The 55,384-nt window shown below is 59.4% G+C and carries 53 protein-coding genes and 9 pseudogenes (1 of these 62 only partly in view); 35 read left to right on the forward strand and 27 right to left on the reverse strand.

The genetic code is table 11. From position 1 onward, the window contains the following. A protein-coding gene (locus tag FVF58_RS15815) for a tyrosine-type recombinase/integrase (RefSeq protein WP_149670829.1) crosses the window boundary here: on the forward strand, window positions 1-216 show its end. 780 nt of this gene lie to the left of the window's left edge; the window shows 216 of its 996 coding nt (coding positions 781-996); its start codon lies off the left edge, out of view; the stop codon is at window positions 214-216. A gap of 122 nt (window positions 217-338) precedes the next feature. On the opposite strand, the gene ltrA is transcribed toward FVF58_RS15815, so the two are convergent. Beyond that, the gene (ltrA, locus tag FVF58_RS15820) at window positions 339-1,727 is read right to left on the reverse strand and encodes a group II intron reverse transcriptase/maturase (RefSeq protein WP_149670830.1); all 1,389 of its coding nucleotides are present in this window, start codon (window positions 1,725-1,727) and stop codon (window positions 339-341) included. A gap of 525 nt (window positions 1,728-2,252) precedes the next feature. Next, a complete protein-coding gene (locus tag FVF58_RS15830) occupies window positions 2,253-3,563 on the reverse strand; it encodes an MFS transporter (RefSeq protein ID WP_223191152.1) in 1,311 nt (436 codons plus the stop codon). A gap of 137 nt (window positions 3,564-3,700) precedes the next feature. Here FVF58_RS15830 and FVF58_RS52710 point away from each other — a divergent pair. Together FVF58_RS52710 and FVF58_RS15835 are read left to right on the forward strand one after the other, a co-directional pair. After that, window positions 3,701-3,814: pseudogene (locus tag FVF58_RS52710) on the forward strand (IS481 family transposase); the annotation flags it as partial. Beyond that, window positions 3,808-4,063, forward strand: a pseudogene (locus tag FVF58_RS15835) (hypothetical protein); the annotation flags it as partial. The pseudogenes FVF58_RS52710 and FVF58_RS15835, both read left to right, overlap by 7 nt. Window positions 4,064-4,150: 87 nt before the next feature. Here the strand turns inward: FVF58_RS15835 and FVF58_RS52715 are convergent. The 6 genes and pseudogenes from FVF58_RS52715 to FVF58_RS15865 form a co-directional block, all read right to left on the reverse strand. Next, window positions 4,151-4,273, reverse strand: a pseudogene (locus tag FVF58_RS52715) (LysR family transcriptional regulator); the annotation flags it as partial. Window positions 4,274-4,619: 346 nt separating this feature from the next. Continuing rightward, entirely contained in the window at window positions 4,620-5,786 is a 1,167-nt protein-coding gene (locus FVF58_RS15845; RefSeq protein ID WP_246217073.1) for a leucine-rich repeat domain-containing protein, read from the reverse strand. A gap of 179 nt (window positions 5,787-5,965) precedes the next feature. Further along, a pseudogene (locus FVF58_RS54725) lies at window positions 5,966-6,115 on the reverse strand (NAD(P)/FAD-dependent oxidoreductase); the annotation flags it as partial. A 49-nt stretch (window positions 6,116-6,164) separates the two neighbouring features. Beyond that, window positions 6,165-6,362: a hypothetical protein gene (locus tag FVF58_RS15855; protein ID WP_149670832.1), complete on the reverse strand. Its 198-nt coding sequence runs from the start codon at window positions 6,360-6,362 to the stop codon at window positions 6,165-6,167. Then, a complete protein-coding gene (locus FVF58_RS15860; protein ID WP_149670833.1) occupies window positions 6,362-6,655 on the reverse strand; it encodes a hypothetical protein in 294 nt (97 codons plus the stop codon). The genes FVF58_RS15855 and FVF58_RS15860 overlap by 1 nt, the downstream gene beginning before the upstream one ends. Next, window positions 6,643-6,990, reverse strand: coding sequence for a hypothetical protein (locus FVF58_RS15865; RefSeq protein ID WP_149670834.1), 348 nt, complete (start codon window positions 6,988-6,990; stop codon window positions 6,643-6,645). The genes FVF58_RS15860 and FVF58_RS15865 overlap by 13 nt, the downstream gene beginning before the upstream one ends. 363 nt (window positions 6,991-7,353) lie before the next feature. Between FVF58_RS15865 and FVF58_RS51430 the strand changes: the two genes are divergently transcribed. The 4 genes from FVF58_RS51430 (at window position 7,354) to FVF58_RS15885 (ending at window position 9,389) form a co-directional block, all read left to right on the forward strand. Next, window positions 7,354-8,082: a hypothetical protein gene (locus FVF58_RS51430; protein WP_246217074.1), complete on the forward strand. Its 729-nt coding sequence runs from the start codon at window positions 7,354-7,356 to the stop codon at window positions 8,080-8,082. Between the two features lie 179 nt (window positions 8,083-8,261). Continuing rightward, the gene (locus tag FVF58_RS15875; RefSeq protein WP_149670836.1) at window positions 8,262-8,531 is read left to right on the forward strand and encodes an ArsR/SmtB family transcription factor; all 270 of its coding nucleotides are present in this window, start codon (window positions 8,262-8,264) and stop codon (window positions 8,529-8,531) included. Beyond that, complete coding sequence (locus tag FVF58_RS15880; protein WP_149670837.1) at window positions 8,528-8,962, forward strand: YeeE/YedE family protein; 435 nt, start codon at window positions 8,528-8,530, stop codon at window positions 8,960-8,962. Before FVF58_RS15875 ends, FVF58_RS15880 begins: the two co-directional genes overlap by 4 nt. Window position 8,963: 1 nt before the next feature. Further along, on the forward strand, window positions 8,964-9,389 hold the full coding sequence (locus FVF58_RS15885) for a YeeE/YedE family protein (protein WP_149670937.1): 426 nt from the start codon (window positions 8,964-8,966) through the stop codon (window positions 9,387-9,389). 237 nt (window positions 9,390-9,626) lie between these two features. Here the strand turns inward: FVF58_RS15885 and FVF58_RS15890 are convergent, their stop codons facing one another. Together FVF58_RS15890 and FVF58_RS54185 are read right to left on the reverse strand one after the other, a co-directional pair. Beyond that, complete coding sequence (locus FVF58_RS15890) at window positions 9,627-10,955, reverse strand: M14 family metallopeptidase (protein ID WP_246217075.1); 1,329 nt, start codon at window positions 10,953-10,955, stop codon at window positions 9,627-9,629. Between the two features lie 282 nt (window positions 10,956-11,237). Then, the gene (locus tag FVF58_RS54185; RefSeq protein WP_281291213.1) at window positions 11,238-11,372 is read right to left on the reverse strand and encodes a hypothetical protein; all 135 of its coding nucleotides are present in this window, start codon (window positions 11,370-11,372) and stop codon (window positions 11,238-11,240) included. A 195-nt stretch (window positions 11,373-11,567) separates the two neighbouring features. Between FVF58_RS54185 and FVF58_RS15900 the strand changes: the two are divergent. Beyond that, window positions 11,568-12,119, forward strand: a pseudogene (locus FVF58_RS15900) (IS6 family transposase); the annotation flags it as partial. Between the two features lie 241 nt (window positions 12,120-12,360). On the opposite strand, the gene FVF58_RS15905 reads toward FVF58_RS15900, so the two are convergent. Further along, window positions 12,361-12,780: a hypothetical protein gene (locus FVF58_RS15905; RefSeq protein WP_149670839.1), complete on the reverse strand. Its 420-nt coding sequence runs from the start codon at window positions 12,778-12,780 to the stop codon at window positions 12,361-12,363. Between the two features lie 627 nt (window positions 12,781-13,407). Between FVF58_RS15905 and FVF58_RS15910 the strand changes: the two genes are divergently transcribed. The 14 genes from FVF58_RS15910 to FVF58_RS15975 all read left to right on the forward strand — a co-directional run bounded on the left by FVF58_RS15910 (window position 13,408) and on the right by FVF58_RS15975 (window position 28,347). Then, complete coding sequence (locus FVF58_RS15910; protein WP_149670840.1) at window positions 13,408-14,523, forward strand: transglutaminase-like domain-containing protein; 1,116 nt, start codon at window positions 13,408-13,410, stop codon at window positions 14,521-14,523. A gap of 485 nt (window positions 14,524-15,008) precedes the next feature. Further along, on the forward strand, window positions 15,009-16,016 hold the full coding sequence (locus FVF58_RS15915) for a transglutaminase family protein (RefSeq protein ID WP_149670841.1): 1,008 nt from the start codon (window positions 15,009-15,011) through the stop codon (window positions 16,014-16,016). A 184-nt stretch (window positions 16,017-16,200) separates the two neighbouring features. Next, window positions 16,201-16,431: a hypothetical protein gene (locus FVF58_RS15920; RefSeq protein ID WP_149670842.1), complete on the forward strand. Its 231-nt coding sequence runs from the start codon at window positions 16,201-16,203 to the stop codon at window positions 16,429-16,431. 449 nt (window positions 16,432-16,880) lie between these two features. After that, window positions 16,881-17,570: a ferredoxin reductase domain-containing protein gene (locus FVF58_RS15925; protein ID WP_149670843.1), complete on the forward strand. Its 690-nt coding sequence runs from the start codon at window positions 16,881-16,883 to the stop codon at window positions 17,568-17,570. Between the two features lie 1,022 nt (window positions 17,571-18,592). Beyond that, window positions 18,593-19,372 carry a flavin reductase gene (locus tag FVF58_RS15930; RefSeq protein WP_188130832.1) on the forward strand — a complete coding sequence of 260 codons (780 nt, stop codon included), beginning with the start codon at window positions 18,593-18,595 and terminating at the stop codon, window positions 19,370-19,372. A 119-nt stretch (window positions 19,373-19,491) separates the two neighbouring features. Next, a complete protein-coding gene (locus FVF58_RS15935; protein WP_149670845.1) occupies window positions 19,492-20,454 on the forward strand; it encodes a SphA family protein in 963 nt (320 codons plus the stop codon). 364 nt (window positions 20,455-20,818) lie between these two features. Beyond that, a complete protein-coding gene (locus tag FVF58_RS15940; protein WP_149670846.1) occupies window positions 20,819-21,559 on the forward strand; it encodes an SDR family oxidoreductase in 741 nt (246 codons plus the stop codon). An 84-nt stretch (window positions 21,560-21,643) separates the two neighbouring features. Beyond that, entirely contained in the window at window positions 21,644-22,516 is an 873-nt protein-coding gene (locus tag FVF58_RS15945) for an ABC transporter substrate-binding protein (protein ID WP_149670847.1), read from the forward strand. Between the two features lie 53 nt (window positions 22,517-22,569). Beyond that, entirely contained in the window at window positions 22,570-23,151 is a 582-nt protein-coding gene (locus tag FVF58_RS15950; RefSeq protein ID WP_149670848.1) for a flavin reductase, read from the forward strand. A 37-nt stretch (window positions 23,152-23,188) separates the two neighbouring features. Further along, window positions 23,189-24,742 carry a 4-hydroxyphenylacetate 3-hydroxylase N-terminal domain-containing protein gene (locus tag FVF58_RS15955; protein WP_149670849.1) on the forward strand — a complete coding sequence of 518 codons (1,554 nt, stop codon included), beginning with the start codon at window positions 23,189-23,191 and terminating at the stop codon, window positions 24,740-24,742. A gap of 98 nt (window positions 24,743-24,840) precedes the next feature. Then, window positions 24,841-25,431, forward strand: a complete 591-nt coding sequence (locus FVF58_RS15960; protein WP_149670850.1) for a malonic semialdehyde reductase — start codon at window positions 24,841-24,843, stop codon at window positions 25,429-25,431. Window positions 25,432-25,463: 32 nt separating this feature from the next. Beyond that, window positions 25,464-26,351, forward strand: a complete 888-nt coding sequence (locus FVF58_RS15965; RefSeq protein WP_149670851.1) for an FAD synthetase family protein — start codon at window positions 25,464-25,466, stop codon at window positions 26,349-26,351. A gap of 16 nt (window positions 26,352-26,367) precedes the next feature. Further along, window positions 26,368-27,432: a maleylacetate reductase gene (locus FVF58_RS15970; RefSeq protein WP_149670852.1), complete on the forward strand. Its 1,065-nt coding sequence runs from the start codon at window positions 26,368-26,370 to the stop codon at window positions 27,430-27,432. An 84-nt stretch (window positions 27,433-27,516) separates the two neighbouring features. After that, entirely contained in the window at window positions 27,517-28,347 is an 831-nt protein-coding gene (locus FVF58_RS15975) for an intradiol ring-cleavage dioxygenase (protein WP_149670853.1), read from the forward strand. Window positions 28,348-28,440: 93 nt separating this feature from the next. Here the strand turns inward: FVF58_RS15975 and FVF58_RS15980 are convergent, their stop codons facing one another. Continuing rightward, a complete protein-coding gene (locus FVF58_RS15980) occupies window positions 28,441-29,379 on the reverse strand; it encodes a LysR family transcriptional regulator (protein ID WP_149670854.1) in 939 nt (312 codons plus the stop codon). Window positions 29,380-29,463: 84 nt separating this feature from the next. On the opposite strand from FVF58_RS15980, the pseudogene FVF58_RS15985 reads away from it, so the two are divergent. After that, window positions 29,464-29,592 (forward strand): annotated as a pseudogene (locus FVF58_RS15985) (4-hydroxylaminobenzoate lyase); the annotation flags it as partial. A 136-nt stretch (window positions 29,593-29,728) separates the two neighbouring features. On the opposite strand, the gene FVF58_RS15990 reads toward FVF58_RS15985, so the two are convergent. The 3 genes from FVF58_RS15990 to FVF58_RS51435 form a co-directional block, all read right to left on the reverse strand. Next, complete coding sequence (locus FVF58_RS15990) at window positions 29,729-29,929, reverse strand: copper chaperone (RefSeq protein WP_149670855.1); 201 nt, start codon at window positions 29,927-29,929, stop codon at window positions 29,729-29,731. A gap of 180 nt (window positions 29,930-30,109) precedes the next feature. Further along, window positions 30,110-31,435 carry an epoxide hydrolase family protein gene (locus tag FVF58_RS15995; RefSeq protein WP_149670856.1) on the reverse strand — a complete coding sequence of 442 codons (1,326 nt, stop codon included), beginning with the start codon at window positions 31,433-31,435 and terminating at the stop codon, window positions 30,110-30,112. Window positions 31,436-31,740: 305 nt separating this feature from the next. Continuing rightward, window positions 31,741-31,956: a hypothetical protein gene (locus tag FVF58_RS51435; protein ID WP_188130833.1), complete on the reverse strand. Its 216-nt coding sequence runs from the start codon at window positions 31,954-31,956 to the stop codon at window positions 31,741-31,743. Window positions 31,957-32,463: 507 nt separating this feature from the next. Here FVF58_RS51435 and FVF58_RS16010 point away from each other — a divergent pair. Next, window positions 32,464-33,408, forward strand: coding sequence for a LysR family transcriptional regulator (locus FVF58_RS16010; protein ID WP_149670857.1), 945 nt, complete (start codon window positions 32,464-32,466; stop codon window positions 33,406-33,408). A gap of 204 nt (window positions 33,409-33,612) precedes the next feature. Here the strand turns inward: FVF58_RS16010 and FVF58_RS16015 are convergent, their stop codons facing one another. Continuing rightward, window positions 33,613-34,620 (reverse strand): TIGR03571 family LLM class oxidoreductase, encoded by a 1,008-nt coding sequence (locus tag FVF58_RS16015; RefSeq protein ID WP_149670858.1) that lies wholly within the window; start codon window positions 34,618-34,620, stop codon window positions 33,613-33,615. A 397-nt stretch (window positions 34,621-35,017) separates the two neighbouring features. Here FVF58_RS16015 and FVF58_RS16020 point away from each other — a divergent pair, with 397 nt between their 5' ends. Further along, on the forward strand, window positions 35,018-35,494 hold the full coding sequence (locus tag FVF58_RS16020; RefSeq protein ID WP_246217077.1) for a GlcG/HbpS family heme-binding protein: 477 nt from the start codon (window positions 35,018-35,020) through the stop codon (window positions 35,492-35,494). 68 nt (window positions 35,495-35,562) lie between these two features. Here FVF58_RS16020 and FVF58_RS16025 read toward each other — a convergent pair whose 3' ends face one another. Continuing rightward, window positions 35,563-35,985 (reverse strand): VOC family protein, encoded by a 423-nt coding sequence (locus FVF58_RS16025; protein WP_149670860.1) that lies wholly within the window; start codon window positions 35,983-35,985, stop codon window positions 35,563-35,565. A 270-nt stretch (window positions 35,986-36,255) separates the two neighbouring features. On the opposite strand from FVF58_RS16025, the gene FVF58_RS16030 reads away from it, so the two are divergent. Next, window positions 36,256-36,561, forward strand: a complete 306-nt coding sequence (locus FVF58_RS16030; RefSeq protein WP_149670861.1) for a DUF4148 domain-containing protein — start codon at window positions 36,256-36,258, stop codon at window positions 36,559-36,561. A 156-nt stretch (window positions 36,562-36,717) separates the two neighbouring features. On the opposite strand, the gene FVF58_RS16035 is transcribed toward FVF58_RS16030, so the two are convergent. Together FVF58_RS16035 and FVF58_RS16040 are read right to left on the reverse strand one after the other, a co-directional pair. Further along, entirely contained in the window at window positions 36,718-36,954 is a 237-nt protein-coding gene (locus FVF58_RS16035) for a tautomerase family protein (protein WP_097389520.1), read from the reverse strand. A gap of 60 nt (window positions 36,955-37,014) precedes the next feature. After that, complete coding sequence (locus FVF58_RS16040) at window positions 37,015-37,725, reverse strand: SDR family NAD(P)-dependent oxidoreductase (RefSeq protein ID WP_149670862.1); 711 nt, start codon at window positions 37,723-37,725, stop codon at window positions 37,015-37,017. Window positions 37,726-38,803: 1,078 nt separating this feature from the next. Here FVF58_RS16040 and FVF58_RS16045 point away from each other — a divergent pair. Continuing rightward, entirely contained in the window at window positions 38,804-40,537 is a 1,734-nt protein-coding gene (locus FVF58_RS16045) for an FAD-dependent oxidoreductase (protein ID WP_149670863.1), read from the forward strand. A gap of 96 nt (window positions 40,538-40,633) precedes the next feature. On the opposite strand, the pseudogene FVF58_RS54415 reads toward FVF58_RS16045, so the two are convergent. Then, a pseudogene (locus FVF58_RS54415) lies at window positions 40,634-40,720 on the reverse strand (thiamine pyrophosphate-dependent enzyme); the annotation flags it as partial. A gap of 369 nt (window positions 40,721-41,089) precedes the next feature. Between FVF58_RS54415 and FVF58_RS16055 the strand changes: the two are divergent. From FVF58_RS16055 to FVF58_RS16070, 5 genes are all read left to right on the forward strand, one after another. Beyond that, the gene (locus FVF58_RS16055; protein ID WP_149670864.1) at window positions 41,090-42,715 is read left to right on the forward strand and encodes an MFS transporter; all 1,626 of its coding nucleotides are present in this window, start codon (window positions 41,090-41,092) and stop codon (window positions 42,713-42,715) included. 12 nt (window positions 42,716-42,727) lie between these two features. Then, entirely contained in the window at window positions 42,728-43,804 is a 1,077-nt protein-coding gene (locus tag FVF58_RS16060; RefSeq protein ID WP_149670865.1) for an HlyD family secretion protein, read from the forward strand. After that, window positions 43,801-45,339, forward strand: coding sequence for an efflux transporter outer membrane subunit (locus tag FVF58_RS16065; RefSeq protein ID WP_149670866.1), 1,539 nt, complete (start codon window positions 43,801-43,803; stop codon window positions 45,337-45,339). The genes FVF58_RS16060 and FVF58_RS16065 overlap by 4 nt, the downstream gene beginning before the upstream one ends. Window positions 45,340-45,999: 660 nt before the next feature. Then, the gene (locus FVF58_RS51440; RefSeq protein WP_188130834.1) at window positions 46,000-46,164 is read left to right on the forward strand and encodes a hypothetical protein; all 165 of its coding nucleotides are present in this window, start codon (window positions 46,000-46,002) and stop codon (window positions 46,162-46,164) included. 34 nt (window positions 46,165-46,198) lie between these two features. Beyond that, window positions 46,199-46,408, forward strand: coding sequence for a hypothetical protein (locus FVF58_RS16070; protein ID WP_149670867.1), 210 nt, complete (start codon window positions 46,199-46,201; stop codon window positions 46,406-46,408). 478 nt (window positions 46,409-46,886) lie between these two features. Here FVF58_RS16070 and FVF58_RS16075 read toward each other — a convergent pair. Both FVF58_RS16075 and FVF58_RS16080 read right to left on the reverse strand, forming a co-directional pair. Next, window positions 46,887-47,010: pseudogene (locus tag FVF58_RS16075) on the reverse strand (DDE-type integrase/transposase/recombinase); the annotation flags it as partial. A gap of 229 nt (window positions 47,011-47,239) precedes the next feature. Continuing rightward, window positions 47,240-48,163 (reverse strand): LysR family transcriptional regulator, encoded by a 924-nt coding sequence (locus FVF58_RS16080; protein ID WP_149670868.1) that lies wholly within the window; start codon window positions 48,161-48,163, stop codon window positions 47,240-47,242. Between the two features lie 227 nt (window positions 48,164-48,390). On the opposite strand from FVF58_RS16080, the gene FVF58_RS16085 reads away from it, so the two are divergent. The 3 genes from FVF58_RS16085 (at window position 48,391) to FVF58_RS16095 (ending at window position 50,994) form a co-directional block, all read left to right on the forward strand. After that, window positions 48,391-49,074, forward strand: a complete 684-nt coding sequence (locus FVF58_RS16085; protein WP_149670869.1) for a glutathione S-transferase family protein — start codon at window positions 48,391-48,393, stop codon at window positions 49,072-49,074. A 64-nt stretch (window positions 49,075-49,138) separates the two neighbouring features. Further along, a complete protein-coding gene (locus tag FVF58_RS16090) occupies window positions 49,139-49,930 on the forward strand; it encodes a carboxymuconolactone decarboxylase family protein (RefSeq protein ID WP_188130835.1) in 792 nt (263 codons plus the stop codon). A 41-nt stretch (window positions 49,931-49,971) separates the two neighbouring features. Beyond that, window positions 49,972-50,994, forward strand: a complete 1,023-nt coding sequence (locus FVF58_RS16095; RefSeq protein ID WP_149670870.1) for an LLM class flavin-dependent oxidoreductase — start codon at window positions 49,972-49,974, stop codon at window positions 50,992-50,994. 265 nt (window positions 50,995-51,259) lie between these two features. Here the strand turns inward: FVF58_RS16095 and FVF58_RS52725 are convergent. The 5 genes and pseudogenes from FVF58_RS52725 to FVF58_RS16125 form a co-directional block, all read right to left on the reverse strand. After that, a pseudogene (locus FVF58_RS52725) lies at window positions 51,260-51,358 on the reverse strand (quinone oxidoreductase); the annotation flags it as partial. Window positions 51,359-51,497: 139 nt separating this feature from the next. Beyond that, window positions 51,498-51,746: a hypothetical protein gene (locus tag FVF58_RS16105; RefSeq protein ID WP_149670871.1), complete on the reverse strand. Its 249-nt coding sequence runs from the start codon at window positions 51,744-51,746 to the stop codon at window positions 51,498-51,500. A gap of 508 nt (window positions 51,747-52,254) precedes the next feature. Continuing rightward, window positions 52,255-52,485 carry a phosphotransferase-like protein gene (locus tag FVF58_RS16110; protein WP_149670872.1) on the reverse strand — a complete coding sequence of 77 codons (231 nt, stop codon included), beginning with the start codon at window positions 52,483-52,485 and terminating at the stop codon, window positions 52,255-52,257. A 341-nt stretch (window positions 52,486-52,826) separates the two neighbouring features. Next, on the reverse strand, window positions 52,827-54,206 hold the full coding sequence (locus tag FVF58_RS16120) for an FAD-containing oxidoreductase (protein ID WP_149670873.1): 1,380 nt from the start codon (window positions 54,204-54,206) through the stop codon (window positions 52,827-52,829). 118 nt (window positions 54,207-54,324) lie between these two features. Then, window positions 54,325-55,002: a VOC family protein gene (locus tag FVF58_RS16125; protein ID WP_149670874.1), complete on the reverse strand. Its 678-nt coding sequence runs from the start codon at window positions 55,000-55,002 to the stop codon at window positions 54,325-54,327. Window positions 55,003-55,384 lie beyond the last annotated feature (382 nt).

The raw sequence follows: 55,384 nt of genomic DNA on the forward strand, positions 1-55,384 counted from the left end.
TCAACGGCGACCCACCTGCTTCGATCCGGCGTCGATATCAACACCGTACGGGCGTGGCTTGGTCATGTCTCCGTCGATACGACCAACGTTTACGCCGAAATTGATCTGGAGATGAAGGCCAACGCCCTGGCGCGGCTTACTATCCCCAGCGATCGAAAGGCGAACAGGCGGTGGACCAAGGATCCCGCGCTGATGGCATTTCTGCGGTCCTTGTAGGAGGTTTTTTATGTGGCGTTCAGCCGGCGGGATCCCGTAAGGATCGCGGCTCGGGCGCCGCAAGACCACATTTGAGCGAGCACCACATATCGCACTGGGCTCTCGGACAAGACCTCACGCCTTCACACACGCCAGGCTACGCCCCCACGTGCGCTCAGACGTACGAGACCGAAGTACCCGTAGAGATGCGGGGATGGATAAGTCCCGCCCCTGCGACGTCTGAGCTTGTACTTGTTGCGTAGCCACCGGCGCAACCGCGTCGCGGTGTAGCTGTCGATTGCTCGGTATGCCCGGCTGACGCTTCCTACCTCGAAGTAATTCGCCCAGCCGCGCAACGTGCGGTTCAACTTGCCCACCAACTCCGTGGTCTCTTGCCATACCGTCCTGAGGGCGGTCATTGCATGAATCTTTTCGACCATGCGCCGGATACTCTTCTTCGACGGCTTCATGCCCATACGGGCCTGACCAGTCGTTGCGGAGTACATTCGCCCAAACGTAAAACCCAGGAAGTCGAACTCACCTTCTGGCACCTTGCAGATTCGTGTCTTCTCCTCGTTGACCGTCAGCTTCAGCTTGCTCATTATCTCGCGCAGTTTCCGCAACGCCTCTTCGGCCTTGCCTCGCTTGCACAGGATCACGAGATCGTCTGCGTAGGTCACTATTCGACTGCCAAGACTGCGCTGAAGCCCGAGCTTCTTCCACGCCAGCACGAACCGGCGCATGTAAATATTCGCCAGCAGTGGTGAGATGGGGGAGCCCTGTGGAATCCCGCGCCGACTGTCTCGAGCCTCCGTCGTCCGTTTCTGCCGGCCTCGGTCATCGGTTTCTTCAACGGGGCATTCCAGCCACATCCTTATCAGATGCAGCACGCGCCGATCGACGATGCGTCGCGCGAGCGACAGCATCAGTTCGGCGTGGGGAATACTTCCGAAGTAGTCCGCGAGGTCGGCGTCAACCACATCCGTTTGCCCTCGATGCAGCCGCTCCTCCACCTCGATTACCGCTTGCTGGGCGTTACGGCCCGGGCGGTAAGCGTACTGCTCCGGTGGAAGGTCCGCTTCGAAGATCGGTTCGAGCACCAGCATCGCTGCCGTCATGCACACCCGATCCCGCAAGGTCGAGATACCCAATGGCCTCAGCTTGCCGTTGGCCTTCGGGATAAACACTCTTCTGATAGGGTCCGGTCGGTAAGTCTCCTGCCTGAGCGCAAGCGCCAGTTCGCCGAGCCACTTCTGCACCCCGTACGCTTCGACCTCCGCGAAGTCCTGTCGATCGACACCCGGTGCGCCCTTGTTCGAACGACACTGTGCGTACGCATGCGCCAGCACATCCTCGCGATAAATCTTGTCGTACAGCGCGTAGAAGCGATACCCGGCTTCTGCCTTCGCTTTCGCGTGTAACGCCATCTGCAGCTTCTGAACACGAATCGGAGTTAATAGGTTGCCCAATCTCCACGTCCTCACTACGTATTGCGTCTGTCTTGAACTGAGGCCCCTTCCCTCCACCGGCATTACCCGGCTTCACCAGTACTACGGGCCTCTCCGTCATCCCAAGGCGCCCGGCCTGACCCTCGCGGGCGTCCGGTTGGTCATCCCTGACCACGCCGAGGGACTTCCCGTGTTGCGTACGCTTTCCTTGTGTACATGCTGTCGCCACTACCCCGGCGCAGCGACTGGGCGTCCAGCCTGCTCATTCACCCAGTCGTATCAGCCTTCCCCGATAGGGTTGCCGGGTCGGCCTGCGCATCGTCCTTTTCGAGGTTTGCTCGGCGTTCACTCGCATTACGGCCTGCACACTCGCGCTGTCACCTATTCGTGACACGCATTACCAGAGGCTTCAGCCACTTCGTTACCTCCATGACTGCTCCAGTTGCTTCCGGCTGGAGCGATTGCCGGGCGGGGCTTGCACCCGCTGGAAAGCGCCGCCTTTTCACGGCGCACACCCAACTCAGACGTTCCTGTCCTCGCAATCAACGCTCGCGCCGTCGAAGGACTGCCTTCACGAGACGGTGAAGCGCGCGAAGTGACTGGCCGCGATCAATACACCTTGAAGCTTTCAGTGCGAGCCATCAATGCCAGTCCGATAATGGCAATACCCCCGAAGAGCGCTGGCAGCAGGAAGACATTGGGAAGGTCCAACAAAGCGACCCCGAAACCGCCCGTGACGCCTCCTAACGCCGAGGCGAGAGCCGTCGAGCTCATGAAGATTGCAGACGCCGTCGCTACTGCGTTGGGAAGCAGGCGTTGAGCAACGATGATGCCCAGAACCATAAATATGCCCCAAACACCGCCCATGAGGATCTGTCCAGCGAACATTCCCGCTGCGGACGACCACAGCGCAAAGCAAAGATTCGCAAATACCCCCATCGCGGCCGCGATACACATCAACCACACGTTGCCAAGCTTGCGGCCCAGCCCGATGCTGAACGGCATGATGAGTAACTCGATGAATGGCTGTATCCCGATGACCGCTCCCCGTACGGCCGGACTTAGCTTGAGCTGTTCTTCCATGTAGATCAGCAGGTATCCGTACTTCACCGGTTCTCCGGCGTAGACCAGGACGAAGAGTCCTGTGAAGGTCAGCAGTGGAAGCATGGCACGTAGGCTGGAGTGACGCGCGGGCTCACTCGCCGACTCCGGCCTGAGCTTGACGGTTGGGTTCAGGGTTCCCAGAGGTGCGATCTGTAGAAGCATGCAGAGGGCGGTCATCCAGAGCATGGGGCGCAGGCCATAGGCAGCCGCCACCCACGCTCCCAAGACAGGCCCGACGATCCATCCGCCGGTAAGCGCCATGCGGATGATGGCAACTACACTTTCATTTGCGTCGTCGGGCCTTTCGCTGAGTTCATCGTGGACAGCCGCAAAAATTTGCGAGGCGGTAGCGCCGGAAACGGCCAGCAAAGCGACGGCGATGATGAAGGGCATCCAGACCGAAGTAGAGAGGGCCAGCCCCGCCCAGCCCAGAAAGCCCGCCACAGCACACATGCGAAAAAGACCGAGGCGATTGCCTGTGTGATCGGAGTAGCGGCCGACAAAATACCCCGCGACTGGAGCTGCAAGGCTGGTCAAGTAATAGAATCCCGCCAACGGCAGCGAGGCGCCGAGTTCCTTCACCAGGAACAGAACGATCTGTGGTGCAGCCGCTGACGTGCCGAGACCCGACAGAAACATTGCAATCGTTGCGCCGAGAAAAAACCTCGTAGCCGCAACTTGACGCAATGCAGATTTACTACCAGTTCGGTCAGGCATCGCGACAGATTGACTACCGCTTTGGTCAGACATCGTGAAATGAACCCCTTGGTTATGTTCCTGAACTGGTTCGGCAGCGACGGTCGATTCGGTGAGCACGCTGGAGATTATCGCAACCACCTCTCGATTGCTATGGTCAGGTCGAACTGGTCACTTAGAAACCAAGGGCCCCGGCTTCAAATTGGAAACGCTTGAGCTGTGTGATTCGCAGACATCGTTTCAACTAAAATGAAACGATAGACCGTGAGATTGCGACTCGATTACGGTGGGTGTCGATGTATCACGAGACCAGCAACGCCGGTCTCGTATGCGCGCAGTGTGGCGTCTCAAGACCGACGCTTCGTCGATGGACCGGCGAATCGAGGAGTGGCAGTTCGACTACAACGGGCGCCGCCCGCACGGAGACACCCGTTGACCGAATCGCAGAAGTGGGCGAAATCACGCCTCTTACCGAGCAGGTCGAAAGTGCCTACGACAAGCGGAAGGAGCGAATTCGGCACCGCGACTGGCGAGTCGACAAGACCCTTGCCGAACATCATCGGCGTGTGCTTGAGCTCGCCAAGAAAACGACGATCAAGAAACTGAAACGACGTCTGTGAATCGCACGCCTCATGACGCTCGATGTGCGAGCGGACCTGCATGCTCGCCAGTCTGCGCGCTGCCGGTCGGGCAACCTCGCCCGGAAAGAGGACGATGCAATCGAGGAGCTCCAGATCCCGCGGGCGCTCCGGCGCCCCGTGCGTCGCCAGGTACTCGGGCGATGCACAAAGCACGCGTCGATTTGGCGCGAGGCGCCGCGCGACAAGCGAACCGAGTCCCGAGCAATCAACGCTAACCACCCGTTGCTGCCGGTCGAGCCGTCGGAGTTCCAAGGGCGCCTATCAGAGAGCGGAACGGTCATTCCGGACCGTCGATCGAGGACAAGTCATCTTGAAGTTTATTCAACGCCTGCCCGCATGCTCAGTCACGCGCTTGCGAGCCCGTATGAAACGCGTCAGCCTCGCGCACGCAAAACCGGCTTCCCCAGAAGCTACTGCGCTGCCCTGAGCTTGAGATTCAATCTCGCTGCAAGCACACGTCAGTTGTCGCGTGCCGTCGGAGAAGGTCTATCAAAATCTGGGACCCTGGCGCACCTGTTGAAAAAATCTCGAATGGTCACCACACGATTCGCGTTTTTGGAAGCGCCGCTTTGAGATCGTCGACGTTCCTGGCCTGGGTGCCATACAGAACGAGCTCTCGCAGGCCAGTGAGCCCTTTCAGCGCGTCGACGTCCTCGACAGGGCTGTTCGCAAGGTAGAGTTCCTGCAAACCGGTCAAACCTCGCAGTGGATCGATGTTTCGAACCCTGGTGCGAAAGAGATTGAGCATTCGCAGGCTTTTCAGGTTTGTCAGCGGCTCGACGTTCTCGACCCGGGTGTCGGCGAGATTGAGCCTTTGCAGACGGGTGAGCCCCTTCAATGCATCAATGTTCGTCACTTGCGTGCGAGCGAGCACCAGCGTGTCCAGTTGGAGCATTCCCTGCGCCGCGTCGATATCATCGACCTTTGAGCCGTCCAGCACGAGCGTCCTGAGCGAGGACATTCCTTTTAGTGCGTCGATGTCTCGCAGCGGCGTGTTCGCTAGATAGAGCGCTTGCAAACCGCGGAGCTTTTTCAACTCACTGATGCTGTCGACCTGGGTTTCGTTGAGGTCGAGCGTCTGCAAGGAGGCGAGCTGGCTGAGCGCGTCGACGTTCCGGACGTTCCTCGCGCCCCCGAGTTTGAGCGTTTCCAGATGAGGCAAATCTTCGAGCGGATCGAGATCGCGAACCTGTGTGTCCCGCAGGTCGAGTTCTCGCAGATCGCGCAGGTTCTTGAGCGCGTTGAGATTCGAGACGCGGGTATCCCAGAGGTTCAGCGATTGCAGACCGGTCAACCCTTTCAGCGCGGCGATGTTTTCGACTTCGGTGCGATGGAGCACGAGCCTCTTCAGCGAGTGCATTTCCTTCAGGGCGTCGATGTTCCAGACGGGCGTGTCCGTTAGGTCAAGCGATACCAGATCGTCCAGTCCCTTCAGCGAATCGAGGTTATCGATCTGGGTGCCTCTCAGATTCAGTTCGATCTTGCGGTCGGAATTCTTTAGATGTGGCAAAGCGGCAGCGACCTGAGATGCCGTCATTGTCGGTTTCGCCCGCAACGCCAGGCATTCCGAGTCGGGCGTGGCTGTCGACGCGCCGCTGTCGTTGCAGGTGCCTTTGATGAATCCCAGTTCGCTCAGCGCCCGTTCATCCGGGCTCTTGTGGAACGGGTTGAAGATCAGCAGCAAAATGCCGAGCAACAGCACGATTGCGCCGCCGACGGCCCACGGCTTGATGATTCGCGGCCAGGACGGGTTCGGACCTTCAGCGGTTGAGTTCGTGGTTGACGGCGGGGTTTCGGGCACGGCGGGCTCCCGTAATACAGGCTTCCTCCTTTATACACGAAGAGCGGGCGCATTCCGCCCAGGCAACGTCGCTCTTCGCGCTACGCGTGAGAGCCAGCGACACGTTCTGCCAGCTTGGTGTCGTAGCTCGAATGAATGTGCACGCGCTTCTTGTCCGGGAACGCGTAGTTGTAGGCTTTGCGAAGGGCGAGCTAAGCCTCGTGAAATCCGGAGAGGATCAGCCTCTGCCTTGCACCTGCCACTTCCGCCAAACGCCCACTCAACGTGATAAGGAGCGGGCTATCCGAACAAGCACCACCTGTCGCCGTGACCCCATTCGGTGAGGTCGGCGAGGATCGCGTAAGTGAAAATCAGGCGCGTTATCGCCGCGTCGCGGCCGTTCGCGAACCGTCTGTAATCGGTGTAGTCGTTTGCCCTGCAAATCTGTTCGCCATGCTCGGGCGTGAGCCGCTCGGCGTCGTCAATCGTGATGCCCATTACTCCATTCCTTCATGATTCGCGCGTTGTATGCCGCTAATCGCGGCCCGCGCGCGGTAATACGTTTTGACGCTATGCACGAAACCGGCGGCAGCTAGCACGGCGAAAAACACGTATGCCAATTGCAGGACGTCGGCGACAAACGGCGTCAGGCCCGGTTGCGGGCCGCGCATCATTTCCGAGCCCTGATAAAAGAAGACGCCTATCACGGGCATCGCGAGCATGCCGAAAAACGACTCGCGCTGCGTGCGTTGAAGCCGTCCGGCCTCAGTTGGCGGTGTCAGAATTTCCATGTCCGTCCCCTCTGCGTTGCATGAAATTCGGCGAAGTCCTCGGCTATTTTCTGCATCTCGGCCTCAGCTATCGCCGCCGCCAGTTTCGGCCGGTCGTTGGTGCGCCACTCGCGCGAGTGCCGCGCCATCATGCGCACGCAACGAGTGCCCGTGAACAGGCCGAGCGTGAGCGCCCCGCACTGCAACGCGAGGTTGATCGTGTCCCCTTCGCGCGCGTCGAGGTACGCCCACACGGCACACCATACCGGCGTAAAGATGTTCAACCCGGCCATAAGCCAGAATGAACGGTCGAAATAGCCCGGCGGAAAGTAGCGCGACACGCTCGGACGGCGCACGCGCTTTTCATGACTGTTTTCGGCAATGGCAAATGACTCTTCAGAGTCGACTACGGCTGACCGCAGAGGGCAGTAGTCGGGCCAGTTGCGGTCATACGTCCGCGCGTCTTTGAAGACATGTGAGCGTCGCTTACTGCTCGAACACCGGTCGCTCGCGTGTCTCTTGTGCGTCGGATGACGTTCGCAGTCGTTAGACCAATCAGAACAGCCGGCCTGCGCGAATGCCCGCTTCTACAGCACGGACGGACGACCCGGTAATTCTCTGGATATCGCTCGCCTATTCCTGCTCGTCAGGTCCACCACTGCCGTCATTTGTCTGATGAAAGCCGTGATGAGTCGTTTATCATGGCTGGCTTACGTTGATTGAAGGATCCGTCAGTAAGTATGATGAATACTCGAAAGATTTTGATGATTATTGGAGGGCTCCTGCTCGTAGCAGCAGGGACCACATACCTGATGCTCCTTCAGGCGGACCGCCGCGCAATGGCAGAAGTCACGGCGGCCGCCATCGATGAATCCGCACGCCCTCCCGTCGTCGATTCGCGCGTGGGCGATCACGTGACGGAAGGCAGCATCAGCCAGTCGGAGACATCCGGCACAATCACGAAAAGCACTGCTATCGCGCAGCAGCCGGTGGTTCCCGCTCCGGCTCCCGCTCCCGCCCTGGCAGTAGCACCTGCGCCTATGGCGGCCGCGCCCGCATCCAGTCCGGCCGCCGCACAAGTCACCGGGCAACCGAAACCGGAGGCACAACCGAAGCAGGCGCCATCGACGGCAGTCGCGTCGGTGAACGTGCAGGACTCGGGTGCGCCGAAGGTGGTTCCGGCGCAGCGCGCCCAGCGTGGACGAAACGGTCTGGACCGTCGCGCGATAACGACTCAAGGCTCGACACCGGAAACGGACGAACTGGTCAGGGAATCGGCGAAGCTCGATCCATCGTTGCCTCCGCCGGATATGTCGGCCGCTCGCGCCGCCATGGACCAACGTAGCTCGAAGCCAGGCACGGGCTCGAACCCGGTCGCGGCCGCGATGACGGATCAGCTCGTCAGGGATTCGGCCAAGCTCGATCCTTCGCTGCCGCCGCCCAAGTAACCGAATTCTCCGGGAGCACGTGCGGCTGCACGAACGCTCCCGGCACTTGAGCACCGCGCTGTAGTGCTTGGCGCAAACACTTTTCATTTAGAGGTATCGCGCGTCCTTATTGCTATAGACAGCAACAACACACGGGGCATCCGCGAATCGAATTGCTTATAAAAAACCCATCACGTCACATGATTTCATGGTTGGTCAACTCGAAGCGGACGCGTTCGAACAGCCAGTTGATCGAAGGCGAACACAATGTCGGCGAACTCGAAACTGCGGTCGGGCTTCATCAGCCGAGTCTTTCGCAACATCTCGGCGTGCTGCGCGAAGAGGGTCTGGTTAGCGCCCGGCGCGAGGGCAAGTACATGTACTACAGCCTCGCGAGCGCCGAAGTTCCAAGCATCATGAAGACCTTGTCGAGCCTCTATTGCGGTCCAGTCAAAGGACAGACGAAATGAGCGTCGACCTCGTGCACTTCACACCGGTCGCGGCGCTGACCGGCGGGCTGTTGATCGGCTTCGCCGCAGTGTTGCTGGTGCTCGGAAACGGTCGGATTGCCGGCATCAGCGGGATCCTTGGGGGCCTGCTCAATGCTGCGCCCGCCGATCGCGCATGGCGCGCCGCGTTCGTGCTCGGACTGCTCGCCTCGCCTTGGCTGTTCAAGCTTTTCACGCCGTTGCCCATGGCCACCATCGCGTCGTCTTTCCCCGTTCTAGTTGCGGCAGGTCTGCTGGTCGGCCTCGGTACCCGCTATGCGTCCGGCTGCACCAGTGGTCACGGCGTCTGCGGCCTCTCACGAGGCTCCGTCCGTTCGCTTGCCGCCACGGTGACGTTCATGGCGATCGGCTTTGGCACCGTTTTCGTTACTCGCCATCTGCTGGGGGGTTGACATGTTAATTCTCAACGCGCTGCTGGCCGGGTTGATATTCGGAACGGGACTGATTATCTCCGGCATGGCCAATCCGGCAAAAGTGCTCGGCTTTCTCAATCTCGCCGGCAACTGGGATCCTTCGCTTGCATTCGTGATGGCAGGTGCGATCGCGATCGGCGCACCCGGTTTTTCCATTGCGCGGCGGCTCAAGCGTAGCGTGCTCGATGCGCCTATGCAATTGCCGACGGCAACGCGCATCGACCGTCGTCTGCTTGTGGGCAGTGCCTTGTTCGGCGCGGGCTGGGGCTTGGCGGGATTCTGTCCGGGACCGGCGCTCGTGAGCACCGGTTCCGGGGAGCCGAAGGCAGTGCTGTTCGTCGTCGCCATGCTCGTTGGCATGGCGATTTTCTCTCTGCTTGAACGGCGCTCTGCCCATCGCGGTTGAGCTCGCGGCGAACGCGAGCGATTCGCTATTGCGTCGCATCGCCCCGGAGAAAACCAGGCGGCCCCGCGACATCCCCTTGCCTTAGCATCTTCAATCGCCCTTATATGGTGCGCTCGCTCACGCCCGCGCTGTGGAGCCTGGCACTGCGGATCCCAGGAAATTCGTCCGGACACTCTCGCACCTCCGGATGCATCCGGATGATCAGCGAGTGACTGCCATCCCCAGGAAGCCCTATAGTCACTGCGCAGAGATGCAAAACGCCAAAAGGCCCGCCGTGACCTCGTCGATGATCTTCTTCATTTCCGGATACGGCGGATGAAATGGCGTCGGATTTTGCGGACTGCCCCACTCGATCGTGTACGAAAACACCTTCGCGTTTTTCGCGTCGACCAGATGACGACTGAACGCATAGTCATCCGACGTGCCGGCCGTCGGATAAAGGCTCATCGCCTGCTCTGTCTTGTAGACCCGGCCACGCGATGCCTTGATCGCGTCACGCATCTCGTTTGCCAGTTTGACTGCGATCTTTTTATCTTCGGCCGCGATGTACTCACGGTATGCCTTGTCGCCAGCAAGACCGCGCTTGCCGTCATATGCGGAATTCTGAAAATTCATCGCTGGGTCGACGCTTTGGTCGACATCGTCACCCCAGTTGTACAGAATATCTTCCGAGTAGCTATGCAGGTCGACAAAATAACGAATGTGCGGAAAGTTGTCGAACATCCACACGGCGTTCTTTGTCTCCGGCTCGGAGATTGCGGCGGGCCCAATGTAGACATCGTGATCGCAAGGATCGGTAGAGTTTGCAATCGGCGACTTCGGGTCGAAGTACTTTGGAAAGGCCCAGAGAAAATCGTAATTCCGGTTGATGTCCACACCCACGCATTGGGATTGCGTATGTCCCGCCGGTGCAGGCCGACGATTCTTGCGCCACATCGGTTCGCTCAACATGCTGTAGTTGCGCCCGTCAGGATTGGCCTGCGGAAAGACGTAAATGTCCTTCGTCTCCACCACGGATTTGATCTGCGCGGCGGTAAAGGTCCTGCTGCCAATCGTGATATCCGTATTTGTACGGTATGCGTTGGCAAGCAGTTGCACGAAGTTGATCAGAATGTCGGGGCTGCCCCACTCGCGCGCGTGAACGCCGCCAAGAAAATAGATGCCGACGCGGCCTGCTTCGCTGCCTTTGCCAATCTTCAGCGCGTGACAAACTCGCTTCTCCCAGGTCTCGTTCGGCAGCCTGATCAATGTCGTAAACGCGTCATTGTGAGCCTCTGATTCGGCAGCGAGAGCCGCTTCAACGTGCGCCACATCGAGGTATCCGGTGCCAGCGGTGACCGATAGCGCTTCACGCATCAATGCGCCGCCTGCGCTTTTGCGCGTCTCCTTCTGTCGCGCCATCCCCCCGATTTCCACGTCCTCGAGACGTTCAACCTTGTAGCCCGCAGCTTCAAGCGCACGAATTTGTTCGTCGGTAGCATGTGCGTCGACGCGGTAGCCTTCTGCGACTTTCTCGACCGTATGCCGGGCGACCGTAACTCTATGCTTTGTCACGAGGTCGGCCATCGCCGCGTAGTCGCTTCCGATGATTCTGGCGTGATAGTTCGACACTTTCATTCTCCCGGGCAGTTCTGTGGCATTGCAATCTTAAAGACGGTACAGCGACTGACATTTCAAATCCACGAGTCATCGTCGCACCCGTCCTTTGATGGTCTGGCCTTCGCGTACCACGACGGCGACAAGGTCGGTCGTCCCGTCGGGCGGACGCGCGATGGTGTAGGTATGGCTCGACCGGCCTCCCCATGCGTTATGGTCGGTGGTCGCCGTGAGGACGCGATTGGGATCGGATCAGTCGTAGCGCAGGCGTTCCCAGACGAACACCGCGAGGCCGGCGAGCTGCAGCCGCTTGCGCGGCCAGTGCGCGGCCGCCTCGGCCATGACTGGCGACAGCAGCGCGTAGCTCAGCGCGTAGAGCGTGACCATTTGCCCGGCCAGCGCGACGGGAACGCCGGAGCGAGGCGGATATCTGAGGCAGCCCACCGGCAGCAACGAAGCTGGCGGTGGGCTGCGAACATTCCGCTGGCGACGCGCGACTGCTGGCTATTGCCTGTGCTGAGTGGACGCTTGTGCCTTGGAGGGGCGTTGTCAGGTTGTGGGCCGGTCGCCTAAGATGGCGTGATGAAGAAAGCAAAATCGCTTTACCACGGTCATCGGTTCCCGGCGACGGTCATCAGCCAAGCCGTTCGCTGGTATTTCCGCTTTCAGTTGAGCTTGCGCGACATTGTGGAGCTGTTCTTCGAGCGCGGTGTGACCGTGACGTACGAGACGATCCGATGCTGGTGCGACAAGTTTGGTGAAGGCTTTGCTCACCGGGTAAAAGCGGCGCAACGCAAGCCGGGTAGCACGTGGCACCTCGACGAGATGTTCGTCACGCTGCGTGATGAACCGTACCTGCTGTGGCGTGCGTTCGACAAGCATGACGCCGAACTCGACATCCTGCTACAAAAGCGGCGCGACAAAGCCGCAGCCAAACGCTTCTTCAAGAGCGTGATGCGTTTATGCCCGACGCCTGGCAAGATCGTCACCGATCTGCTGCGCAGCCATCGGGCGGCAAAGGCGGAAATTCCGGAACTTGCGAGCGTGAAGCATGTGTTCGTCGAGGCGGCGGCCCGGCTGAACAACCGGGCTGAGAACAGCCACCAACCAACGCGTGAACGTGAGCGTCGCATCCCCCAAGGGGACTTCGTGCGCGTGTCTGCAAGGCCGCACACGTCTCTTTTGGCGAAGCCCCGCACGCGGCAGCACCACAAGCAGTGGCGCCGTCAAGGGGCATTCGCTGGGTATGGGCGGCGCATGCGTGCGCCGCGTCCGCAGGAGTCACCGGACGGGCGCTGGCCCACCTGGGTTTTCAAAGGGACACGCATTCAGCGTGATCGTTCAGCAGCACGATCACGCCCCGCCATTGCTATTACTATTGCCGATGCACTGAGAGGAAGTGATTGATCTGCTCAAGAGCCGCACGATCAATCGAGGGATTCCGCGACGCTTCCCGCATCACACCAACGAGTACAGCCTTAGCAGCTGCGTCTTTTTCGCCATTGATCATCCGATTCAACATCCAAACTGTATGTACAGTCGGCTGACGATCTATCGATTTAATCAACTCCTCCTCGTAGCCCCACCGGTAAAACCTCTCGACGAAGTGCACAAGTGGTCCGTGCAAACCGAAGTCCCAATCCGGATGACTCTCCATAAAGCGGGGAATCGGCTCAATCATTTCCACACCTGTGGACGAAGACGATAGCGCATCAACCAGCGCCTCTGTCCGCTCAATGATGTTATCCGAAGACGACATTGCTGCCAGCTGGATAACGAGACCAGTCCTGTTCATTTAGTGAATCCCCAAGTCCTTGCGTGTTCAATCGCCCACGCCTCAAATCTGTCTATCGTCGCCTTTGGTGCTACCCGCCAAGTCATTGAGTATCTGAGCGTTGGCCCGAATGTTTGCCACAGGCGTTTGTGATCCCGCATCGAAGGCGCGTTGGGCCGTTGTCACCTGCTGATGCACCTCTCTCGGCAACGCAATCACCGGATTGGCACGAGCCACGGCAGTCTCGATGCGTGAAGCAGACAGCCTGTTCTGCGGCTACTCCTTCCACGCTATCTGTCCGATCGATCCAGAGGAACCCGCATCTTCGTTAATTGACCTGCGGGCCCAGGGAGCGATGGTAAGGGGAGGCACGGCCTCCGACTTCCCTCAGGTCAAAGTGTGCGAGTAACGCCAACAGGTATCGCGTGTCTGTTGGGCGGCGGGCGTCACGGGGCGTTTGCAGCACCCTGAGCGCAAAGACAATTTCGTGTTTAATCAATGGCGTAGAGCGATACGACGAGTTGGCACGTCGCATGCAATGTTGGTTTCAAGCCAGCGTTGCCTTGCGCCGAATGGCGCAAAACGGCATCGGGAGGCTTCGAAACACCGGGCGCATCGGCGCCCGGTGTGGCTTCCGGGAGTTTACATATGCAGCTCGCTCGACTGCTCCGCTGCTTTCTCCAGTGCTCGTTCGCGGCTGCGGTGCTTTTGCCCGTCGTCGCGGGCGCCGCGAACCTGCCGGCCGCATCGCAACGCTATGCATCCGGCACGCGCGACGCGGATCCCAGCGATTCGGCCACGCCCCACGCACTGAAAGCTGGTATCGAGCGCCTGCGCACCGGGACGTGGTGGGAAGCCAACCGCAAGATCCGCCCGGAACTCGCGCAAGTCGGCGACCTGATGTTCCTCCTGCCGCTTGCCGACAGGAAGCTCGAACCATCGTCGGATGCGATCGGCCGCGTGCAGCGCCTGCGCGAAGCGCTGCGCAGCCACCTGACGCGCGAACCCGCCGGCTGGACCCGCCTCGTCGCGCAGGTGCGGGCAGCGCGCGTGAAGGCCGGCGATGCGTCAGCCGTGCTGCTCGCCGACGCGCTCGTCAACGAGGTCCGCTACCGCGACGGAACCGACGGCAGCTACTACGCGCCGGCACGGTTCTTTGCCGAAAGCGGCGTGTGCAAGGATTTCGCCGTCGCCAAATACCTGCTGCTGCGCGACGCGGGTTTCGACATCGCGCGGCTGCGTCTCGTGTCACTCGCGCCGCGCTACAACAACACACCGGACGACTGGCACGTCATCCTCGTCGTGCAGGTCGACGGCGCCAGCGAACCGCTCGCACTCGATTCACCGAGCGCGCCGACCGCGAAGCGCGCCGGCGATACGGCCAACGAAGCATCGGCTTCGAGCGGTCCGTCCGCGCTGCTCGGCGCGATCCTCGCCGGCCGCGAGCCCGCTGACGCGGTGCTGCGCGCGCCCGCGGGACCGCTTACCACCCCGCTCAGCCGGTCGGGCCAGGCGCGGCGGCCGCTTGCGACAGTGTTCAACGAACAGGGCAGCCGGTCGTTCGAACGCGCAGCGCCGGGCGCGCTGCGGCGCGCGTCGGCGGCCGGGCGAAGCGCGAACGCGATGTATGTCGATGAAACAGGCGAGGCGTGGAAAGTCGACGGCTCCGGGAAGTTTCCGAAGTGGCGCGTCGCCGTTGACCAGGCCGATGCGCTCGCGAAGCCGGGTCCGGCGGCAGGGTTGATACGCGTGGCGGCACGCTGACTGAGGCGTGCATGGCGCGCGCCCGACACCGCCGCTACGAAAAAGCCCCCCACGCGATCGACCCGCAGAACACGCCGAGGGTGATTCTTAATCGACTTGTGCGCTGACTCTTTTCCGCTGTGGTTGGCGCTGAGCGGTGACGCGTCCTCAGCCGGGAACACACTGGGACTCGCCGCGGCGAGCTTTCACCGCAAAGCCATGGCCTTGCCTTCTGAGCACTTCAGATATGCACGAAAGCCTGCGATTGTCGGCCGTATCCGGTCGGCGGAGAACAAGCCGCAACCCGCCCAATCTTGACTGTCTGGCGGGGGCAACATGAAGCCAGCGCCTGGTTTTCAACGGAATCAGGGTAAAGCGGTCAGTGGCATCATGGGGTGTCAGCGTGCAAGTTCGGCATCGCCGTTGTCTCACTGCCGCTCGACGGCGCGCGCAAAAGCGTCCGTGCGTGACAACCAGTTCTCGCAGCACTGGCCCGGAGGTCGCACATGTCCGTCTTTCTCGAAGTCGAGCACGTCACAACCTATCGCTACAACAAACCTGTGGAGTTCTCGCCGCACCGCGTGATGTTCCGGCCGCGTGCCGCGCACGACATCCGCGTGCTGTCGGCCACGCTGACGGTGTCGCCGCATAGCACACAGTACTGGATGCAGGACGTGTTTTCCAATTCAGTGGCGATCGTCGAACCGCGGGTGCCGGCCGACGCGCTGGGGCTTCGCGCGCACTTCGTGATCGAGCATTTCGGCGTTAGGAATCTGGAGTTACCGGTGGCGCCCGAAGCCGAGAACTACCCGTTTCGCTACACCGACGAGGATCGGCTCGACCTGGCACCCTTCCTGACGCCGCAATATCCTGAGGATCAGCCCCTGCTGCGCGACTGGGCGGCGCAGTTTCTGCCCCGGCGCGGCACCACGCACACGCGCGACATCCTGGCCAATATCAACGCCGCTATCCGCAGCGACTTCCAGTACCAATCGCGTGACGCCATGGGCACTCACCTTCCGTCCGAAACGCTGAACCGGCGCAGCGGTACCTGCCGGGATTTCGCGCTGCTGATGATGGAAGTGCTGCGGGGACTGGGATTGGCGGCGCGTTTTGTGTCGGGGTATCTGTACGACCAAACGCTCGACACGCCGACTCCGCCGGCGGTACGCAACACGGGACTGCAGCAGGGCGCGAGACAGGTCGAAAGCCGCGACGAGCCGCTCGTGGTGGGCGCCGGCGCGACCCACGCATGGCTGCACGTCTTCTTGCCAGGCGCGGGCTGGGTACCATACGACCCGACCAACTCGCTCGTTGGCGGTACTGACCTGATCCGGGTGGCATACACGCGCAAGCCCGAACAGGCCGCACCAGTGTCCGGTTCCTGGTTCGGTGCCGCGCAGGACTTCATCGGCATGGATGTCAGCGTCAGCGTTCGGCGAATCGAGCAGCCGGCAGAGCCGGAATCGATCGGCGAACGTCCCTCACAGAGCCCTATGGCCGCCGGATCTTGACCTTTGACGACCGCGTTTCCGTACGACGTAGTCTCATGAATCGACCGTTAGTCCAACGCACACGCTTACCTATTCCGGACACCGGGGGTAAATCCCCGCCCTGCTCGACCCATTCATTCGCAGTGGCCGGGCACCACTCGCTAACGCGTCGTGCGGTGCGCCCTCGGTTGCTTCGCGACGCCGTATGACAGCGCTGTATCGCTCGCCGGCGACGAAGAGCGACATCGTGAAGCATCTGGTCTATCCGGTACCTGATCCCGCCCTGCCTCTTCTCCGCGTGCACTTGATGCGAATGATCGGAAGATATGCCACCGTGGGTCCAAACGCCGTGCTGGCGCTCGCGCGAGAAGGCTACCGCTCGCGCGCCGCAAATCTGAAGGATCTCGTCGGCATGGCCGCTTTCCCGGGATTCTGAAAGATGCTCGGAAAACATGGAGCATCGGGGCTGAGCGAGACGCGCAACTCGCTGTGCAAGCGTGGATACCTCAAACTCCAGCGGCGTAGGGATCGTGAATCGGTTCTGCGGAAGACCTGGCAGATAACAAATCTATAACCACGTGGTCAGGCTTGGAAAAAAAGCGGCCGCGCAGAATGCCCTTCGACTCTTCATCGAGCCTCGTGGAGAGTCTGAAGGCTGCGTTCATGGCGGATGCGCTCGCTACCCTCCCAAAGTTGGACAGGGACGCGATTATCTGCAGAACTATATGACCGACATTCGACTACGACGCCTTGCTGGGAACTTCCGACCGCCCTACCCTCGATGAGAGCCGTCCTCCCATTAGCTGCAGGATCGGCCATTTACATGCGACCCATACACTGATACGCCTTCCGGTTCCGGAAGATACAGGTCCTATTGGAGACGATATGCTTGACAACCTGATCCCCGCCATCGTGGGCCAGAAATGGCAAATTGCTGAAGGCTATCGTGCCGTTGAACTTCGAACAACGTCCAGATCGCTGCTTCCGCCGTTTGACGATGGCTCGTGCGTCACTCTCTGTCTGCATCACTCTGGCGGCAAGGAAAGAATGTATCCCTTGCTCTGTGTTCCGAACCTGCCCAATGCTTACGTAATAGGCATGAGACAAGAAGGTGATGACAGAACGGACAATCTGCAATCCGATTTTCCGTTAAATGAACGAGACGAAGTATTTGTCGGCACGCCCAAAAGCCTTCCGACAATTTTTGACGATCGTGTGCGATCTATCCTTTTCGCTGGAGGAATCGGCGCGGCATCAATCGCGGGCATCGCGAAGCGGCTTGCATCGGCAGGTCAAAGGTTCGAGGTGCACACCTTCGCCCGATCGGCTGACCGCGCAGTTCTCCGCGAGGAATTTGACGCGCTTCGAGGTCGCGGTAAGGTCCATCACCATTTCGGCCTGTCTGATGATCAGTTCGCGCAGAAGACTTCTCACGCAATGAGTCCAACTCACGCTAACGCACAGATATACTGCAGCGGCCCCCCTGCTTTCATGGATCTTGTTGAGCGCCAGGCCCGCAAATGGGTGTACGCAGCAAATATTCATAAAATTACCCTCGGCGACCAGACCGCGTAACAGGCGGTCGACAGCAGTGCATGGCGCGGTGACCTCGCCGCGCTTTCATCTGCTGACGCATGCTCGTCGTCCTCGTACGCCGGGCCGTGGCTTTGGAATACTGCAAGCCGCCATCCAATGCCTGTTGGCGACCCTATAAGCAGTCTTATGCGTCGACGTCGCCACGAAGGCAGTTTCCAAAGTTACAGTAGTCATCCGCCCTTCTTTGCAGGCGGCAATCCGCCTCAGACACCCAACATTGTCGTACAGACTCCATCCGGCAAGTCCACTCGGCCAGAGCAGTCATTCGAGTTACGGCTTTGGTCAGGCGGCTACATGTCGCTTTCCGGACGGAAGCGTCACGGCTGTCTCGAGCGACCGGTCCGAAAACATAGTCCCCGAGAATGCTTACGCTCGGTGGGGCAGGTTCGCGTCCCATGATGTGGAAGTTGACGCTTCCACATCAAGGGACAGCGGCACGACGTGACCTGCGCCGCTGCGAGTTGTTCGAGAAACTCCCACACTTTCGGTTCGCCGTGCTCCGGCATCCAACGGGCGAGCGACATTTCGGACGCAGACAGCGGACGGTTCAGTTCGGGAGCAGAACGGCATCGACGCATCGATGGCCGCCACGATGTTCTCGTCAACATACCTGAAGTCTAAATGTCCAGCGATGTGGCTCCATGTTGAGCGAGTCTCTGTGGATCGCCGGATGGCGCTGATGAACAGCTGATCGCCGAAAGTCCATCCGCATCCACGTTAGTGGCTTCCTGAGCGCGGGATGCGTGAGATTCAGCACGCGTGTCGCTTTCGTGATAATGCGCCTGGTAGGAGGATATCAAACAGTGACGCTGATGCAGGTGCGGGCTGGCTTCATTACGCCGTGGAATAGTGTCTATGACGCCGCGTCCATAGAGGGATTAATTTGGCGGGCCTAATGTAGTTGAACAAAATCAGTTCGCGGTATGCAGTGTCCCTACAGACCGCGAGTCTGCTTCATTACAGGGAAGTCCCTAGGCCGACTCGACATCAGGAGAAATGGAGTGTCATTCGCGCAACGACTGCGGCACAGTCCCCCCCGTGAACTCGAGCGTGAATACGCGTTAGTTTCTGTCGGCCTACCGGTGACCAGCATCTCGCCGACTCGATTCTGTGAGGCGCTGTCACGGGCCACGATTGCTGTGACCACCGTGAAGACCGACGGACCGAGCAGGCACGCAGGCGTCACATACTCGGCCATCAGTACGGTCTGCGATACGCCGCCGCCGATCCTTCTCTGCGTGAACCGCGTAAGCGCGGCGAACAGCGTCATTAAGACCAGTGCCGTACCGTCAATCAACCGCCTCATTGCCGGGTGGTTGGACATCTCCAGGCTCTTTTCGGGCACCGGTCAAGTGTCGATGAGCGAGCGGGTCGCGAGCAACCGCTGGCGGTATTCTCCGACCGGCACGCCATATTTCAACGCGCGCAGCCAGAGTAGCTGGCAGGAGCGCATCGCTACCGATGAGCGGATGCGGACGCCCTTTCCGCACAACATCGGCGTTCATGCGTGGTTCGAACGCGAACAGAAGCAGGTCTTTTCAAGCACCACATCATTCCGGAACAGCACACTTAAAGGCGGATATCCAATTGCCGCTGCACGCGTATTCGGCCGGGATGGTGGACCGATGTCGACCTTCAATATTGCGGCGCTCGACGAGGCGATCTTTAGCGAAACCCCGCTGAAGTCAGACTTCCTGTGCGGTCCTGGCTATGGAAATGCCGAAAGGTCTTTTGTTCGCAATCCGCGCCTCTCGTCAGAGGAAGCGTGCACGCCCGCTTAGGCAATCCGGGTTGATGGGCAGACTCATGCGCTTCCGCTAGCGCGCTTTGTTTTTCCATCCAGCATAACGAAATTTATCAACAGCGCCGTGCAATTCCGGACGAGCGCGCAGGGGACGCTATGTCTTTTTTCGAGTTTCGTGGCCATTTTCGCTCGGTCGGTATCCCGCTTCGGGTGGGCGCTGCGATTGCATCATGTTGCTGGATAACGACCCTGCATGCGACGGAAGGCGACGGGAACAACTATCCCATCGGCGTGAACACGCTGCTTTCGGGCGTTCAACCTCCACCGGGCAATCACATCTATGTCTATCTGCAGGAATACGAGGCGACGACGCTCGTGGGCAATAGTGGGAACCCCTCAGGCAGCGTATCGGAGTTCTCGCTGCACGCGCAGGCGGCGGCATTCCGGTTGTCTCATGTCTGGCGGGACGTAACGTTCCTCGGCGCAACGCTCGAGTCGCGAACGAACATTCCGTTTGTGAATCTCGATCTGCACTTCGACGCGCACACGCCAAAAGGTACGGTCTACAAGAGCGGCAGCGCGACGGGGCTGTCGGACCTGACTGTTGGGCCGCTCTTCCTCGGCTGGCATTGGGGCAACCTGCATCAGGTGGTAGGCCTCGAATTCTTTCTGCCGACCGGCAGTTACGACGCAAGCCGGCTCGTGAACCCCGGCCGGCACTACTACTCGATGCAGCCGAACTACGCCGTCACGTGGATACCGGTGCCGAATGTCGAGTTCAGTGCGCGCGCGCTTTACAGCGTGAATTCGGTGAATCACGTAACCGACTATCACTCGGGGAACGAGTTTATCGTCGACTATAACGCCGGGTTCCGCATTACTCCGATGTGGCAGATCGGGGCGAGCGGATATTTCTATCGACAGGTGACAGACGATACGCAGCACGGGCAGTCGGTAAATGGCAACGGCAACCGCGGACAGGTGTTTGCTGTGGGCCCGTCCATCGCGTACGGAACACGTAAATTCTCCGTGGCGCTCAAGTACCAGCGCGAAATGATGGTTCGCAACCGGCCAGAGGGGAATCGCGTCTGGCTGCAGATGTACATGCCATTCGAATAGGCGTCGTCTGGTTGTCGACCAGCATTACCCAGTTTTGGTGATCGCACCATCGCGCATTTTATCGACCGCTCTTCGAGCGAGATCCGCTTCATTCCGCCACGGAATAGTCTCTATGAGGCGGCATCCGTAGAGTTAAAAGTTTCAGCGGTGTACTGTAGATCAAACAGGACACACGAGGCACCTTGTCATGAATTGAATACGACGAGTGCCCACGTCGTCCGCGTTTCGAGTTATTTGCCGACCCACCCGACTGACCTGAGAGAGGAGTTATTTGACTAATGCGTACAACTAATTTGATCTATATGGGGCCACGTGTTCCCTTCGAGAAAGAGTGTCGGGCGAACCTTGAAGCGGAGGTGTCCTCATGGCAGTCGCGCTGATCACTGGAGCCAGCCGGGGCATTGGTGCGGCCATTGCGATCGCTTTGGCCAAACAGGGATACAAGGTAGTCGTCAACCATCGTTCCAGTGCACCCCAGGCCGAAGACGTGGCCGCGACGATCGTCGCGGCCGGTGGAGAAGCTATGGTGATCAAAGGCGACGTCACTGAGCCAAACGATGTCGCCGCCATGGTGGACGAAATCAGTCAGCAATGGGGTGGGGTCGACGTTCTCGTGCACAACGCGTTGACGCCCTATGACGTCACCTCCTTCGGCAACTTGAGCTGGGAGCAACTCGGCGGCAAGGTGGACTCTGAACTGCGCGCCGCCTTCCTGGCAACGAAGGCCGTTGTGCCAGGAATGATTTCTCGTGGTCACGGGCGGCTGATCTACCTGAGTACCCTGCTGTCGCGTCGTCCGCGTGACGGGATGATTACGCTGGGCACCGCCAAGGCGGCCCTGGATCAGTTCGTGCGATACGTCGCTTTGGAACTGGCGCCCCACGGCATCACCGCCAACCTCGTTGCGCCGACCACGGTGGAGGGCGCTACTTCGGCTGGGCTCATCTCCGCCGAACGGCTGAAGGCGATCGCTGCGTCCATACCGATGGGACGGCTTGCCCGTCCTGGCGAAGTGGCCAATACAGTGGCGTATCTGGCAGGTGACGCGTCGGGTTTCACGACCGGTCACTACATCCCCGTAAGCGGCGGCTTTGGAATGGAGTGAGTTCGACGAGTACCCGGATTATGTCTGAGGCTCGGAGAGGCTTTATTTTGCCAATGCGTTTGATTGACTTGACAGAGGTGTTAATTGCCAAAGCTCTCGATTGACCTGACTTACGTCGGGGCCGGTATCCACGAGGAGCTGATCGCGCATGTAGCCGATCAAGAGGGATATTTCGAGGAAGAAGGTGTTCACGTCGCCCTCCGCGACGGAGCCGTATGGAAGACTGAACGTGTGCGCGCGGGCGCAACCATCGGTCTTGGCCGGGCCCTATTGTCGCGAATGACTGACGGCATCGAATGGACGGCCCTAAGCGTCAACACGCACCGACCGCTTTTTTGGTTCGTCGGCGCTAACGGCGTGAAGTCCATGGAGGATCTTCGGGGCCGCCGACTGGCGGTTCACGGGGCCCGCACCGCCCCCGGGGTTTTTGCGCGGATCGTGCTGCGCAAGCACGGGCTGGATCCCGATCGCGACGTGGAATGCGTGCATCGAATCCCGGGCGACTACCAGATGGACCTGCGACGCCTTCGCGACGGTACGATTGATGCGGCTTACGTGGGCAGCACGTTATCGGCTGAACAGGTCGCCCGCGAAGAGGGATTTTCGGTGCTGTCCTGGGTGGGCGACCACTTCCAGATCCCCACTGTGGGACTCGCCGTGGACCCTTCGCGCATCTCGCTCGACGATCCAGCCCTGCAAGCTATGGTGCGGGCCTACAAGCGGTCGCTCAAAACGATCGCCGAACAGCCCAGCCTCGCCGTCGAACACATCGCATCGATGTTGAACCGACTGACCAACGCAGAAGCGGAGCAACACTACGAGCGGTACATCCGTCCGCATTTCACTTCCGATGGTCGCGTGGACCTCAAAGTTGCCAAAGAGGGGGTCGCTGCTGTCGCCGCGGAACTCGGCGTCCCTGCGGGAACCGCCGACCAGATGTTCCTGACGACCTTGTAAGCCGGCCGCTGCCTGAACTGGGACGCAAGCAATCTTCCATCTGGAGACGTGTTATGCCCAACACGCAGAAAAGACAAGTATTAGCTGCCGATTTCGCAATTGCCACGCCGCCGGGAAATCTGCCAGAGACAGTATCTGCCGAAGTGAGCGCGACTGAGATGAGGGAGGCGCTTTCCAAAGCAATCACTCCCGTGACTATCCTCGCCACTGACGGCCCGGGTGGCAGAGCTGGCGTTACCTGCTCTGCAGTCTGCTCAGTGTGTGACACGCCTCCGACTGTGCTGGTTTGCGTCAACCGCAACAGCTTCGCTAACGGCGTGATCAAAGCGAACGGGATACTCACTGTGAACTGGCTGAGTGCAGATCAGAGTGAACTGTCCCAACTCTTCGCGGGCGTTGGTGGGCTGTCAATGCCAGAACGGTTTGAGAGGAGTCAGTGGGGAATCCTGGCAAGCGGCGCTCCCTACTGCAAGGAAGCGATGATGACGCTCGACTGTCGTGTCGCAGATGCTATTGAGGTTGGGACGCACAGCCTCATTTTCGCGCGCGTTATCGCGACCACCAAAGCAGAAGAGCGTCACCCCCTCGCTTACTATCAGCGCGCTTACGCAACAACCCGGCCCGCAACACTTTAATCAGTCGTTTTCAATTAAATACTCGAAGGAAAAAGTCATGATCCGAACCGGTCGTCAATACCTTGACTCTCTGAATGACGGGCGTCAAGTCTGGGTGGGAAACGAAAAGATCGATAACATCGCGACGCACCCTAAAACGCGTGACTATGCTCAGCGTCATGCAGATTTCTATGACTTGCATCATCGCCCCGATTTGCAAGACGTCGTGACCTTTGTCGACGAGAATGGCAAACGTCGTTCAATGCAATGGTTCGGCCATCACAGTAAGGACCAACTTCGGCGTAAGCGCAAGTACCACGAGACCGTGATGCGCGAAATGGCTGGTGCATCCTTTCCCCGCAGTCCCGATGTGAACAACTACGTATTGCAGACTTACCTGGATGATCCGACGCCATGGGAAACCCAATCTATCGGTGCGGAGGGCCATATCAAAGCGAAAAATATCGTTAACTTCGTTAACTTTGCGAAGGATAACGATTTTAATTGCGCACCGCAATTTGTCGATCCGCAAATGGACCGGTCCAACCCGGAAGCACAGGCGCGCTCGCCGGGTCTGCGTATAGTCGAACAGAACGAGAAGGGAATCGTTGTCAACGGTATCAAAGCGATCGGCACTGGCGTCGCTTTTGCCGATTGGATCCATATCGGCGTCTTCTTCCGTCCTGGCATTCCCGGTGATCAGGTTATTTTCGCAGCGACGCCCGTCAATACCAAAGGGGTGACGATCGTCTGTCGTGAAGGCGTGGTGAAGGATGATCCGATCGAACACCCGCTGGCCTCCCAAGGCGATGAACTCGACGGCATGACGCTTTTCGAAAATGTCTTCATTCCGTGGTCGCATGTCTTCCATATCGGCAATCCTGAACATGCCAAGCTTTACCCGCAACGTGTCTTCGACTGGCTGCATTACCATGCGCTGGTTCGCCAGATGGTGCGCGCTGAGCTGATGGCTGGACTCGCCGTGCTGATTACCGAGCATATTGGAACCAACAAGATTCCGGCTGTCATGACCCGGGTCGCGAAACTGATTGGTTTTCACCAGGCGATGCTAGCCCACGTTATCGCGGCGGAGGAATTGGGCTTTCACACGCCCGGCGGACACTACAAGCCGAATATTCTGATCTACGACTTTGGTCGCGCGCTCTATCTCGAGAACTTCTCGCAGATGATCTACGAGCTGGTCGACCTTTCCGGGCGTAGTGCTCTTATCTTCGCGAGCGAAGATCAATGGAATGATGCGACGCTCAATCCGTGGTTTGAACGCTTGAACAGCGGCCCCGTCGGCAAGCCGCACGACCGCGTTCAGATCGGCCGGGTGATCCGTGACCTGTTCCTGACGGACTGGGGTAGCCGCCTGTTCGTTTTCGAAAACTTCAACGGCACGCCGCTACAGGCGATTCGCACGCTGACCATGCAACGCGCGGAATTCTCTGGTTCGGGCCCGTATGCAAGACTCGCTCGCCGGGTTTGCGGAATCGAGTCGGAGATCGACGAGAACAGCGATTACAAAGTGACGGCCGACTACGCCAAAGCGCTTGACTCGGCACGGCATCAAGAATCGCTGGCACTCAGCGGCACCATGTCCATCTGACGCGCAATCAGCCTAAGTTCGTGAGTTACCTGCGCTAATTGCGATGTAAGTACCGTGCTTTTGCACGGTACCATTTCTCTCCAGGACGATGACGCATTATGTTAGATGAGCATTTTTTGGACCGTGTGTTTCGCAAGGGTCGAAGCCAAAACGGGTGGCTCGATGAGCCGGTCTCGGACGAGCAGTTGAAACAAGTGTACGAACTAATGAAGTGGGGTCCCACTTCAGTGAATTGTTCGCCGGCTCGGATCGTTTTCGTGCGCAGTGAAGCCGGCAAGGAAAAGCTGAAGGACGCTCTCAGTCCGGGGAATGTCGTTAAGAGTATGACGGCGCCAGTGCTGGCGGTTGTCGGTTACGAGACGCGTTTCTACGAGGATCTGCCGAGGCTCTTTCCGCATAACCCGACTGTCAAGGCCTGGTTCGAAGGCGAAGCGAAGATCGGGTTCGCTGAAACGACTGCCTTTCGCAATGGAACCTTGCAGGGTGGATATCTGATCGCGGCGGCACGTGCGGTTGGTCTGGACTGCGGCCCGATGTCCGGTTTCGACAATGCAAAGGTTGACGCCACAGTGTTCGCTGGCACATCGATCAAATCGAACTTCATTTGCGGCCTGGGTCGCGGGGATCCTTCCGCGTTGTTTCCTCGCAGCCCACGGCTTTCTTTTGACGAAGCCTGCAAGGTAATTTGATCCGCTATTGACGAGGCTTACGGGAGGTATCCATGATAGTCATCTCCGATCCAAGTGAATTCCATTTGTCCGGGTCGGCCGTGTCGATCGGGATGTTCGATGGCGTTCACCGTGGGCACAGGCGCGTTCTGCGGACGCTGCGAGATCAAGGATTGGTCTTGCAGCTCCCCACTGTTGTGGTCACATTCGATCCTCACCCGCTTGCCACGTTGCGTCCCGAATCCTGCCCACCACGCTTATCGACCCTTGAAGGTCGTATGGATCTGTTAGCGTCCACGGGACATGTCGACTACTGCCTCGTTCTGAAATTTGATCGGCAGCGAAGCGTGGAGTCGGCAGATGAATTTGTGCGGGGGACTTTGGTTGACAAGCTGGGCATGCGTTCACTGATCGTCGGCGAGAATTTCGTCTGCGGCAGTGGTCGACAAGGCAATACGACGTATTTGGGCAACCTTGGTGGTTGCCTCAGGTTTGACGTATGTCCCGTGCCGCTGCGGCCAAATACGTACATTGAGAACGGTGCGCAGTGTTCGTCAAGCGAAACACGGCGGCTAATCCAGCAAGGCAATATTGCTGACGCAAATGCAATGCTAGATCGGCCGCACGAGCTGTCCGGGACGGTGTTCGGTCCGAGTGATTCTGCTTGCCGCGTGATCGACCTCCTGGTACCCGGTGATTTGTGTTCGCCGCCGATAGGGGATTACGCCGGAACGGTAAAAAAGCAGCATGTCGCGGCGCCCTGGATTGACGCTATCTTGCAGGTTCGAGAGGAACATTCACAGATTGGCGCGCGCACGATACGTTTGCTTGTTGAGAAGCAGACGCGAGTTGCCCTCGGTGACGCGATGACCGTCCGATTCCATGATCGGGCGAGATCGGCCCCAAGCCGCTTCGCATTCAACACGATGGCCTTGACTTGAGCCAGCGAGAACTATCATGAACCAATTTATTTTTACGAGCCATCCGCAGCGAGTCGTATTTGGTGCAGGCGCTCTGGGCCGGATCGAAGCAGAAATCGACCTGCTTGGCGCGCGTCACGCACTCATACTCGCGACACCTGATCAACGTCGAGATGCAGAACGGATAGCAGGGATTCTCGGGTCTCGTGTCGCCGGCGTGTTCGATAGGGCGGCTATGCATGTACCGGTCGAGGTTGCGCGCGAAGCACGCGAGCTAGCGCGTCGTCTTGACGCCGACTGCGCCATAGCAATCGGCGGTGGTTCGACGACAGGACTCGGAAAAGCGATCGCACTGGAGTCGGACCTTCCGATTCTTGCTATTCCGACTACCTATGCTGGTTCTGAAATGACACCGATCTACGGTATAACCGAAGCGGGGCTAAAGAAGACCGGTCGCGATATCCGTGTCATGCCAAAGACCGTGATCTACGATCCCGAACTTACTTACTCGCTGCCAGTATCGTTGAGCGTTAGCAGCGGGATCAATGCGATTGCTCATGCGGCGGAAGGTCTTTACGCCCTGGATGCCAACCCGATCACAGATCTGATGGCCGCCGAGGGCATCGCTGCCATCGGACGAGCGCTGCCCTTACTGACGCTCGACTCCGAAGATGCGCACGTTCGGCGCGCGCGTGCGGATGCGCTCTACGGCGCGTGGCTATGTGGATCGGTGCTGGGGAGCGTGGGTATGTCTCTGCATCATAAACTTTGCCATGTGTTAGGCGGCAGCTTCAACCTGCCGCATGCAGAAACCCACACTATCGTCTTGCCGCATGCACTCGCCTACAACGCGACGGCCGCCTCCCGTGCGATGGAGCGCATCGCGCGTGCGCTAAACGGCACTAGCGCACCGCAAGCCATTTTCGATCTGGCGAAAATGAACGGTGTACCGTTGGCATTGAAGGATATCGGAATGAAAGCGTCAGAACTCGATAAGGCATGCGCGATTGCGCTGGAAAATCAATACCCCAATCCTCGGCCACTAGAGAGAGTGGCAATAAGACAACTGCTACAAGATGCATACGAGGGTGTACGACCGTAGATCCGATTGCACCATCCATCGCCAGAGGCATTATTAGTCTCCTCGCCTCGCTGATCATCAACACTCAAGAAATGAGAGACAAACGTGCGAAACCTGAATGAACAAACTGTCACGCAAGCAGTGGTAGATCTCTTATCCGGCACCCCGGATCCTCGTCTGAAGGCCCTACTCGTCAGCCTTATCACTCATCTACATAACTTCGCACGGGAAGTCGAATTAACCGAACAAGAGCTGCAGGCAGCGATTTCATTTTTGACCGCGACCGGGAAAAAATGTGACGACAAGCGGCAGGAATTCATCTTGTTGAGTGACGTCATCGGGTTGTCGATGTTGACAGTTGCGATGAACAACAAAAAACCGGAAGGTTGCACGGAATCGACCGTTTTCGGGCCGTTCCACGTAAAAGGCGCGCCCAGGTATGACAATGGTGCCGATATCGCCAATGGCGCGGTGGGTGAACCTTGCCTCGTACGAGGTACCGTGACGGATCGCAATGGCGAACCAATTGCCGGGGCGGAGCTGGAAGTTTGGCAGGCCGACGCCGAGGGGAACTATGACGTTCAGTATCCGGATCTCGAGACCCATCAAGCTAGAGGCGTACTCACGTCCCAACAGGACGGTAGTTTCGAATTTCGTACGGTTGTCGCTGTCGCCTACCCAATTCCAGTCGATGGTCCAGTGGGCGAATTGCTGCGTGCTACGGGACGCCACCCTTGGCGCCCCGCCCACCTTCATTTCATGATCAAGGCGAAGCATTACCAGACATTGGTCACGCACGTATTTCGTAACGGCGACCAATATCTGGATTCCGATGCTGTTTTCGGCGTACGGCAAACGTTGGTAGCCGACTGGATCAAGCAGCCCGACGGCGGTTATACATTGACTTACGACTTCGTACTAAACCCCGAGGGCTAAGGTGCTTCGTAGTATTGTCATTTTTAATGATGAATAGCGGACTTTAGGTCTGCATCGAATTCTGTTCGATGCAGACTTGAACGCGCTCGCGCTTCACCCTGGTGTCGAAAACAGCGTGCGAAATACGTTTCGAAGCCATTGATTACCCGGTTCGAGGTGGCACCGATCGTGCCAGTACTGGGCGATTTGAAGTTTGGGTAATGTGATCGGCGGCTCAACCAATTGCAAGTCGAGGTCTTGACTCATTATCACTGCAAGCGTCTTTGGAATCGTAGCGATCACGTCGGAGTGCTTCGCAATCTGCGCGGCCGAAGTAAAGACTGGGACGCGACACACGATATTTCTGCGTGGCACTTCAGATTCAATGATCCGCTCAACTGACAAGTGTTCGTGCCCAGTGCCTAGTGCAGACACGAGCGCGTGCTTCTCCGCGATAAACTGTTCCTTGCTTGGATGCGTGCCGATCCGCGGATGGTCTTTGCGCGTCACGCTTACGTAGGTCTCGGTCCACAGCGGTAGACGCCGAATACCCATCGTAAGAGAGGGGAAGGAGCCGATTGCCAGATCGACGAGGCCCGATTCAAGCCACAAATCGAGGTGTTGTGCGTCGCACGGAATCGATTGTACGCATATGCCGGGCGCTTCTGCAGCCAGGTAGTTCAACAGGGCCGGGAATATCTTCACCACACCTGCATCGATAAGAAAGAAGCTGAACTTACGCGTTGACGTTTTTGGATCGAATGACGCGTGCTCCGAGCGCAGCGTGCTCATTTTTTTTAATATCGACCTCACGGGTTCTGCGAGCTCGAGCGCCTTCGGTGTGGGCTCCATGCGCAGCGCTACACGCACGAAAAGTGGGTCTCCAAAATACAGTCGTAGTCGCGCCAGCGTCTTGCTCAATGCGGGCTGCGAAAGATTTAGCACGCGCGCGGCCTTGGTCAGGCTGTGTTCGGTCAGCAGCACGTCGAATACTTGCAGGTGGTGGAAGTCCAGTTCGACATCGCCTTCATTTCTTTGCGGAATAGTGTCCATGCGTCAGCGGCCCTATCAATGCCAATTTGGTGAGTCAACTGTAGCCGATCCAAAAAACGGTGCCACTCGGAGTATTCACCAACATACAGCGGCTGGACGGCACCGGCGCCGGGAAGCCACCACTTCCCGGAAGTCAAGGGCGACGCTGTCATCTCGCTCACTTTTCTGCCCGCAGGACGGATCGCGTTCGACGTCAAACCGCCGCAGCATTGAAACGCACAGGCGCGCCCGGACAATATCCTCTCAACTGTCAATCAGACTTGAGTCGCGTTTGCCCTCTTGACAACTGCCGTGAGCCGTTCCACTACCGCCCCGGAGTCGTTACGATTGGATCTGGTCCCACATCGCTCTACGCTTCCACAATCACCACGTCATAGTTCTCGTCCTCAAAAGCGACGAGAAACTCTTCAGGCATCAGCCATGAATCGACACTCACTATCTTCGCGCCAACGTCGACGTTGACCTTGGCGTCGGCATCGACAGTCTTCATCGCATGCTCGATCGTTGGTACATCGTCTGAGCGGAATTCGTTTTTCATCGAGAACTTCATTTGTCATTTCTCCAGCCAACAACGCTTGAATAAAACAGGAGCTATCGACCCATCGGCGTCACTGATTTTGCGTGCCGATTCTACCCACTACCTGTTCGACGGACGGCCAAGCGTCGTTTTCACGACCCGTCAGCCGTTTTAACGATGACACCCGGTACGGCGTCGCCCGTATCTTTGCGATCAACGCAGCGACCGGAAACTTGCGCGAACCTCTTCCGAGAAAACTTGCGGCTGCTCCCAAGCCGCAAAGTGACCGCCTTTGAGGAGGCGGTTGTAGTGAATCAGCTTGGGATACGCTTTCTCTGTCCAGTTTTGCGGGGCCGCGTAGATTTCATCAGGAAAGACGCTAACGGCGACGGGGATAGCAACATGCTTGGGAGCAAAGAAGTTGAGCTTGTTTTCCCAATACAAACGAGCCGAAGAAATTCCCGTGTTCGTGAGCCAATAGAGCGTCACGTTATCGAGAATGTCCTCTCGCGTCAGCCCCTCGGACTGTCCGTCAAACACGCGTGCGATAAGCGCCTGGCTCGCGGCGTCGTGATCGAGCATCCATGCGGCGAGGCCGATGGGCGAATCTTCGATCGCATACAGCGTCTGCGGGCGGTTCGTCATCTCCAATGCGTAGCCCAAGCCGTGCTTGTAGAAATAGTCGAGCTGATCGAACGCGTGCTTCTCGTCGGCTGAGAGGCCCGCTGGCGCCGGCTCGCCCAATTTGAGTGCCGCTGCAACGTTGTCCGGTACGGTAGCCGGCATGTTGGTGTGAATGCCGAGCAGTTCCGGTGGCGCCAGGAGGGCCATCTGCTCAGTGACAGCATTCCCCCAATCACCGCCTTGCGCCACATAGCGCGTGTATCCGAGCCGCTTCATCAGTACGACCCACGCACGTGCGATGCGAGCAGGATCCCAGCCGGTCGTGGTCGGCTTACCGGAAAACCCGTAGCCCGGGAGTGACGGAATCACAACGTCGAAAGCGTCCGATGCAGTCCCGCCATGGCCCGTCGGATTGGTCAGCGGACCGATGATCTTCAACTGCTCGATGACCGAGCCGGGCCACCCGTGCGTGACGATAACCGGCAACGCATTTATTTCTTTTGAACGAACGTGGATGAAATGAATGTCGAGCCCATCGATCTCGGTGACGAATTGCGGCAGCGCGTTCAGCCGCGCTTCGACCTTACGCCAGTCATAGTCTGACGCCCAAAAGCGGGCGAGTTTCTGCATGGTTGCGAGTTGCACGCCTTGGGACGCATCGGTCACCGTTTCCCGCTCAGGCCACCTGGTTGCATTGATGCGCCTTTTCAAATCGATGAGTTGCGATTCCGGCGCATGCACATGAAGTGGACGAATAGCGGTCTTGTCGCTGCCCGTCGGTGGTGCAACTTCGGTGATAGCCCGACTCGTTTCTGCAAATGCAAGCTGACTCAACGCGCCCGCTGCAACGGCGGCCGCCGCCACGCCAATAAAACGACGGCGCGACGGGGCCTGGGGAAGAATATCGTTTGGCATACAAGTTCCTATTGGCAATAAGCGTACGTAGGGGCGCGACGAGCACGGAAGCATAGCAATCCTGACCAAACGCTTTTGTGATTGTCCAGTTGAACCGTTTATACAGACAGTCAGTCGGCACACCTTAAATCGTCATCGCCTTGATTGACCGCATACCGTAGTTTGCGGTCGGTGAAACCATTATCTGCGGGTAAGCACCTAGCGTAAACGCCAACACGAGTACAACACTTGTGTCCGTCAGGAACATACCCGCCGACGCGCACCGCTAGCCGCTCCTTGACCCTGCGCATGCTTAGCGGAAAACGCTAGTGCTGCAAAAGCACATGGCTGATATGAACGGCGGCCATAATCCGACACCAGATGGCGGCGTCGATCAGCGATAGGGAATGGTTCCTGTTCTGCATGAAATGCACCATGCAGGCGAGCTTGTGGGTCACCGCGGTGTTGACGCGCGGCTTACCGGGGCGCACAGCCGGCGGTAGAAGTGCCGAGTTGCTGCACGACAGACCCATGGCTGCCATTTTCAGTGCCCGCCGGCGCGGTTGGCAGAGGGTCGGGTGCCGGAAGACGAGGTCTTGCCGCCGCTGATCTTCGTGGCGAGACCGAGGCGCAGCCGCTGATCGACCGCGCCCGGAGGAACGGGCCATCACCCTGCGTGAAGCCTTTGCCCAGGAGCAGCCCATACTGCTCACGCTGCCGGGGAATCCTTGGCCAGTCGAGGAGCTTGGTCGGTGCACCTCAAAGCCCTGTTGACGGCACGTGCCAATGCGCAGACGCTTGTGCTGGCCGCGCCCAACTGACGCGGGTTGCTGAGGTACTCGGCAGCGGCTCCTACTGAGGGAAGAAATGCCGCGCCGAGGCGAGCAGGCCTCGATGAGTAGGGGAATTAAGTGACTACGGGCAATGGAAAATTGAGCAAGATTCGGTTGTCCTCGAGTGTCTGCCTGTAGTGCGGGGCCTCATTTCAATTGGTGCAGCAACAATCGAAACAAAAGACGCAGGCCTAATTTCTCGATGGAATCGCACGTATGGATACGTTCCGTAACATGAAGATTTTCGTCCTGGTGGCAGAAGCCGGCAGTTTTACGGCCGCCGCGCATCAACTCGACACGACGACGGGCTATGTATCCCGTTCGGTCTCCGAACTCGAAGCGCATTTGCGTACACGATTGCTGAATCGCACGACGCGCCGGCTCGCGCTCACGGAAGCCGGCGAGCGCTATCTGAGCCGTTGCCATGCGATCCTCGCATCCGTGATGGAGGCAGAGTCCGAAGCCTCCGATGCCCACGCAAAGCCGGTAGGAACGCTGAGAGTGCACGCGATGTCGAGTATCGGGCAGAACTATGTCGTGCCTGCGATCGCTGCCTATCAGGAGCAATACCCGGCGGTGACAGTCGATCTGACGCTGTCACAGAACGTGCCCGATCTTCTCGAAGACGGATACGACGTCGCGCTTAGGGTGTCACCCGATGCTTTGCCCGATTCGAATTATATTTCGCATAAGCTCGGGACTGCCTACAGTGTGCTGTGCGCGGCGCCGGCGTACCTCGAAATGCACGGCACACCCACGTCGGTCGACGATCTCTCGCATCACATTTGTTTGCAGGTGGCGATGCCCATTTTTCCGTCCGAACGCTGGTTGCTGATCGGTCCCGATGGGGAGCGTGAATTCCAGTTGCAGAACGCCCGCTTCAAGGTGAACGTACCCGATGCGATGGCGGCCGCCTTGCACGAGGGCATGGGCATCGGTGCGCTGCCGACGTTGACGATAAGATCGGCATTCAAGTCTGGCTCGTTGATCAGAGTACTACCCGACTATCATCTTCAGCATCTGAATATTTACGCGGTCTATGCGTCACGCCAGTACCTCGACGCGAAGATCAAAACGTGGATTGATTTCTTGCGCGAGTCGATCGCACAAGCGTTAAGCGCCGACGAGGCTGCTTTCAGGAAGACGCCCGTCAAGGTGTAGATCGTGTGCCAAGCGAAGATGTATTTGTAACGATTCGATCTTTTCCAGTGAAGCTTCGTGGCCCCGGCCCCTTCTCTGGTAGGTCAGGCCGCGGAACTCCGGCGCTCGACTGAAAGGTTTCGGATCGCCTGCGTTGAGTTGATCCAAGCGCACGCGGACGGCCACGGTTACTTAGCGACAACGTTACGGACACCCGCGCTGCCGTCATTGAGGAAGGAAAGCCGGCAGTACGATCGAGCCGAGTTCATCGAGTATCTCGACATACGGGCGCGGCGTGACCCGAGGGTTGAGTGCGACATGACTGACACCGGCGTCCCGCGCCTGTTCAAGGAAGTCTCTCAACGCACGGCTGCCTATTGCGAACCCGCCGCGAATTCGGGTAAACGGATGATCGGGCTTCGGATGCAAATAAAGGAACCCACCAAAGGCCAGCGGTTTGAATGCAGCCGTGTTGGCCTCGGACTGCGTGAGATTTCGCCATTTTTCTGCGAAGCTGCGCAACTCGGATGGATCCGGGACGAAGCCGAGGTAACCGTCCATGTTCTCGGCGATCCACTGCAACGTTTGCTGCGAGCGGCCGACGGCAATGGCGGGCGTTCGGCCATACGGCGGCTTGGGAAGCATATCCAGCTCACCTGTCGACCGTCCGAAGCGCGCCGAGGTGAACTGGGGGAACGCGCGTTCGCTGACATTCCGATAAACGCCGTAGGCGTCTCTGAACCGTTCGCCGCGCGTCTCGAAGTCAATGCCGAACAGCGGATACTCCGACGGGCGGTCACCACTCGACATGCCTATCACGACACGTCCGTCTGTCAGTTGATCGAGCGAGTTGACCTGTTTCGCCAACAGCAGCGGCTCGCGCATCGGCAGGACGATGCCTGTCGTGCCGAGCGTGATGTTGCGCGTTGCTGCAGCGAGTTGCGCGATATAGATCAGCGGCTCGAAGATCTGCCCGGCGTCGCCATAGGCGGGATCGTAGAACGGAATGTCACGTGCCCATAATGCTGCGACCCCCAGGCTCTCCGCGCGTTGCGCCATCGAAATGTGATCGCGCATTGTGGGATGCGGCATTTCCGGGTGCGTTTCCAGCGGAAGAATCAGCCCGATAGTGAGTTCGCGCGGCCGGAATACGCGGCTGTACCCCGGATGCGATTCGAGTTGAATTGTGGTCGCGGTCGTGTCGGCGCGGGCAAATGTGTCGGACATATCCATGGCGTTTCCTCAGAGCTTGCCAAGAGATTACGTACATTCTCGTCCGGGAAAAACGCAGCGATGCAAACAACACTTGATACATGGAGTCAACAATCCGCCAGGCGCCGATCGGCTGGTTTGCCATCGTCGACGCGCGCTGCGCGATCTGGGATGGGTCCGCTGCATGAAGTGGGCAAGTCGATCCGCACAACGGGTCATCCTACCGGACGCGGTGGACTCGGCGTTGAAGTTAGAGTGAGATCGCCTATGATCTATTGGATCTGCAGCCAACATGCACCAAGAGTCTATGTGCGTACCACTGCCCCTTACCGATCTGTTACAACGGCCCATCGCGACGCCATAGGGTGTAGTCATGAAACGTTTTAGTGTGACCGCGTCACTATGCGTTGCGTCGCTAATGTCGCCAGCAATTCAGGCACAAGAATCGCAGACGTCCGGCTACCACTACACATTGCCGCTCGACGTCGCTCTCGATGCGGCGAAAGAAGCGATCCGCGTGTGCGAAGCGAAGCATTACTGGGTGAGCGCCACGGTTGTCGACATGGACGGCGTACCGCAAGTGGTACTGCGCGGAGACAGGAGCACTGTACACACTGCTGAATCGAGCATGCGTAAAGCGTTCACCGTCGTGACGCTAGGGCCGGAATTCGGCTTCGACCGGTCGAGTGGCTTTTTCGAATTGATGAAAACGAGTCCGTACGCGCCGCAGCTCGCGACCGTGCACAACGTCATGGCCTTGCCCGGTGCAGTAGCGTTCAAGGTGAACGGAGAGATGGTGGGCGCGCTCGGTATCGGTGGCGCACCCGGCGGCGACAAGGATGAAGTGTGCGCTGCCGCGGGCGTAGCGAAGGTCGCGGACCGCTTACCGCACTGAGTCAGCTGCGCGGTACTTCTCGGACAGGGAGCTCACAGGCGCAGGCTCGCGGTTGGACGTGTACGCGCTTAGGCGGCCGAGACTCGCGGATCGAAGTCGAACTCGAGCCGAATCCCGCCCGGTTCAAAAATCATGGCGTGCCGCTTTGGGCCGGCCCCCAACGTTTCTGGTGCAAATTGAACTTCGACACCGGGCCATTTGGACACCTTTGAGAATACGTCATCGAGTGCTGCTTCGCTGCCGACGCGCAAGGCCAGGTGATGCAGGCCCACGTTAGTTTTGCGGTCGAATTCCACGCGGCCCGATTGATTCTGTACTTCCCACAGCGTCAGCATCACCTGCCCGTCAGACACGAATGCAGCCGGATAATCCGGCTTCTCTCCAACTTGCGTCCATCCCAGACAACTGATGAAAAAGTCGCGAGTGAGGTTCAGATCGCGAACGGTCAAGCCGATGTGATCGATACCAAGCGTTAGTGGTTTCGCAGTCATTCGAGCCTCCGGGTTGTGGTGATGATGCTACCGCAGAAGGACGATGTGGATCGATTGCGCGCAGGCGGTGCGATCAGATCGCGATTGATGTAGTTGGGACGCACATTCGCGCGTTGCTAGCCAGTCGTTGCCCGCATTCACGCGCTCTCGGTAAACAATGCCTTGATCGATCTTGGGTTAACCCCGACAACGTTGAAGCATAGACTTCGTTCACCGCTTCAAACAACCGAGTTTGTTGCAGGCCATCCAACATTAGTCGAGGTGTTTGCCATGAAGTCAATTATCCGTGCAGCCATTATTGCCAGCGCTCTTGTGATTCCAGTTGCGTCGTTTGCTCAATCGACGGGGCACACGACACGTGCGCAGGTCCGCGCAGAACTCGCGCAACTGGAGAGTGTGGGTTATCACGTCGGTGACGGCGAGCAGACGCACTATCCTGATGCAATCCAGGCCGCCGAAGCGAAGCTGGTAGCGCGCGATGCATCGGCGAGCAGTTACGGTGGCGCGCCGAGCGGTACATCGCAGTCGGGTAGCCGCGTGTCGGTTGCCGACTGGAATGCAATGTATAGCCGCTGAGCGCCGATAGGCGCGACGGACGGTTGCTATCGGTCATCGTGCGACCGTCCTGGTTCAGATTGTAGGTAGTGGCATTGAGGCTACATCAATGCCTTTGCATTTGCCGTGCCCTTAACGAGCTTAGTCCGACCTGAATCGCAAGGCAGGTCGTGGCGGTCAGGCCGGTTTCAATCCTCGCTCCCTGCGATAGACGTCGACCGGCAGTCCGCCCCAGCCCCAGTTCTCCGTGTCCACCTCTTCGATGACTACGAAGGTTGCCTCGAGAGGCTTGTTCAGTACGTCGAGCAGCAACTGGCTCACGCCCTTGATGAGCTGAGCCTTTTCTTCCGCTGTGACCGATTCGTTGCCAGGCTTGGTACCCTCGCGGGTCACCTGAATCGTAACGATAGGCATGCCTCTCTCCTTATCGTAGTTGATGCACAAGGGCGCCGGACAACGGCGCCCGGGAGTGCCTTAATGACCAGCGCTCTGGCCGCCGTCGACGTGGAGGATTTCGCCTGTCACGAAGGGTGCCGAATCCAGATACAGGATGGCGTCCACGATATCGGTCATCTCGCCCATGTGGCCGACCGGATGGAGCGCCCCGAGCGCCTCGTGGGCTTCCGGCGCGTGCATCGGAGACTTGATGATCCCCGGCGAGACTGCGTTTGCGCGAATGCCAGTCTTCGCGTATTCGATCGCAAGTGACTTTGTGGCCGCATTCAGACCGCCCTTTGTCAGCGATGCCAACACTGAAGGCACACCGCTAATCGCGTGGTCGGCCAGGCTGGTCGTGATGCTGATCACGTGGCCGCTCGAATTCTTTTCCATCTCACCGATGGCGAGCTGCGTGATGTAGAAGAAACCGGCGAGGTTCACGCCCGTCACCGCTGCGTAGTCTTCGGCTGTGTACGTGGTGAAGGGCTTCGCAACGAAGATGCCGGCGTTATTGACCAGCGTGTCGATACGGCCGAAGCGTGCCACGCCTTCGGTAATCACGCGACGAGCCGTTTCAGGATCGGCGATATCGCCTGCCACCGTCAGTATGTCGGGGTCATCCGACGGCTTGATGGTTCGTGCCGTTGCAACCACGCGGTAGCCACGTTTGCGGAACGCTTTGACCATCTCTGCGCCAATTCCTTGCGACGCACCCGTAACGACAACGACTTTTTGCGACGTGGTCATCCTAAACCTCCAAAAAAGTTGATTACGCTCTCTTGCCGATGGAACCAACGGCACCGAAAGGTCCTGAAGTCGGGCGCATTGACATTGAGTTCGAACATCGGCGCCGGCGTTAGCAATGCCGGTTTGCGAACCGCTTTGACGCGATGTGCCGCGCACAACAAGGCTGTGAGCCTAATCGCCCAAGGTGTGCACAAAGTGGCCGAAGCGCTGCTCCATCTCTGGCGACGTCTGGAGTCTCATATCCGTGAGTTGTTGATCTTCTGCCAGACTTTGGGGCGTGGTGCAGACGCTATGAATACGTCCCACCCGGCGTTACCATCCGGGTCGTTGGGGGAGAATGGCTAATTGACCCGACGCTAGACGTTGACGATTTCCTGTTCGTCAAACGCTCTCCAGTAAAATTCTTCAGTAAGCTGTCGAGAGACGTTCAATACGAATCTGCTGTTTTGCCGAATCCTTTCCCATTTCGAGTGCATGGTCGTTTGGTGAATCCGCGCATCACGATCGAACCACGGGGCGCGCAGCTTGACCGGACGAATTGCCGCCGGGTGGACGCCACCACGCTCGCGTTATCTAGCCGGGCAGCGGACCCTTTCCAGTATGCGTCAGAATCGGCGACATTCAAGGTGGCGTTAGCAGATGAGTCGGCGAAGATGTTGCGAGGAGAGTTTGATCATCATGTAAGGCTTTGTCGCGACGTATTCTCATCGGTATGCGCTGAGCCGCGCTGGAACCCCATGCGCGGACTCGGGAATCTCACCATCCATCACTTCTATCGTGCCGCCCAGTCCTATGCTTGCGCGGGGCGCTCGTCCATAAAGTTCGACGCGGACCCAAGGAACCAACGCAAGAATTCTTGGGCGGCGGCAATAACTCGATTACTCTTTTCATTGCAATCGCGTAGGCGGCCATGGTGCCAGGTCATTCCCCTGCGCACTGGTGACTATCGGCGGAAGGCGAGCGGAAATATTCTGAAGTCTTTTCCATTTATTGACGTGTCGGAGCCATCGGCTGCCGGCAGCGGCGACAGTCGACCACGCGACGGCGGCGCAGATCAGCCGCCCGAGGAGAGTCCGCGATGAGCAACGAGTCAGGGCAGGAAGGCGTTACGCCCAGCGGTCAGCCTGCAGGGGATGGGGGCCGTACCGACGGCGGCGCGATCGCCGATGACCCGACCGTGCGCGACCATCCGCGTTACCACCAGATGTTTCCGGTCCTCACGGGTGCTGAAGTCGACAGGGTGCGTCGCTTCGGCAGCCTGTCCCGCTACCCCAAAGGCGCATTGCTCTATCGTGCGGGAAGTCTCTGCCCGGGAATGTTCGTCCTGCTGTCGGGCAAAGTCCAGATAGTCGGTCGTGATGGCCTCGGCCACGAACGGGTCATTCACACCTATACGCAGCGCGGCGAGTTCACCTCGGATGTCACCCAGCTCTCGAGCAGGCCCGCAGTTGTAGACGCGCATGTCGTCGAAGACGTCGAAGCGGTGTTGGTTCGGCCCGACGAACTTAGCGCCATCATGATCAGTGAGGCCGATCTTGGCGAAAAGATCATGCGTGCACTGATTCTGAGGCGTGTCCTCGTGATCGAGCGCGGACAAGGGGTCGTTCTTGTCGGTTCCTCCAATCACCCACGACTCCTCGCGTTGCAGAATTTCCTGCGCCGCAACGCTTTTCCGAACATGACGCTCGATGCGGAGCAGGATGCCGAAGCCATCGCGCTGCTCGAACGCCTGACGCCGCAGCCCGACGACTTCCCGCTCGTCGTTTGTCCGAACGGCACTGTGCTGCGAAACCCCGATGAGGGGCCGCTCGCATCGTGCCTCGGACTGATTCCCGAGTTCGATCCGGCGCACGTCTACGATGTGGCGATCGTCGGCGCAGGCCCGGCGGGACTGGCGGCGGCCGTCTACGCGGCATCCGAGGGCCTGTCGGTCGCGGCGCTCGACTGTCGCGCACCCGGTGGCCAGGCCGGTACGAGTGCGCGCATCGAGAACTATCTGGGCTTCCCCACCGGCATCACGGGTCAAGCTCTCGCAGGCCGCGCGTTCGTCCAGGCGCAGAAGTTCGGTGCTCATATCGGCATCCCGTGCGAGGTCAAGGCGTTGTATTGCGACAAGCAACCGCCTGTCGTGGCGCTTGCCGATGGTCGCCGCATTACGACGCGCACTGTGGTCATCGCCAGTGGCGCAGAGTATCGGCGACCTGTCGTCGATGACCTCGCGCGCTTCGAACGCTGTGGCGTCTATTACTGGGCTACGCCGATCGAGGCGAGGCTGTGCCGGAAGGAGCCGGTGTTGCTGGTCGGTGGCGGCAATTCCGCGGGGCAGGCGGCGACGTTTCTGGCATCACACGCTGAGCATGTACATATGTTCATTCGAGGCGCGAGCCTCGAGCACAGCATGTCGCACTACCTGGCCGAACGCGTCGCGTCGCTGCCAAACGTGACCCTTCATACGCGTATCGAACTGACCGCGCTCGAGGGGGATGCGCGCCTCGAGCGCGTGCACTACCGCGGTGCAGGCGGCATTGAAGGAAGCATGACGACACATCACCTGTTCGTATTCATCGGCGCGGAACCGAACACTGGCTGGCTCAAGACATGCGGCGTGTCGCTCGATAGCAAAGGATTCGTACTGACAGGCACCGATCTTGCGCAAGCGGGCGTGCAATCGATGCCGTTGCAGACGAGCGTCGAGGGTGTCTTCGCGATCGGCGACGTTCGTTCAGGATCGACCAAACGTGTCGCGTCGGCGGTGGGTGAAGGCGCGGCCGTGGTGGCGCAGATTCATAGTTTCCTGGCCGGTGCGCGGTGAACCTACGGGTCGATGGAGACTTGATCGTGGACCTGGTGCCACAATCGCACGCTCAAGCGTCGGTCCCTTCGTCGCTGGGCACTACATAGTACGGAGCATCGTCCCCATACTGCCCGAAGTCAGGAAGCTTCGCGGCTCGACGAAGTCGAAAAATTGAGCAGCCCATATCTGATGCTGGCCGACGTGCTTGAAGCGCTGCGCGCGCTGTTCCACCTCGGTGAAATTTGTTTTGTCCTACGAATGGAAAAGAATCATTTCCGGGTGAGTACGTTGTCCTTTCAGCGACAGTGACATCGACCATTTTCCCGCACGAGACGGCCTGATACACGACCCGTATCGGCTTTAGGAATGCCGCCCCGTCTCCTAGAATTGATCAACCTATTGCGCAGAAGCGACCGGGTAACGAGCCGATTGGGATGACTGTAGGAAAACCCATTGAGTCATTGGATCGCGCCTTTTTCGCGGAGCATCTGAGATCTTTGCGAGCGCCGGGCGTGACAGGGAGATTTCCAGATGGAATGCCCCACTAAATACTAAAGTAGCCGGCCTCTTATGAATGCCGCAAACCCACCGACAACCGGAACGGGAGAACCGAAGCTCGCGCAATTGTCGGCGCCGGCTTCTGTACCGGAGACAGAGACTCCTGTACAGAAACCGTCCACAGAAGCCGAGCTGCCACTTCGCCTCGCTATCGGCCTGATCGGAATGCTGCTGGCGTCGCTACTGGCAATATTGAACGAACAGGTCACCGCGGTGGCGCTGAACGATATTCGTGGCGCGTTTTCGATTGGGCGTGACGATGGGACCTGGCTAAGCACTCTCTTCGAGGCTACGAACGTGGCCACGATGGTATTTGCTCCGTGGTTTGGAGTGACGTTCACGCTGAAGCGATTTACGATCGGCGCCGTGCTGGCCGTGATGTTGCTTGGATTCCTCTGCCCCTTTGCGCCGAACCTGCTTACGCTCTATGTGTTGCGTACGCTGCAGGGCGTAGCCGGCGGATGTCTGCCGCCGATGTTGATTATCGTAGCGCTTCGATATCTCCCCCCGAAAGTCAAGTTATATGGACTCGCGGGATACGCACTCACCGCGACCTTCGGACCGGCGCTCGGCACGCCTCTCGCAGCCCTATGGACGGAATACGTCAGCTGGCAAATGGCATTCTGGCAAATCTTGCCGCTTGGCATCGTATGCTGCGTGGCGATCCAGCAGGGGCTTCCGCCAGATCCGCTCAAACTCGAACGGTTCCGTTCATTTAACTGGAGCGGTCTCATACTGGGATACCCCGCGATAGCCATGCTCGTGATTGGTCTTCTACAGGGCGATCGCCTTGACTGGCTGAATTCCACGTTTATCTCCACGATGTTTTATGGGGGTGTGCTGTTGCTCGTTGCGTTCCTTATCAACGAGTGGTTTCATCCGCTGCCGTTTTTCGGGCTTAGACTGCTTTCCCGCAGGAACTTCACGCACGGGCTTCTGACACTGGTAGGCGCGGTTACGCTGCTGGTGGGCGTTGCCGCCATACCCGGCCAATATCTCGCGCAAATTCACGGTTACAGACCGCTGCAAACTACGCCGCTGTCTTTGCTGCTTGCCATTCCGCTGTTGATTACGCTGCCTGCGACGGCCGCCCTCCTGAACCTTCGGCAGGTTGACCACCGCTGGGTCATGGCCATTGGATTTTCCCTGATGGCCACCTCGTGCTTTATGGGGAGTTTCGTGACCTCCGATTGGGTTCGCGAGAATTTCTACTGGCTTCAGTCGCTACAGATCCTGGCGCAACCGATGGTGATCATGGGGATCCTGATGGGCGTCACGACTGGCTTGCCGCCAACGGATGGTCCGTTTGCTTCAGCCATGTTCAACACGGTCAAAACATTGTCTGGTGCTGCGGCAACCGGCCTCATTGAAGGATTGGGTACTGCGCGCGAGCATTTTCATTCGAGCATGCTCGTGGACCGCTTAGGCAACAACGCGCTAATGACGGGCCAAAGCATCGACGCAGTTCATGGTCTCGGTGAACTCGCACACCGGATCCACGAGCAGGCCGTAGTACTGACATCGGCGGATCTCTATCGCGTGATGGCCGGCATCGCCGTCGCCTTTCTTTGCGTTGTCCCGGTGTTACCCGTGCGCATTTATCCGCCTTGGACCACTACGTCGCCCTCTTCCCGCTAAGCGATGGTATCTATGTCATTTGTCACTCGACTGCCGCCCAAAACAATTCGTCTTGCCGCGTATGTGGTCATACTCGCCGTCGCCATATGGGCTGGCATCAGGCTATTTGACAACCCAAATAGCGAGACCACCAATGATGCCTATGTGACGGCCGATTTCACGCTGATAGCGCCGCGTGTTGCCGGCCAGCTTTCAGAGGTACTCGTCGAGGACAACCAGCAGGTAAAAACCGGACAGTTGATGGTGCGTATCGACGACCGCGATTTCCGCGCCGCATTGATGAGTGCACAAGCCGACGTCGCGGCGGCCAAGGCATCGGTTGCGAACTACGACGCCGAGATCGCGCGGCAACCCGCGCTTGTCGACGAGGCGCGCGCCACGCTACGCGCAGATGATGCGACGCTCGAGTTTGCGCGAGAGAACGCCTCACGCTACCGGAATCTCTCGGAAGCGGGCGCAGGAACAACCCAGGAGCAACAGCATGCTTCGAGCGCGCTGGCCGAGGAACTCGCGCAGCAGGCCCGCAACCGGGCTGCACTTGTTGCGACCAGGCAGAACCTCGACGTTCTGCGTACCCAGCGCGACAAGGCGGCGGGCGCGTTGGCCCACGCCGAGGCCGCACTCGAGCAGGCGAAGCTCAATCTGTCCTATACGGAGATCCGCGCGCCCATCGACGGCAAGGTTGGCAGACGTTCGGCGCGGGTCGGCGCATTCGTGACAACGGGCACGCCACTGCTCGCGATTGTCCCGCTTTCGGAAGCCTATGTCGTCGCCAACTTCCAGGAAAACCAGCTCGCCAGGATGCGACCCGGCGACACCGTGCGGATCAAAGTCGACAGTTTTCCGGGCGTGACGATTCACGGGCATGTCGATAGTCTTTCGCCCGCGACAGGCGTGAGCTTCGCACCTATCGCGCCCGACAACGCAACGGGCAACTTCACCAAGATCGTTCAACGCGTGCCTGTCAAGATCACCATCGACCCGGGACAACAGGCTGCGTCCGCGTTGAGCGTGGGGTTGTCGGTCGAAACAGAGGTCGCCGTCGGCAAGCACGCCGATACGCCGATCGCGGGAGCCGACAAGAAATGAATACGAGCGAATTCTCCATCCGCGAGTTAGCGCTGTATATATTGGCGTGCCTCGTGATGACAGGCTGTACTGTCGGCCCGAACTTCGAACGTCCGCAGACGGCCACGCCCGACGTGTTTAATCGCACCCAGTCCGCGCAAGCATCAAGCAAAGCAGTCGAATCCGAATTCAGTCCGCAATGGTGGACGCTGTTCAACGATCCCATGCTGGACTCACTGGAACAACAACTGACCGATGCGAACCTCGACGTCGCGGCAGCGTCGGCGCGTCTGCGGCAAAGCCGTGCGGAGCAACGCATTGCCGGTGCAGAAGAATATCCCACGCTGGACGGCGCCGCATCCTATTACCGCGAGCGCGGAAGTCCGAACGGCATCCTCTCGTTGCTTGGCGTCACCCCGACGGGAAGTCAGCCGCAGTCGGCATCGGGCGCCGCGCCGCTCGGCGTGGCGCCGTTGCCGGGCTCCAAGGGCTCGCCGGCTTACAACCTCTATCAGTTCGGTTTCGATGCATCCTGGGAACTCGACATCTGGGGACGGGCTCGACGCGGTGTCGAGGCCGCGACCGCTTTGTCCGATGCCTCATACGAGGACCGCAACGCAGTTCTGTTGTCGGCGCGCGCTGAACTCGCGCGAGACTACGTTCAGCTGCGTGACACGCAGGCTTTGCTTAAGATTGCACGACAGAACCTGGAAATCGCCCGCGACGCAACGAAGCTCACGGAAACGCGGGTACGTGAAGGCGTTACTACGAATCTGGACGTGGACAACGCTTCCGCGCAGGCTGAGTCGATCGAGAGCCTGATCCCGACGTTCGAGTCGCGTAGCGAAACCACGATCAATGCGATCGGCGTGCTACTGGCCATGGAACCAGGCGCGCTCGGGCAAACGCTCAGCGAGCCGCGCGATGTGCCGGCGCTGCCTGACCAGGTGCCCATCGGCGTTCCGTCGGAACTGGTGCAGCGCCGCCCCGACATCCGAAAAGCCGAGGCTCAACTGCACGCGGCCACGGCGGCGATCGGCATGGCGAAAGCCGACTTCTATCCACGCATATCGCTGAACGGCAGCGCAGGATTCCAGAGCCTTCAGCTCACGAATCTCGCCGACTGGGCGTCCGGCCAGTTTGTCGTCGGACCGTCGATCACGCTTCCCATTTTCGAAGGCGGACGCCTCAAGGGAACACTCCATTTGCGCGAAGCGCAACAGCAGGAAGCCGCGATTGTCTACAAACGTACCGTACTCGAGGCCTGGCGGGAGGTGGACGATGCACTCATCGTCTATGACGCCGAACAGCGGCGGCGCGATCGCCTGACGACGGTCGTTAGCCTGAACCAGCGCGCGCTGTCGATTGCGCGGCAACGGTACAAGGCGGGCGCGGTCGACTTTCTCGACGTACTTAACGTGCAGAGACAGTTGCTCGATGCGCAGAGCAACCTTGAGCAAAGCAAGGCCAACGCCGCCGCCAACCTCATCACGCTATGCAAGGTACTCGGCGGCGGTTGGGAATCTGCTTACCCCAATCCATACGTATCGCGTTGACCGGGGCACTGAGGCGGGCAGATGCGAAGTCTCTTGTATGCGTCCCGTAGTGCCAGACCATGTTGGTCGAGCGCTGGATCGAGCTCGCCACGCAAGGCGGTGGTCGCTTGGTTGTACTCGTGATCGACGGGGCACAAGGCATGAGCCAGCGAGAATGGCCGTAGCTGGTCGAACTGCACTGCCTGATCGAGAAGCTGCGCATCCGCCTGTGCGTGTTCTCAATCGCATCGTTGCAGTTCTTTGACGAGCCATTCGGCATGGCGCTGGCCGGGGGTGCCCATGTCGCCGCACGCTTCATGCTGGCGGCCGCTCCGTTTCACGGGATGCGCAGCGTCGACGAACTTGCCTACGCGATGAGCGGCTACGATGAGGGGAGCGAATGGCCGGCCGGCTCGGGCCGCTCGTTCACGACGGGGCTCGCGCCGCGTCAGCAACCAGGTCCGTGTGGCCGACGCAATCGCAGATTAACCTCGCGGCCAATCTTCCGACGATTTGTATTTCATCGAGTTCGGACCTATTGTTGTCGTTTTGAAAACTGTGTATTCACTGTGGCTGCGTTGATGTCCAGCGCACAGCGCTTAGAATTGCTTGCGTGGACAAACCGTTCACGCGCATCAGAGTGCTGACTGAATCAATTGATTCAACGAAGTGGAGCATCAGATGGACATCCTTGACCTGGCTCGGAAATCGGGAATGGCGGTAGTTCTTGACGCGAAGATTGGACGTCAGGAGTACCGCACAGTGCACGGCTCGGTCGCGGCGCTCGAGCGCTTCGCGGAGCTTGTCGCCGCGTCGATGCACGATGAGCTGGTGGAGCAGGATTGATGCGTGTTGACAGCAATCTCAAACAGGAATCGCAATGAACTACGACTCATCGAAATCCAGAAACATCGGCCGCGCTGAGCGAACGAACGACAAGTACGACGAAGGTTCGCCCTCCGAAGGGGTCGCACAGGCGGTCGGCAAGAAGCGTGAGGCGGCAAGGAATTGGGCGTGGGCGCACAGCCATGAATCGTACGACTGGATGGACTCGCATAGTCTCTTCAACACCCGGGACTCGATTCATTGAACGAGTTACCAGGAGGCGACGATTTTGCGCGACCGCAGCGTTGAACTGAATCGATCTTTGAAGTTAGCTTAGCCCATCTCACGCAGCAGACTATCCACGTTATTCTCGATCCGTTTGAGCAGATGGGCTAGCACCGAACCCGGCTGTGTATGCTTACCCTGCTGAACGCCCCTTGGGGCACAAAGCGGCGGTCTCCCACTCAGAACGCTGGCGTTCGAATTCCTCCTTCCAGATAGGCCCGCTTGCCGGTGTGCCGCATCCGCCATCTGCAATCGCGTCGGCCTCCACTCACTCCGCTGCTGGTCCCGGTCGAATGCTTGTGTACGCAAGTCAACATCGTAGCCGTCGCCTACCAGAATGCTTCCTCGTCGACGCGATGACGGTGAACGCGATCGATGTGTATTGCGGGCGTTGTCAACTTACAGAGAATGAGGGAGCACAACGGTAGGCGCGACGACTGTCAGAAAGCGGACGACGGATTTCGGGCGAGTTCGGTGAAGAAACGCTTGGCGGCAGCCTTGTTGCGCCGCTCTTGCACCAGAATGTCCAATTCGACGCCATGCTTGTCGACCGCACGACACAGCAGTGTACGGTTCGCCGCGGCAGTTGGATGCGAACGTAGATGTCATTCGCGCGCTCGGCGGGGTAACCTCATGCCACTATGCTTGAGAGAACCTGCCACACCGTACACACGCCAGCCTGCAAATCCATCGCGCTCATCGTTCCGTTCCCGTTCCGTTCCCGTTCTGTCTAGCGTGCACAAGCCATTCGTACATCGCGACACGTACGATACGCGGCACCTGTTCGCACAAGGCGCAATTGACGTACGCTTCACGCGCCAGGCACCAGGTCCACACCGCCCAGGAGCCGCCTGGCGAGGCGCGGCTGCCGCAACTGGTCAAGCCACCATTGCAACGCGCGCCCCTCGCGATCGCCGCGCCACGCGACATACGACACGGTAGGCTCCCGCGGATCGACCGTCGCCTTCTCCACCAGTCGGCCATTTTTTAGCAACGACGCCACACGTTGACGCGGCAACCAGCCGATGCCCAAGCCATCGCGCTGCGCGAAGATCTTCGCGCGCATGTTAGGCACGGCGAGCGAGGCCTGTCCTCCAATCACGCCGTAAGCACGCCCCGCTAACTTGCGCGACGAATCGGCCACTACCACCGCGCGATGCTCGCGCAGTTGTTCGCGTCCGAGCGGCCCTTCGACGCCCGCCAGCGGATGACGCGCAGCCACCGCGAAAACCCACTCGATGACGCCGAGTTCGAACCAGCGGAGCCCGGGAATCGCGGGTGGTTCATTGGTCGCGCCCACGATCAGATCCGCACGACCGTCGCGCAACGCTTCCCACGTGCCGCTCAAGACCTCATGCGTGAAGCGCAACTGGACTGCGGAGTCGAGCGCGTCGAAGCTTCGCACCACCGGCATCAGCAATTCGAATTCGATAATTTCGTCGCTGACTATCCAGAGGCGATCTTCCCAGCCGCTTGCAATCTGCCGGACGCGCTGCGTCATGCGCGACATGTCCAGCATCATACGGGCGGCTTCATCGGCGAGTACCTGGCCCGCGGGTGTCAGTTGCAGGCGGTAGCGGCGGCGATCGAACAGCAAAGCATCGAAGCGCGTTTCCAGTTGCCGCGCGGCCTGCGAAATGGTCGACGGCGCCTTCCCCAGCCGCGCTGCCGCGCGCGTCAGACTGCCGGTTTCGCGAATCGCTTCCAGTAACGCCAATTCGTCTTCAGACAACATGTGCGGCTCCGCCGAACGTATTCATCGGCAAGATCGTACGGCAAAGCCGCACTTTCGGCCCACCATCTCATCACGCGGTCTGGAAGCCACTTCAAGACGACCGCACGGCGGCCCGTGTGCCCGCCGTGCTTGCGTGCGAGAGGCAGCATCGGACGTATTCGTTGCTGATCGCAGCCTCGAACCTTGCCGTGCTGCGATCTGTCACATGTCCCATTAAGGAAAACATCATGCTCCAGTTTTACTTCCATCCGACCCCCAATCCCACGAAAGTGGCGCTCCTGCTTGAGGAGCTTGAGACTCCGTTCGAGCTCTTTCCCGTCGATACTTTCAAGGGAGAGCAACACATGCCGGAATACCTGAGGATCAATCCGAACGGCAAGGTGCCGGCCATCGTCGACGACGGCATCGCCGTATTTGATTCCCACGCCATCCTGCTGCACCTGGGTGCAAAGCACGGCAAGTTCGTCCCGTCCGCGCCGGCGCAGCATGCGGCGATGCTCTCGTGGCTGCTGTTCGTCGCGACCGGTCTGTCGCCGTTCATGGGTCAGGCGGTGCACTTCCAGCACCATGCGCCGGAACCTATTCCGTATGCGCGTAACCGCTATCTGAAAGAAGTCGAGCGTCATTACCGCATTCTCGATTCGCGTCTCGCGGGCTCGAAGTATCTGGCCGGCGACACGTACTCGATCGCCGACATGGCGCTGTGGGGCTGGGCTAATTTCGCTGGTTATATCTTCGGCGAAAAGGGCTTGACCGACTATCCGCACGTCAAGCGTCTGGTAGATGAAATCTCGGCGCGCCCGGCGGCGGCCCGTGCGCTGGCGCTGAAGGACAAGCTCACGTTCAAGGCCGAGTTCGACGAAGAAACCCGTCGCGCCCTGTTCCCGCAGAACGCTTCGCTCACGGTCTAAGCAGGCCGGGAAAACGCCCGCGCTGGCTGCCTGAAAGCGGCCGGTGCCGGCGCCCTGCAAACCGATGAAGATAGCTGCTACAGAAACACGGCTTTCTTCCGGATTTGCGGCAGGCTCGCAAATCGAAAGGAAAACAGAAATGGAAAGCTCAGTTCGCCATTCCTCCATCAACGCGTTGGACGGCATCCGCGCGGTTTCGCCGGCCCTTGAGCGCTATACGACCGACGTCGTGCTGGGCGATCTGTGGAAGCGTCCGCAACTGTCCACGCGAGACCGTAGCATCGTGACGCTAGCGGTGTTGATTGCGCGCAATCAGAGTGCGGAGATGCCGTATTACCTCGATCTGGCGCTCGACAGCGGCCTCATGCCCGGTGAGATTTCGGAAATCATCACGCATCTAGCCTTTTATTCGGGCTGGGGCAATGCGCTGGCGGCCGTGAAAGTAACGAAGGTCGTCTTCGAGCGGCGCGGAATCGATGCAACACAGCTTGCGCCGGCTTGCGTCGACCTTCTTCCCTTCAACGAGGCAGCCGAACCGCAACTTGAGACCGCTGCGCAGAATTTCGGTGCAGTGGCGCCCGCGGTCGTCCAGTTCACAAGGGAAGTACTCTTTCAAAATCTGTGGCTGCGACCGGCTCTAACGCTGCGCGACCGGAGTCTTGCGACACTGAGTACAGTGGTTGCCGTCGGCCAGTACCCACAACTGGCCTTCTACCTGAACCGGGCAATGAACAACGGGGTGACCCAGGCGCAGGCATCGGAAGTGATGACACAACTGGCGTTTTACTCGGGCTGGTCCAGCGTCTTCACTGCGCTCCCAATCGTTAAGGATGTCTTTGAAACGCGGCCCGATTGAGCGTTTCGACGCCAGCCGCACAACCTACGGGCGATGTTTTTATGAAAAAGATCGGCTTTCTTTCTTTTGGCCACTGGACCAACTCCGAAAGTTCAAGAACTCGGTCGGCGGCGGATGTGCTTCTGCAATCGATTGACCTCGCGGTCGCCGCCGAAGAACTCGGCGCGGATGGGGCCTTCTTTCGAGTCCATCATTTCGCTCAACAATTGGCCTCACCTTTTCCACTACTCGCAGCGGTCGGTGCAAAAACCAGCCGGATCGAAATCGGAACGGGTGTCATCGACATGCGTTACGAGAATCCGCTCTATATGGCGGAAGATGCCGGTGCAGCCGATCTGATTGCCGGCGGGCGGCTGCAACTCGGTATCAGCCGTGGCTCGGGCGAGCAGGTTATCGACGGTTGGCGCCACTTCGGGTACACGCCGGCCGAAGGTGAGACACATGCCGATCTGGCACGCCGCCATACAGAGGTCTTCTATGAGGTTCTGCGCGGCAAGGGCTTTGCGCACCCGAATGCAAGGCCCATGTTTGCGAATCCGCCTGGTCTTCTCCGGATCGAACCGCATTCCGCGGGCCTTCGCGACCGCATCTGGTGGGGTTCGGGCTCCAACGCAACGGCCGTGTGGGCGGCGAAGATGGGCATGAACCTTCAGACCTCGACATTGAAGAACGACGAAACGGGGCGCCCCCTTCATATCCAGCAAGCGGAGCAGATTCGCGCCTACCGCGAGGCCTGGAACGAGGTCGGACATACACGGGTGCCGCGCGTGTCGGTCAGCCGCAGTATTTTCGCGCTCGTGAACGACCAGGACCGCATGTATTTCGGCCGCGGCAATCAGAGCGACGACACGGTCGGTTTTCTGGACGACGATGTTCGAAAGATTTTCGGCCGAACTTACGCCGCGGAGCCCGACGTCCTCATCGCGGAACTGGCAAAGGACGATGCAATTGCCGCTGCCGATACCCTGCTGCTCACTGTGCCCAACCAGTTGGGCGTGGACTATTGCGCGCACGTGATCGACTCGATCCTCAAGCACGTCGCCCCCGCGCTAGGTTGGCGCTAGAACCCGACACTTTAAGGAAACACGAAAATGTCCCGCAAAGCTGTATTGTTTTCAGAAATGACCCCCGATGCCAGTTGGGAGGACGAATTTAATCACTGGTACGATACCGACCACATCCCGCCGCGTATGGAAGCCCCGGGTTTCGTCAACGCGCAGCGCTATCGCAATGTAGACGGCGCCGCCTATTTGGCCATCTACGATCTGGAAGACAAAAGCGCGCTAGTTACGCGAGAGCGGCTCGCTCAGGAAGAATGGTTCAAGGGTCGCCTGTTCCTCCCTGTACCAGCACGGTTTGCCCCGTTTGCAAACGCGCTCGGTCGACAATGCCGGAATACGACGTGATAAACGCGAGGGGCAGTGCCGCGGTATAGTTCGAATCCCGTCGTCGGCACGTTAATACTGTTTGCGGTGTACGAGAAGTTATCAATGGAGCGTGTCTGCTTAGGGCCGTCGTTGTTATAAATCGGACGACCCTCGGGGGCGATGCACAGCGCAGAAATCGCTCAGCTACCGAAGAAGATATTGCATTGCGGGTCCAACCTGCACTTCTCCGCGGCGCGTCTGCCGCTTTGTGTGTTTGTGGAGGGCACTCCGCCATATGACTGCGAGTTCATGTCAGAGGACGCGGCCGGAGTAGCGGGGTTCTGCTGCTGCTGGGCCTGCGGCGCCGGCATCGTGTCCTGGGCGTTTGCGAGCCCCGGCATGACCAGCAATCCGCCAGCAGCAAACACGGCCATCAACTGTGATTTCATGATTCACTCCTTGACCACCTTCATGGATTCCCCGAGGGTTTGCGTTATTCGCGCACCCTGCCATCGCACTCGCGCCCTGGGAGGCATCGAATAAGGTTGGTGCGGACGCTATCCGGAAATGACGTGCAATGCGCCGAGCCGAGGTACGGAGCGCAGCTCATCGGGGCGAAATCGCGATATCGACGGAGCTTGTGAACCCGCCGATGCGTCTCGCACCTTTGGGCTTTGTTATAGGGCGCAGGGCTGACAAACCGCCTGCTACACAAGGTGTAATGCGAAAATACCTTGCACTGCCCCGGCCCGAACGACGGCGGGATAACCGGCCCTGAAGCGATATGTAACTGGCTACCGGCTACCTGCGGCTGAACGGTCGCGCTGGCTGCCAACCAGGAAGGCGCTCAAATCATCAGGTCCTTCGTGCAAGCTCAGACATCGTCCGGCTAAAACATGTCCCGACTCAGCACCAGTGGCAGCACTCGAATCGATTAACAATCCCGGACGACGGAGTTCAACGCTTTTTGACGGTGCCAGCTGAGCGATATACCGGAAACCGAAGGAAAGGCTCCAGCGCCTGGTTTAGCTCCTCGTCAGACCGCACGTCGCGCCTTCTGGACATCCCGACAAACGCGTCCAGGGTGATATGAAAAACGGGGCTGGCGGGGTTGTCCTGCAGCGCCCTCGCCAGACTGCTTTTGCCGGCGCTTATGAGACCATGCAGCACGATTGCAGTGGACACCATATCGTGGGTCCGGGACGGGGAAAATCGACATTGCGTCAGAACAGTCCAGAGTGACAACGGGGCTGCCCGCACTGCTGACCGGCCTCGGATTTCAGCATCCGATGCAGTTGCGTCGCGGGCAGGCGCAAGTCTGAATCACTCGCTGCTAATTGCCAAATCCAGAAGTTCGCGGGGGCAAGGTTGATGTGCGTCGCGGAACTTTGGCGTGCTGGTATCAAGTCCGACTGGAACACTACGACCTTCACGGACGGGTCCGCCTCGAGGCCGGTCATTAGCGCTCCCAATTCGACGATCGTCGTGGGAACAAACATCGGGGACCTCTACTCCGCGGCTAAGTCGACTTAAGACACAGCCCTCATCTCTCCGAGCATGGTCGGGATGAGTTCAGATACGGTCGGGTGTATCGGGACTGCCTGCTGGAGGGTCGTATAAGGGATGCCGGCGCTCATCACGTCGAGGAGGCCGTGGATTGCCTCGTCGCCGCTGGTGCCCAGGATGGCAGCACCGAGGATTCTCGACGTCTGCGCGTCCACGACCACCTTCATGAAGCCCTTTGTCTCGTCCTTCTCGACGGCGCGCCCGACACGGGTCATGGGCCGGAGACCGACCAGCAGCGGTCGGCCGCTCGCCCGTGCCTCGGTCTCGGTGATGCCGACACGGCCGAGCGGCGGATCGATAAACAGGGCATAGGCCGGGATCCGCTGACTCACCCCGCGCGCCTTGCCATCGAGCAGGTTGTCCGCAACGATCTCGAAGTCGTTGTAGGCCGTGTGTGTGAAAGCGCCGCGGCCGTTGCAATCGCCAAGCGCCCAGATGCCGGGCACGTTGGTCGCGAGCTGATCGTCGACGCGGATGTAGCCGCGCGGGTCGGTCGCGACGCCGGCCTTGTCGAGCCCGAGGTCGTCCGTGTTGGGGCGACGCCCCACGGCGAGAAGGACGTGGCTGCCCACGATCTCCGGTTCGCCGGCCGTGCAGTCGACCGCGACAGCAATGCCTGCCGCGTGCGGCGCGAAGCGAATGCATTGGGCACCGGTCCGCACAGCAATGCCCTCGCCTTCGAGAATCTCCCGGATCACAGTCGAGACGTCTTCGTCTTCGCGCATGACGAGGCGCGGCGATTGCTCGACGACGGTCACCCGTGCGCCGAACCGGCGGTACATCTGGGCGTATTCCAGCCCGATATAGCTGCCGCCGATCACGACCAGATGCTCGGGCACGTGGTCGAGCGCCAGCATCGACGTATTGGTCAGGGTGCTCACGCGATCAATGCCCGGCAGATCCGGGACGATGGCGCGCCCTCCGACATTGATGTATATGCGCGGCGCGCGGAGGCGCTCGTCACCCACCACAAGAGTGTCCGACGAATCGAAGCGCGCGGCGCCTTGCAGCACCGTGCACCCTTTCATCCCGCGCAGCCAGCGCTCGACGCCCGTGCGCGCGTTGCGCGAGACCGCGTCGGCACGCGCCTTCACTCGCGCCATGTCGATCCGGACGGCCCCATCGAGCACGACACCATATTCAGCGCCGCGCCGCGCGAGGTGGGCGGCATAGGCGCTGGCGACGAGCGTCTTGGTCGGCATGCAGCCGGTGTTCACACAGGTGCCCCCGAAGAGCTTGCGCTCGACGAGCGCAACGGCCATTCCGGCATCGGTCAGCCGGCCCGCGAGGGATGGACCGGCCTGCCCGGCGCCGATGATGATTGCATCGAAATCACGAGTCATGGGTGTCCTCCTGTTCCAGAGGGGTGCGTAGTATTGGCCAGTCCAGGACCTTTTCTCCCAATCGCCGCGGCGAGGTTCGACCACCGCGATTGCGACAGCGATCGACAGAACCGCCAACTTACAAGGGCAGGTCTTTGCCTCCCTGCTCACGAATCATGTACTCCGCATACCAGTCCGGCCAATTCTCATCGCGTTGGCCGCCGGTCCGTTTCTCGTGCTCGCCGTGCGCGGCCTCTGCCCGCCGGAGCGCCGCCGCGAGTTCCGCTGACGAGGTGAACGTCGTAGCGTCTGTGTCCACGCGACCAGGCACTCGTTGGGTGAGTTCCTGGAACAGCCAGCCATTGCCGTCCGGATCGCTGAACGAGGCAAACGAGCGGTAGCTGCGATGCTCGGGGTCCGGACCGCTAACCCGGATCCGCCCAAACAGATATGGCTCATCCGAGCCGGCGTACGCGCCAGCGGCGTCGTGGAACACTGCGCTGATCTCCACCCCACGTCCCAGCAGTTCCTGGCGAGCCGCCTCGACGTCGGAGACGATCAGGTACAGTCCCTGAGCGGTGCCGGGTGCGGCCGCGGTGACGTTCTTGCCGAAGATGACCGAGCACCCGGAACCGGGTGGCGTGAACTGGATTACGCGGAAGTGGCCATCATCGGAGGCAAAGTCGGCGTCAAGTCTCCACCCCAGGCCGCCGTAAAAGCGCTTGGCGCGATCGACGTCTGAAACAGGGACGACAACGACCTCGAGCTTCATGTCCAAGCCCCGCACGTTCGCGGTCTCGACTGCAGTGCTGCTCATGTGAACCTCCGATTGCTTGGGCCGCAACGCGGCCTTTGAGATTGACGACAACAACACTTGGCGAAGGGAGCCGGCCAGCAGACCAGACTCGCCGCACCCGCGAGGACTCATCGTGATCTAGCGCATGCGGCGTTACCACGAAGCAAGCCTGGCGTTCGCGGCTCTATCGCTTGCGTCCTTTCATCATTCCGACTCCATCGCTGCATTCCGCACCTCGTCCGCCGCGATGGGGGCAATCGCTTCGTCGACCGACGCCGTTGCGCGTTCGGCGGCTGCTTTCAATTCCTCTACCGCCGCGCCGACATCGCCGTTGTCTCAACCAGGGCTGCAGTCGGGCAGCCCCCAGGCTACGACAACGGCGATTGGAGGATGCCGAGGTGCA

Source organism: Paraburkholderia panacisoli (assembly GCF_008369935.1).
Classification (GTDB): Bacteria; Pseudomonadota; Gammaproteobacteria; order Burkholderiales; family Burkholderiaceae; genus Paraburkholderia; species Paraburkholderia panacisoli.

Excerpts from the sequence above, each read along its gene's own strand:
- ltrA (WP_149670830.1), bottom strand. The coding sequence starts at position 1,727 with ATGCCGGTGGAGGGAAGGGGCCTCAGTTCAAGACAGACGCAATACGTA.
- FVF58_RS15855 (WP_149670832.1), bottom strand. The coding sequence starts at position 6,362 with ATGGGCATCACGATTGACGACGCCGAGCGGCTCACGCCCGAGCATGGC.
- FVF58_RS15860 (WP_149670833.1), bottom strand. The coding sequence starts at position 6,655 with ATGGAAATTCTGACACCGCCAACTGAGGCCGGACGGCTTCAACGCACG.
- FVF58_RS15875 (WP_149670836.1), top strand. The coding sequence starts at position 8,262 with ATGATTTCATGGTTGGTCAACTCGAAGCGGACGCGTTCGAACAGCCAG.
- FVF58_RS15880 (WP_149670837.1), top strand. The coding sequence starts at position 8,528 with ATGAGCGTCGACCTCGTGCACTTCACACCGGTCGCGGCGCTGACCGGC.
- FVF58_RS15885 (WP_149670937.1), top strand. The coding sequence starts at position 8,964 with ATGTTAATTCTCAACGCGCTGCTGGCCGGGTTGATATTCGGAACGGGA.
- FVF58_RS15890 (WP_246217075.1), bottom strand. The coding sequence starts at position 10,955 with ATGGCCGACCTCGTGACAAAGCATAGAGTTACGGTCGCCCGGCATACG.
- FVF58_RS54185 (WP_281291213.1), bottom strand. The coding sequence starts at position 11,372 with ATGGTCACGCTCTACGCGCTGAGCTACGCGCTGCTGTCGCCAGTCATG.
- FVF58_RS15905 (WP_149670839.1), bottom strand. The coding sequence starts at position 12,780 with ATGAACAGGACTGGTCTCGTTATCCAGCTGGCAGCAATGTCGTCTTCG.
- FVF58_RS15910 (WP_149670840.1), top strand. The coding sequence starts at position 13,408 with ATGCAGCTCGCTCGACTGCTCCGCTGCTTTCTCCAGTGCTCGTTCGCG.
- FVF58_RS15915 (WP_149670841.1), top strand. The coding sequence starts at position 15,009 with ATGTCCGTCTTTCTCGAAGTCGAGCACGTCACAACCTATCGCTACAAC.
- FVF58_RS15920 (WP_149670842.1), top strand. The coding sequence starts at position 16,201 with ATGACAGCGCTGTATCGCTCGCCGGCGACGAAGAGCGACATCGTGAAG.
- FVF58_RS15925 (WP_149670843.1), top strand. The coding sequence starts at position 16,881 with ATGCTTGACAACCTGATCCCCGCCATCGTGGGCCAGAAATGGCAAATT.
- FVF58_RS15935 (WP_149670845.1), top strand. The coding sequence starts at position 19,492 with ATGTCTTTTTTCGAGTTTCGTGGCCATTTTCGCTCGGTCGGTATCCCG.
- FVF58_RS15940 (WP_149670846.1), top strand. The coding sequence starts at position 20,819 with ATGGCAGTCGCGCTGATCACTGGAGCCAGCCGGGGCATTGGTGCGGCC.
- FVF58_RS15950 (WP_149670848.1), top strand. The coding sequence starts at position 22,570 with ATGCCCAACACGCAGAAAAGACAAGTATTAGCTGCCGATTTCGCAATT.
- FVF58_RS15955 (WP_149670849.1), top strand. The coding sequence starts at position 23,189 with ATGATCCGAACCGGTCGTCAATACCTTGACTCTCTGAATGACGGGCGT.
- FVF58_RS15960 (WP_149670850.1), top strand. The coding sequence starts at position 24,841 with ATGTTAGATGAGCATTTTTTGGACCGTGTGTTTCGCAAGGGTCGAAGC.
- FVF58_RS15965 (WP_149670851.1), top strand. The coding sequence starts at position 25,464 with ATGATAGTCATCTCCGATCCAAGTGAATTCCATTTGTCCGGGTCGGCC.
- FVF58_RS15970 (WP_149670852.1), top strand. The coding sequence starts at position 26,368 with ATGAACCAATTTATTTTTACGAGCCATCCGCAGCGAGTCGTATTTGGT.
- FVF58_RS15980 (WP_149670854.1), bottom strand. The coding sequence starts at position 29,379 with ATGGACACTATTCCGCAAAGAAATGAAGGCGATGTCGAACTGGACTTC.
- FVF58_RS15990 (WP_149670855.1), bottom strand. The coding sequence starts at position 29,929 with ATGAAGTTCTCGATGAAAAACGAATTCCGCTCAGACGATGTACCAACG.
- FVF58_RS15995 (WP_149670856.1), bottom strand. The coding sequence starts at position 31,435 with ATGCCAAACGATATTCTTCCCCAGGCCCCGTCGCGCCGTCGTTTTATT.
- FVF58_RS51435 (WP_188130833.1), bottom strand. The coding sequence starts at position 31,956 with ATGGCAGCCATGGGTCTGTCGTGCAGCAACTCGGCACTTCTACCGCCG.
- FVF58_RS16010 (WP_149670857.1), top strand. The coding sequence starts at position 32,464 with ATGGATACGTTCCGTAACATGAAGATTTTCGTCCTGGTGGCAGAAGCC.
- FVF58_RS16015 (WP_149670858.1), bottom strand. The coding sequence starts at position 34,620 with ATGGATATGTCCGACACATTTGCCCGCGCCGACACGACCGCGACCACA.
- FVF58_RS16020 (WP_246217077.1), top strand. The coding sequence starts at position 35,018 with ATGTCGCCAGCAATTCAGGCACAAGAATCGCAGACGTCCGGCTACCAC.
- FVF58_RS16025 (WP_149670860.1), bottom strand. The coding sequence starts at position 35,985 with ATGACTGCGAAACCACTAACGCTTGGTATCGATCACATCGGCTTGACC.
- FVF58_RS16030 (WP_149670861.1), top strand. The coding sequence starts at position 36,256 with ATGAAGTCAATTATCCGTGCAGCCATTATTGCCAGCGCTCTTGTGATT.
- FVF58_RS16035 (WP_097389520.1), bottom strand. The coding sequence starts at position 36,954 with ATGCCTATCGTTACGATTCAGGTGACCCGCGAGGGTACCAAGCCTGGC.
- FVF58_RS16040 (WP_149670862.1), bottom strand. The coding sequence starts at position 37,725 with ATGACCACGTCGCAAAAAGTCGTTGTCGTTACGGGTGCGTCGCAAGGA.
- FVF58_RS16045 (WP_149670863.1), top strand. The coding sequence starts at position 38,804 with ATGAGCAACGAGTCAGGGCAGGAAGGCGTTACGCCCAGCGGTCAGCCT.
- FVF58_RS16055 (WP_149670864.1), top strand. The coding sequence starts at position 41,090 with ATGAATGCCGCAAACCCACCGACAACCGGAACGGGAGAACCGAAGCTC.
- FVF58_RS16060 (WP_149670865.1), top strand. The coding sequence starts at position 42,728 with ATGTCATTTGTCACTCGACTGCCGCCCAAAACAATTCGTCTTGCCGCG.
- FVF58_RS16065 (WP_149670866.1), top strand. The coding sequence starts at position 43,801 with ATGAATACGAGCGAATTCTCCATCCGCGAGTTAGCGCTGTATATATTG.
- FVF58_RS51440 (WP_188130834.1), top strand. The coding sequence starts at position 46,000 with ATGGACATCCTTGACCTGGCTCGGAAATCGGGAATGGCGGTAGTTCTT.
- FVF58_RS16070 (WP_149670867.1), top strand. The coding sequence starts at position 46,199 with ATGAACTACGACTCATCGAAATCCAGAAACATCGGCCGCGCTGAGCGA.
- FVF58_RS16080 (WP_149670868.1), bottom strand. The coding sequence starts at position 48,163 with ATGTTGTCTGAAGACGAATTGGCGTTACTGGAAGCGATTCGCGAAACC.
- FVF58_RS16085 (WP_149670869.1), top strand. The coding sequence starts at position 48,391 with ATGCTCCAGTTTTACTTCCATCCGACCCCCAATCCCACGAAAGTGGCG.
- FVF58_RS16090 (WP_188130835.1), top strand. The coding sequence starts at position 49,139 with ATGAAGATAGCTGCTACAGAAACACGGCTTTCTTCCGGATTTGCGGCA.
- FVF58_RS16095 (WP_149670870.1), top strand. The coding sequence starts at position 49,972 with ATGAAAAAGATCGGCTTTCTTTCTTTTGGCCACTGGACCAACTCCGAA.
- FVF58_RS16105 (WP_149670871.1), bottom strand. The coding sequence starts at position 51,746 with ATGAAATCACAGTTGATGGCCGTGTTTGCTGCTGGCGGATTGCTGGTC.
- FVF58_RS16110 (WP_149670872.1), bottom strand. The coding sequence starts at position 52,485 with ATGGTGTCCACTGCAATCGTGCTGCATGGTCTCATAAGCGCCGGCAAA.
- FVF58_RS16120 (WP_149670873.1), bottom strand. The coding sequence starts at position 54,206 with ATGACTCGTGATTTCGATGCAATCATCATCGGCGCCGGGCAGGCCGGT.
- FVF58_RS16125 (WP_149670874.1), bottom strand. The coding sequence starts at position 55,002 with ATGAGCAGCACTGCAGTCGAGACCGCGAACGTGCGGGGCTTGGACATG.